Origin of the sequence: Chryseobacterium soldanellicola (genome assembly GCF_900100115.1) — a bacterium.
GTDB lineage: Bacteria > Bacteroidota > Bacteroidia > Flavobacteriales > Weeksellaceae > Chryseobacterium > Chryseobacterium soldanellicola.
The window spans coordinates 807,402-865,072 of record NZ_FNKL01000003.1 but is presented as its reverse complement, the minus strand read 5'-3'; the positions used below and the strand labels follow the sequence as shown (position 1 = coordinate 865,072).

The following is a 57,671-nucleotide window of genomic DNA, read 5'->3' as shown; positions in this document are numbered from 1 at the left end:
CAAGCATGAAGTTGGCGTCCTGAATATCTTTTTCCGTTAAAGCAGGAAGAGAAACGTTTGTATTCGGAAGGTTTACCCCTTTTTTAGAACTTAACGGTCCCCCTTGAATCGTCTTCGCTTTTACAATATCTTTTTCGTTAGTTTCTATTACTTCTAAAACTAATTTACCGTCATCAATAAGGATTCTTTCCCCAACTTTTACGTCCTGAGGAAATTGCTGGTACGTCATATAGACTTTCGTAGAATCTCCCTCAATTTTTTCATTCGTGAAGGTAAGGATGTCTCCAGGATTTAGATAAGAACCTTCTTTCACTACACCTACTCTCAGTTTTGGACCTTGTAAATCTCCCAAAATACCTACAGAAAACCCATATTCTTTATTAAGTTCTCTGATAATTTCCATATTTGAGCGAACCAAGTCGTAGTCTGCGTGTGAAAAATTTATTCTAAAAACATCAACACCTGCTCTCATTAACCCTAACATTACTTCCTTCGACGATGAAGCCGGTCCAAGTGTTGCGATAATTTTTGTCTTCTTTAAATACTTATTCATAATACTGGATAATTTGATAAAGCTCTTCATCAGAACTTAGTGTGTAATCTTGAATTGGAAAGACAAGATTTTCAGGGAGCAAAATTACGGAAAAATCATGAAACTGTTCCGAACTATGCAAAATATATTGTACTTCTACCTGATTATTTAATAAAAATTTAATGTTTTCTTCTTCTGAGAAGAGTTCAGTCTGTGGTTTTTTTTGTTTACTTTCAGAAGATTTGTTTGAAATGAAAGTAAAACAGGTTTTTGTAAACTTATGGTAAGCTTCAAATCTTGGAAAATAATAGTCAAAATAAGCCCCATTGAAGATCAGATCTTTCTTTCTTGAAAATTTAAGGTCGCTGTTATTTTGATTTACATGATAGAAAAACTCATGATCGGGTATATTTTTTGCTAATCTTACCAATCCTATGGCAATATCTTCAAATTCTATATCGTCTAGGTCATAAAGTTTTTGAATTTCCAAGTATATTTTCTTTTTTGTTTAAAATATAAAATGCCCTCTGCGCTGCCTTTTCTTCTGCTTTTTTCTTGGAAGTTTCCGTCGCATTCGCGATTTTTTCGTCAGAAAGCCAAACGTGGCAACGAAAAACGATTGCTTTATTTACCTGTACTTCTTCGCAAGTTTCGTACTTTATATTTACTTTTTTCTTCTGGCTCCATTCCAGCAGAAGACCTTTATAGCTTACAATTTTATTTTCAAGCTTGTTAATTTCGGAAGGCGTAAGCAATCTTTCCAAAATAATCCTTTTGCAGGTATCATAATGGAAATCAAGATAAACAGCACCGATCAAAGCTTCTAATAAATTTCCGGAAATATTTTCACCCAACGCTACAGAACCTTGTTTTTGTAAAAGGTCAGTAAGCTTTAGGTCTTCTCCTAATTTATTAAGATTTTTCCTGTTAACAATCTTAGATTTCATCTGCGTCAGATATCCTTCATTGGCCTGGGGATATGCCTGAAACAAATGACAAGAAATGACTGTACCCAAAACAGAGTCTCCCAAAAATTCAAGTCTTTCGTAATTACTGTCCTGATTTTTAGAAGAGGTTTTTAATGAAAAAGCCTCACGGTAAAGAGCAATATTTTGCACCTCAGCGCCTAACATTTTATTGAGTTTCGTGCTGAGGAAGAAATCTCTCTCCGTTAATTTTCTTTTTCTGTTTTTGAGAAGGAATTTAGAAAAGTATTTCTGTAACTCCATTCATTGAATTTAGATTTTCGTAAATAGAACGCAAGCGTTATGCCCACCAAACCCAAAAGTATTGCTCATGGCTACTTTCACATCTTTCTTCACAGCGTCATTGAATGTAAAATTCAGTCTGCTGTCAATATTTTCATCATCAGTAAAATGGTTAATGGTAGGAGGAACAATACCATGAATAATCGTTCCCAACGCAGCAATAGCTTCAATAACTCCGGCGGCACCCAAAAGGTGACCTGTCATTGATTTTGTAGAATTAATCTGAATGTCAAAAGCGTGCTCGCCTAGTAATTTTGAAATGGCATTAGATTCTGCAATGTCTCCTAATGGAGTAGACGTCCCATGCATATTGATGTGATCTACTTCATCAGCAGTTAACCCTGCATCTTCCAAGCAATTTTTCATTACTAAATAAGCTCCTAAGCCTTCAGGATGAGGGGCTGTCATGTGATGTGCATCTGCACTCAGACCGCCACCTTTTAATTCTGCATAAATTGTAGCACCACGTTTTACGGCGTGCTCATATTCTTCAAGAATGATGGATCCTGCTCCTTCGCCTAGTACAAAGCCATCTCTGTCTTTGTCGAAAGGTCTTGAAGCTGTTTTCGGATCGTCGTTTCTTGTAGAAAGTGCCATCATTGCATTGAATCCACCGACACCACTTGCTGTAACGGCTGCTTCAGAGCCTCCACATACAATCACGTCTGCTTTTCCCAACTGGATCAGCATTTTGGAATCAATTAAAGCATTTGCAGAAGACGCACATGCAGAAACAGTTGTGTAATTCGGACCATGGAAACCATACTCGATAGAGATGTGTCCCGGGGTGATGTCCGCAATCATTTTCGGAATAAAAAATGGGTTGAATCTGGGAATTTCGGTATTTGCCCATCCTAAAACTTCTGTTTCAAATGTTTCCAAACCTCCGATTCCTGATCCCCAAATTACTCCGACTCTGTTTTTATCTACATTGTCTTCGATAATTCTTGAGTGTGATACTGCCTCTCGGGCAGCTACCAACCCAAGTTGTGTATTCCGGTCCATTTTTTTTGCTTCTTTCTTATCGAAATGTTGCAGCGGATCGAAATTTTTCACCTCGCAAGCGAATTTAGTTTTAAAGTTTGTGGCATCAAAAAGAGTAATCGGAGCAGCACCGCTCTCACCTTTTAGAAGATTTTCCCAGTATTCTTTTGCATTATTTCCAATTGGTGTTATTGCGCCAAAACCGGTTACAACTACTCTTTTTAATTCCATAAACTTTTTTTAATTTCTTTTTTGTTGAAGAATATTATTTATTTACTACTTCTTCGATATAAGCGATAGCGTGTCCTACAGTAGTAATTTTTTCAGCCTGATCGTCAGGGATTTGAATGTTGAATTCTTTTTCAAATTCCATGATTAGTTCGACTGTATCCAAAGAATCTGCTCCTAAATCGTTCGTGAAGCTAGCTTCCGGAGTTACTTCTGTTTCTTCAACGTCAAGCTTATCAGCGATGATAGCTTTTACTCTTGATGCAATGTCTGACATAGTAAATTATTTTTTTTAATTGTTAGATGGTGCAAATATATAAAATTCTTTACGATAAAACATTTTTTTAGTCTTTTTTGTGGGTAGACTAACTGCATTTTGTAATACGAGGTTTTAGTCTTTTCATATTCAGGGTGTTATATTTTGGTATTTTAGGACCTGCCTTTGATAAAATATATAAATATAAATGATGCCCAAGTTTTATAGTTTAATTAAATAGCTTTATATTTTTGTTGATAGCGGAAATATTAATTTAAATTATTAATGAATTTAAGGTTTAATTATGTTAATTCATTCTCATTTTCCTAAATTCCAGCGGTTTCATTCCTGTCTGCTTTTTAAACAGTCTTGAAAAATAGGAAGTATTTTCAAACCCGAGTTCGTAGGCAATTTCAGAAACGCCTTTTTCACCGATGCGCAGGAGATTTTTGGCTTCAGATATTAAAAATGCATGAATTAATTCCAACGCTGTCTTTCCGGTTTCCTGTTTTAATAAATCGCTTAAATACCTTGGGGAAAGGGAAAGCTGATCGGCAAGCTGGGCTACATTGGGTAAGCCGTGCTCCTGCAATTTACCTTCATTAATGTACTTTTTCAAGGCATCATTAAATTTAGAGGCTGTTTTCCCTACAATTTGAGTGCGATCTATAAATTGTCTTTTATAAAATCTTTGAGCATAGGTTAAAATCGACGAAATATGGCTTAAAATAATTTCCCGGCTGTATTCGTCTGGATTATTTTTATATTCTGCTTCTATTTTATCATGAATATCAAGAATCAGCAGCTCTTCTTTTGGAGAAAGATGCAGGGCTTCTGTGACTTCATAATCAAAATAGCCGTGTTGATCGATGGTTTTATGTAATTCATGCCCGTTCAGATAATCTTCATGGATGAAAAACATAAATCCTCTTTCCTCAAACTGAAGATCTTTCATCTCAATGATTTGTCTGGGTTTGGCGAAAAACATGCTTCCGTTGTCGTGATCGTAAGGCATTCTTCCATACATAAAGACGCCGGACTTTATTTTTTTAAAGGCAATTACATAACAGTCGGTCGTAAATTCCTGATTACCCATCGTACACTCCGACAGGCACCCCAACATACTGAAAAGGGGATGCTCCGGTGCATCCCAATGATTATGTACGTGTAATTCCGTAAGGTTTTTAAAATGTTTCATCTTTTAATAAAGATTTTTTGTCATTCAAATTTAGGCTAAAAATAAATTAATATAATCTTCATAATTTTTATTAAACTAATGACCGTGAGCCTCAATGCTTACTTCTTTCCAGCTTTCAATGTCTTGAAGACGTTTTGTGTAGATTTCATGAATGGCATTGTAGGCGATTTTTCCAAATAATAATCTTTGTGGCGGATTTTGACTGTCAATAATATCTAAAATAGGTTTTACGGTCGCCGCGGGATTTCCCCAGATTTCCTGAGTGTTTGTTGCTTCCGAAAAGGCCTCACGCACAGGATTGTAATCTGTAATATCAGCAGTCGTCTGAAATGCTGACGCCCCTGCCCAGTCTGTTGCATACCCATTTGGTTCTATGAGTGTGGTTTTGATTCCCAAATGGGCGGTTTCTGTTCCAAGCGTTTCAATTAAGCCTTCCACGGCAAATTTTGAAGCATTGTATAAGCTTAATAACGGTAATGTCGTTAATCCTAAAAAGCTGGAAACCTGAATAATATGACCGCTTTTTTGTTTTCTCATAATCGGCAATACCGCCTGTGCTACCCAAAGAGAACCGAAAAAGTTAGTTTCCATTTGCTCTCTGGCTTGTTCCTCGGTTGTTTCTTCCATAGTTCCGAATAACCCATACCCGGCATTATTGATTAAAACATCTATTCTCCCGAAGTGTTTTTCAATCTTTTCTACGACATCAAATGCTTCTGCGCGGTTGTTTACATCCAATGCTAAAGGAAGAATATTGTCGCCATATTTTGCTTTTAAATCTTCTAAAGCATAGATATTTCTCGCTGTAGCCGCTACTTTATCTCCTCTTTGCAAAAGTGCTTCTGCCCACAATTTTCCAAATCCTTTGGATGCACCGGTAATAAAAACTATTTTACTCATTTTAAATTTTTTGTTTAATTAATGATGCAAAATTACCGGATTGCCAATCAGATTGTTAGTTCATTTCAGCTGAAAAACAGCACAGAAGTACTATTTATAAAATTACGCAATAGGTAAGAATTAATTATTACTAAAAATGACTTTTTCAACAAAGTGTATTTGAGCTTTTCAACAAAACGGATACCTATTGATTTGGCGGAACTTTGTCTCAATAAAATCAATAAAAAAATGAAAAACGTTTGGTTTATCACAGGAAGTTCAAAAGGACTTGGTAAAAGCTTAGTAGAAGCGGTATTATTAAAAGGTGACAATGTCGTAGCGACGGCAAGAGATCCTAAACAATTAAATGATCTGGCGGAACAATATCCGGATCAGTTGCTTGCATTAGAATTGGATGTTCAGAATAAAGAGCAGATTTATTCTACGGTTGAAGAAGCTGTCAATCATTTCGGGAAGATCGATGTTTTGGTCAATAATGCAGGTTTCGGAATTACTGGGGCGGCAGAAGCGTTTACAAACGAACAGGTTAGAAGTCAGCTGGAAGTCAATTTATATGCTCCGATTGAGGTGACAAGAGCGGTTTTACCTTATATGCGTAAAGAACGTTCGGGACATATTCTGCAGATCAGCTCAATTGGCGGAAGAGTAGGAAATGCCGGACTTTCTATTTATCAGGCTGCAAAATTCGGATTAGCAGGTTTTTCTGAATCTTTAAGTAAAGAAGTTGCCCCACTTGGAATTAAAGTAACCTGTATTGAACCAGGAGGTTTCCGTACAGAATGGGCAGGCTCTTCCATGAGTTTTGCTAAAGATATAGAAGGTTACGAAACAACTGTCGGAGGTATAAAAGAACATTTAACTTCAGGGAAATTTCTTCCGATGGGCGATCCAGCGAAAGCGGCAAAAGTGATGATTGATATTGTAAATCATCCGACTCCGCCGTTGCATTTGGTGTTAGGAAGTGAAGCTGCTGCGATTTTAAGAAAAACAGACGAGCAAAGAAAAGAAGAATTCGAAAAATGGATGGATGTAACCATCTCAACAGATCACGATGAAGCCGTCAATATTTTTGAAACCGAATACGGCAAACAATATCTCGCTCATAAAGGCATTGATTTAAAATAATTCTAATCATGAGGCTGTAGATAATGCAGTCTCATTTTATTATATTTGTATTGCATGAAATCAACAAGAGAAAATTTAGGAAACATCGTCTATTCCTGTTATGCCCAAATGAGCAGACAGGGAGAGCATTTTGTTTCTGATCATGTTTTGAGTTATCAGGTTGCAGGAAATTTGATTTTGAATGATGGTTTTAATGAATGTATTTCTGAAAGCGGATCGATACGGTTTTTAAAGAGAAATCAATTGTTGAAATTTACGAAACAGCCGCCACCGAATGAAGAATTTCAGTCGTTATCAATTTATCTTGATCAGCAGATTTTAAAAGATGTTAGCCTTGAATATGGCTTGGTTTCAGAGAAAAAAAGACAAGACAGATCGTTGTTGTTTCTGGAAGCCGATTTGCAGATAAAAATGTTCATGGATTCTCTTTTGATGTATCAATTGTCGGGGAAGCTTTCTGATCCTCGTTTGGCGGAATTAAAAATAAAAGAAGTCATCTTATTATTGCTTCAACAAGATCCGGAATTAAAAGATGTTCTCTTTGACTTTAACGAGCCCGGAAAAATTGATATTGAAGCTTTTATGAATAAAAATTATCATTTTAATGTTAATCTAGACCGTTTCGCATATCTCACAGGAAGAAGCTTGGCAACTTTTAAACGTGATTTTGAAAAAGTCTTTGGTCTGACTCCCGGAAAATGGCTCTTGCAAAAAAGGCTTCAGGAAGCTCATTATCTTTTAGAAAAAGGAAAAATGGCGTCTGACATTTATCTGGATCTGGGTTTTGAAGATCTTTCACATTTTTCATTTGCTTTTAAAAAACTGTATGGGTTGTCGCCAAGTAAAATAATTTCGACTTAATATTAATAATGATAAAAATTCTTTTCATAAGTTGTATTTTTTCTTCTGTTTTAATTTTTTCTCAAATAAAAGCTAAAATTGTAAAGGTGAAAGACGGAGATACCGTTGTCGCTTTATTGTCAGGCAACAAACAGGAAACCTTGAGGCTTGCCGACGTTGACTGCCCCGAAAACGGACAGGCTTTTGGGAAAAATGCAAAACAGTTTACAAGTTCGCAGGTTTTTGGGAAAACCGTTATTTTTTACAGAATAGGAAAAGACAGATACAGAAGGACCCTTGCAAAAATTTTCTACGACGATGAAAAATACTTATCTGCCGAAATCATAAAAGCCGGTTTTGGATGGTGGTATTTTCAAAATTCCAGAAATATAAAGCTGAAGGAATTTGAAACCTTCGCAAAGGAAGAAGAATTGGGTTTATGGTCTGATAAAAATGCGATTGCGCCATGGGATTTCAGAAAAGCTAAGAGAAATAAGCAGAGAAAAGAGATCTTGTAAATGAATTAAGACCTCTTTTTTAATTAAATCAATGTAATTTTCTATTAATTACCCGGTCCATATAGTCCTGATACCAGGCTTTTGATATTAATTTTCCTTTTTCAATTTCAGGATTTTTTACTCTATTAATGAGGTTATTATCGAAGTTTAAATCTTTTTTATCATAGACTCCCGTAAAGTTTTTTCCATCAAAACGATACAAATAATTTCCAATGATAAATTGCTCTGTTCCACCATCTGAATTGACAATTATTGAAGAATATTTTTCAGGGCTTACCAAACTTTTGCCCCAGCTTCTTATTTTTTTATTGTAGCCGATCAAATCTGCTAATGTTGGATAAATATCAATTTGCTGAGCTGTTTCTATATTGACACCTTTTAATTGATATTCCGGATTTGGAGAATAAAAAATAATCGGAACGGCAAAATGGTTCATAGCTTTCTGATATTCGGGATAACAAACTTCATTGGTATGATCTCCGGTGAAGACAAAAATGGTATTGTGAAACCAGGGTTGTTTTTTTGCTGTTTCAAAATATTTACGGATCGAAAAATCTGTATATTGTATAGGTTCATGCATTTCTATTTTTCCTTTTTTAAATTTCCCTTTATACTTTTCAGGGATTTTAAAAGGATGATGAGAAGAAGCGGTAAAAACCGTTGTCATAAAAGGTTGCTTTTTTCCTGTATTTTTTGCAAAATATTGCAGAAACGGTTCGTCCCAGATTGCCCATATTCCATCAAAATCTTTATCATTATTGTATTCGTTTTTTCCAAAATAATGTTTAAAACCGAGAATATTTCCAAAGCCTAAAAAACCCATCGACCCATTCGGCGCGCCGTGATAAAAGGAAGTGTCGTACCCCAAATCATTACAAACGGAAACAATTGATTGTATTTTTTGATTAGAATACGGTGAGCCGGTAAAAGCGTCGGTCAGACTCGGAATTCCAGCCAAAATACTGCTCATCCCATGAATTGACTGTCTTCCATTGGCAAAACTATTCGGAAAAATGAGACTTTCATTGGCAAGGCTGTCTATAAAAGGAGTATAAGAAACATAATCTTTTATATTTTTCTCTTTATTAAATGCACCGGAATATTCACGGCCAAAAGATTCAACGATAAAAATGACAATATTGGGGCGATTGATGATTTTTCTGTGATACAATTTATAAGGCTGAATATTTTTTTCAATAAATTGAGAATCAACAAAATGGACTGCTTTAAAATTATTGGTTCCTAATGTCCTGAAAAAAGAAAAAGTGCTGTTTAAAACCATATTTCCCTGAACAGGATTGATAACAAACCGATTGGCATCAACCATATTAATAGGTCTTGTGCTGTGTTTGAAATCTCCACGAATTCCACCGATAACCAAAACTGTAGTACAACAAATTGTAATTATTGAGCATATGAAATACGGTAATAATTTTAATGGTTTTCGTTCTTTAACGTTAATTTTTTTGTAAAGAAAAATCCAGAGACTCATTAAAACAACAAAAGAAATAATAACAAATGGATGTTGTATTATTGAAATTGTACTTGTTTTTAAAAGATTAGATTCATTTTTTACCACTTGAAAAACAGCGGACGTCAATCTCGTTTGTGAAAACCTGTAATAGATAAAATCTCCAAAGTTCATCAGGTATGCAATTCCATTGGTAATAAAATATAGCCAAAACAAAATTTTTTGATAATATTTTTTTGTATTTATGACTAAAGGAAGTAAGCTTAACAGAATAAACAATGAATTAACATATAAAATTGCTGTAGTATCAAAAGCGATCCCATGAAATGCAAGTCTAAAATAATCAGCTATAGAATCAACTTTTATTAAATCTTTATTGAATTGCCAAAATAGCACCCTCGAAATTTGGTAAAATACATAAGCTAAGAAAATCCGGTACATTAATATCAGAATTTCCTGGATTCTAAATTCTTTTTTCATCAAGACAAAATTATATCAAATGCATTTTGTCAAAATGGATGTTTTATAGGATGTTAAATAACATAAAGAAGTTTTTAATTGATTTTTTTCGTTAAACTTTAAATTAAATATCTTTAAACGATTTAAGCTTGAAAATATTAAAAGAAAAAGAGAATTTGTAATTTACAAATTCTCTTTAGTTTAAAAAGTGGAGTTGGAGGTTTTCGAACCTACTATATTTTAACATATCTCAAAATATGTAATATGTCTATTTATCAATATTTTAGATATATTTGTATAAACTAATATACTTAGTTTTTATATCTAAATATAGAAGAAGTAGCACCTAAACTGGCACCTGATGAACTACACTTTTAAACTTAAGCAACCCAATGGTACAAAGGAATCTTTGATTTATTTCCGTTCTTTTTTCAACAATGAAAATAAGAATTTCATCTATTCTACGGGTGAGAAAATAAAACCAAGCGAATGGGATTTTGAAGGTAGACAACCAAATGACCTGAACGGAAGGACTAAAAGGGCAGAAATTCATCGAAGCGTCAAAATGCAATTAGATCGATACAGTAGTTTCTTTACAGAGATTGTTAATCGATATAAAAACATTAATGAAGAACTTACAGTTGATATTCTTAAACAAAGGTTTGATGAAAAGTTCAAAAAAATTACCGTTAAAAGTGATTTCTTTAGAATTTATCAGGAGTTTTTAGATGAGAAGGAAAACGACTATACTGGGAATTCAATTTCAAACTCAACTTTAAAGCGGTATAAATGTAATAAGAATCTACTTGAGGATTTTGAAAGCAATTGTAAAGTAAAGATTACTCTGGGAAAATTTGATGATAAACTTTATAATAGGTTTTTAAAGTATTGTATTGATGAAAAAAAGCATTCTGCAAATACATTACATAGAAATGTCGGTTTGCTCAAAACTTTTCTTCTTTGGGCTCTCAATAAAAAATATACGTACAATAACAATTTTATTACTTTTAAAAAACCTGCGAAATTCACAACTGATGAAATAGCTTTAAATTATGAACAAGTTGAGCTCATATACAATTACGACTTCAGTGATAACAAAAGATTGGAAAGGGTACGTGACCTTTTGTTTTTGGATGCACTACAGGAATGAGGTTTGGCAATTACAGTACGATTTCAAGAATTGATGTTGATGGTAATTTCATACGTGTCATTGATTTAAAAAGTAAATCTAAAAACTTAGCAATTCCTTTAAACAGCATTTCTAGATCAATTCTGGAAAAGTATGATTATAATCTTCCAAGTATTACAAATCAAAAGATGAATGAATATATCAAAGAGGTTTTTAAAAAGTTGGAATTTACTGATGAAATAAAGAAGACTATGAAGTATGGTGATGAACTGGTAGACCAAAAAGCTGAGTTTTGGACAAGAATTTCCACACACACTGCAAGAAGAAGTTTCATCACTATAATGAAGAACAAACGAGTTCCGGATAAAGTAATTATGAGTTACACTGGTCATACTAGTCTGGAGGTCTTTAATGCTTATTATAGACCAAGCGAAGATGATAAGATCAACTATATGAATGAGGTTTTTAAATAATCACTAATTTAGATTATGGATCAAAAAAAGCTTTACGGACGTTGGAACCTTTGGGAAGAATTTGTTGGTTATCCTATGATGATTTATCATTTGATAAAACGAGAAAAGATTCAGGAGCGGTTGCAACGGAGAATTGAAAAAGCCAAGCAAAAATCCTCTAAAATTGTTCTCAATGAAAAATTGAGGAATGAGTTCTTGATTAGATATGAAAAGTTAGACAACTTCTTCAGTTTTCATTTCAAAGATATTGATGAATCAAGAAATCACAATTTTGAAGAAAAGATCCAATACTGTTTGGATCAATATAAAAAAGAATCAAACAGCCTGTTAACTTCAAGTAATCTGATGAAATTGCAGGGCAATTTTTTAAGTGGTGCCGAAACTACACTTTTTCTATATTTCGCCTTAAAACACAAAACAAATAGAGAAATTAGTTTATCAGATATTATGATTGGTGATAACAGTTTTAAAATTTTCCTCGCTTTTTTAAAAGACAAAAAATTCATCGATGAAAATCACAACCTGCTGGTAGATCAGAAATCTTCATTTATAAGAATTCACCGTTTTCTAAAAGACAATCATATAATCAATCCAGATCTTCAAGATACTACAATAATCGAGGCTATGGAAAATGAATATAACACCAATTTTGATAAAGGAACATTTTCACGGGCAATAACTGTGAAACCTAATGATTTTGAGGAGACTCTATATCAAGAATTATCTAAATTGCTTAATATAGAGTATTAAATTTGAGGAATTTGTTACTTGAATAAGTATTTTATAATCAATATATTACATGCGATTAAGTATTATGCACAATCCTACCCAAACACCTCGGAAAAAATTGTAAATTTGAAAAAACTATATACTACTGAAACTAAATGAATGTACTCAACCAATACATAGCCTTTCTAAAAGAATATAAAAAATTACTCGAAAGAGGTGTGAAAGACGTATTAAATTCGACTGTTTCGAGCAACTTTATTTGGAACAATGAAATTGATACCTTCATTAATGCAGGTATCTGTGAATCTACATTAACAGACATTTTTACGTCTAAATTCACGAAACAGTCTTTAATTTTTTCACTAGAAAAACCTCTAAAGCCCAACATAAATATTCCATACAAGTTTGCAGAAATTATTAAATTCGACGAAGCCAAAAACAAGTTTGAGAGCATAAATGACAATGAAGAAGAAATTCTTGACTTTCAAAGTTCAACAGAAGGTAAAGTTGAAATAGAAAAGTTAAAAAAGTTTAAGAAAAACAAAGAAGTTTATTCAAAGCTGTATAGAGCATATAACGATATAAAAAATGATTCAAATTTAGAAATTGTTTTAAGCGTTGGATTTGTACAATACTCAAAACTCAATAATAATGGAAATTTATCAAAAACCAATCAACATCTATTTCATTTTCCATTATCACTAGATATTGATTCAAATAATGTTGTGAAAATTTCATTTTCAGACTTGGAGAATCCATATGCAGACTTTTTCTTTCTCAATAATACACCCATTGAAAAAGAAGTATTATCGAATATCATTGATAGATTTGAAGAACGAATTACAGAATTAGGCTACGAATTTATTTTTGAAAATGATTTTAAAGATTTAATAGCAAAAGCACTTCAAAAGATTTCTAGTAATTCCGATTTTGAAAATACTATTTATAGACCTGAAAGGGACTATTTCAGAGAGGATTATTTTAAAATTTCATTTTCTCCCTCAATAAATATCAAACAACGAAAACCTCGATTTTTTGAAAAATTAACAGATTCAATTATTAAGTATAGTGAAGAAAATGAAGTAGAAGCAAAATTGTTTAATCTATTAGTTAGAAATCCTGAATCATCAGGAAACAATTCCTATACTAAATCAAACTATTTCAAAGACGAACTTTTTGAAACTCATAAAGCAAAAACCCAAAATCTAAACGGAGAGGAAGATTTTTCTGTATTCTTTCCACTTCCATTCAATAAAGAGCAAAAACAGATTTATGAAAACTATTTAAAAAACAGGCTAACTGTAGTAACTGGACCTCCCGGAACAGGAAAATCACATACAATTGTAAACATACTTTGTTCTTTATTGGCACAAGGTAAAAGAGTTCTTGTTACCGCTCAAACAGACAAGGCTTTAGAGTCATTATTAGATAAGATTCCGGAAACATTTGATGATTTAATTTTTACAAAAATTCAATTAGAAACAAATCAAAATCGGTTCTCTTTAGAAAAAAGCATTGGAAACATTTCTAAAATTTTAACCGATAGTTTCTACCTAAATGTTGAATCCAAGATTGAAGAATTAGACAGTTTAAAAGCTGAGTATATAAAACTTAAATCTGAAATCATTCAAGCTCTGGAAAAAGAATATACCCAAGTTAAAATCAATGATTCTTTTGACGGTTTGAGAGCATATCAAATAGTTGAGAAGTTTGAATCGAAAAACCCTGAAGAATGGAATTGGATTCAAGATGAACTTACCGACGAAGAGCTTTCTAACTTTGAATTAATTAGACAAGAAATATTGAAATTTAAACAATTGTCAGATACCGAAATACGGTATAGTAATTCTTTAGATATTGATATTTCTACAGTTTTGGACAAATTAGAGAATTTTGATTTTAAAAACTTCCTATTACTTCAAGAAAATTATACAAAGCAATTAAATCACTTAGGTCTAACAGAATTTTCAAAAGATAAAGTATTAAAAATAAAATTAGAAAAGATAAGAGAAATTGCAAGCGAGTTTTCAACTTCTGATATTGTTCTTAAAAACATAAAAGAGTTAGAACAGATTCAAAAACAAATTAATTCACACATTTCACAAGAAAATCGGACAGCTAATAAAACTTTTAGTGACCTTGTACAAAACGGAACAAAATATCTTTTAGATATAGAAACCTATTTGTCATTTGCTGAAAATGGCAAAGCTGGATTTTTAACAAGACTTGCAAACTCAAATTTCAAACAAGTTTTATATTTAGAACAGTTCACCATTAACGGTAAAAAGTGTAATAATAAAAATGAAATATTACAGCTAAAATCGCTAATTGAAGACCTTGTTATCGTCAATAATAACTTCAATTTATTGAAGCAAAATGGATACTTATTCTCATTTGATGACAATTCCAATTTGATCGAAAAATATAAAGTTTTAAATGATGTTCTAAAGAAAGTAGAAATTAACAAAAATGTTGTTTCACAAATACAGTTTAATTCTGATTTTATCAATCTTTCAGAATACAGCCAGATTAACTTATTCAATATTGATGAATTAGCACGAAAAGCAATTTTATTAAAAGATGATTTTGAAAAACTACAAAATTTGAACAATAAGTTAAATGAGCAAAAACAAGTTCTTCAGAATATTGACAACGTTATAGAACAATCTACAATTAAAGTAATTTTCTCAGAATTTTTGCCTGTTAATAAAATTGTTGATGTTCAAAAATTTGAACATATAAAAATTAAGTTTTTAGAAATCGGTAAGCAAATTGAAATTGAGCAAACTTTTATCAATTTAAAGAAGTATCTAAATAAATTAATTCCTAATACTTTTGATTCACTTAATAAGGTTTCCAATCATTATATTTCAAAAGAAAATTTTGAATATGCTTCTGCAAATGAGTTTATAAAACAGGCTGAATTTATAGACTTACAAAAATGCAAAGAAGAATTGTCTTTTATCAACAAAAAAATATTTCAAATCAAATGCGATATTTTGTTTGACTTAGCTAAATCAAATTTCAAGAATAAATTTGAAAAAGATGAAGTTGATTCTTTCATAAATCTTTTGGAAGAATATAAGTACAATCTTTCTCAAAGTGTTAGAAAAATTCGTAACCAAACTCAATATCAAATCTTAACCCGCAAAAATAGCATTGATATTAGTAAGCGATTATCTTGCTGGGTTATGAAATTCAATGATGTTTTGAACTCTGTAGGAAAGGAACCTGAAATTTTTGATTGTGTCATCGTTGATGAAGCAAGTCAATTAGATTTCAACAGTCTGATTTTAAGTTATTATGCCGAAAATATGATAATTGTTGGAGATGACAAACAAACCTCTCCAAGCAGTTTAACAGGTGCGGATGGAAATGATTTTGAATCTATAAAAAACAAACATCTGAAATTTTTAGGTGCAAATGCTCTTCATATCAAAAGTGATAATAGTTTGTTTATGCTTTCTAAAATGATAGCAGGAACCTCTAACTTAACACTAAGAGAACATTTTAGATGTGTGCCCGAAATAATTGAATTTTCAAAAAGAGAATTTTATGACAATTCACTAAGACCGCTAAAGCAGATTAATTCAAACAGACTACCTCCAAAAGAAACTTTTTTTGTACAAGATGCTTTTACCGAGGATAAAATCGTTCACAAAGAAATTCAAGAAATCAAGAAGTTTCTACAAAGAATTCTAAAAGATGATCAGTATGCTAATAAATCGATTGGTGTAGTTAGTTTGGGAACTGTAAACCATACAGAAAAACTTAAAGATATAAAAGAAGATTTAGCAAATGAATTTGGAAAAGAAAAAATAGATAAACATAAACTTATTATTGAGGATTCTCCGAAATTTCAAGGAGATGAAAGAGATGTAATGATAGTTTCACTTGGTGTAGCATTGGATTTTCAAAAACTGAAAGATAACCAAAATGCAAAACCAAGAGCTATTATAAGCAGTCAGGACGAGTTTAAGAAAATAAATGTTGCTTTAAGTAGAGCAAGAGAGCAGATGATATTATTTCATTCAGTTAAGTCAGAACATTTACAATCGAGTGATTTTAGAAACAAAATTCTGACTTTCTTTAATGATGAAGTCAAACTTATTGCTCCATTACAGATTGACGATTATATTATTGAAAGATTCAGGCATAATGTGCCTGAGCCATTTGATAGTTGGTTCGAATATGATATAACAAAATCACTAATTGAAAACGGATATAGTTATATCCAACCTCAATATAATGTAAAAGAATCTGAACTTTTTTATAATCATAAACTGGGGAAACAAGTTTACATAAATTTCAAAATAGATTTAGTTGTTCACAACAATGGAAAAATGATTGCGATTGAGTGTGATGGAGACCCATTTCATTCACTTCCCGAGGATGTCGCCTACGATATAGAAAGGCAAGAATTTTTGGAACGAGTTGGCTGGAAAGTATATCGTGTGCTTTACTCCGCATTTAAGAGAAGTCCGAAAGAAGAAATTGAAAAAATCATCAACTATATTGAAAGGAATACGAAAAAAGACAATTCAATAATTATCCAACAATCTGATGTCGATAACGTTTCAGAAAATGATTTTGATGATTATGAAGAGGTAGATGATAATTCGTCAGATATTTTGCCTGTACACAAATCATATAATGACTTATTAGAAGATGAAGTTTATACCTCAAATTCTTCAATTCAGTCAAATGATAGTGTTAACAAGCATAGACATAAATCATTCATAGATTTGATTGAAGAAGATTTGGAAGGATCCAATCAAGTAGATTTATTTTCTAGCGAAAGTAAAATTCTTTGTTATTTCAATCTTTTCAACGATAACTCATATAAGATTCAAGAGTATTCGGATGAGAGTAGTTTATATTCCTTACCTATTGAAGAAAAATATAAAAATGGATTTCTTTTACAATGCTACGACAATGGACATATAAATAAGGTTTATGTGAAATCAATTTTGGATAAAAGAATAAACTATCATTATTCCAATGGAAAAAATCCAAATGCTAAAGTTTTGTATTTAAAACTTATCGAAGAAGATTCTATTATTTCGCTAAAAATAAAACGAGGCTCGGAAACTGTCTTCAAAGCTCATAAGACTGAAAAAATATCGAACAGAGAACTTTTACATTTACAAGGATATAAAGTTGTTTATCAAAATGTTGATAGCATAGAATACAAAGTTTTACCTAAAAATATCTCCCAAAATATACAACGACTTATATTTACAAGTTTTACAGCAGAGGGAAAATCTGTGTGGAATAACTATTATGAAAATGAATGGAATATAATTAAGCGATTTATACCACAATTAAATGAGTAAGAAGAACCGTGTATAATATTGCATTGATAAAATGTAGGGGTTAGCCAAGATGGAAATTTTTGTAATATTCAATTATAACTGCTCTTCAACTCCATAGTTTTTTATAATTTAGTTTCTATTGAAAAGGCATTTGCTCAGCGTAAGCTTTCTATAAATAAACTTCATTCGAATGCGGGTGGAGTACTTAGCTGTTTATTACTATTCCAAAGGTATTAAGCCCAGATTTTTATTATAAACTAGGAAATAGTCCTTGTGTTTATAGTAATTTATAATTACTCCAAGTATCCTAATGTATTTATATCCATAATTTCATGTAAGTCATTAAACATTAGGCATTAAACTTTACGCAATTGAATAGAATTACATAATTAGTTATTCAAATCATACAATTTTGTCTGCAAATAAATATCACAGATTATGCAGACAACAAACCCATTCCAAACTATTCTCGACGAATTAGGGGAAGTAAAAGACTTACTCTATTCTCTCAAAAAAGAACCTGAAATTGAGTTGAAAAAGAAACTATACTCTATCAAAGAGTGTTCAGAAATTCTTAAGCTCGATTATCAAACTGTACGCTCACACATTTTAAAAGGTAACATCAAAGCGGAACAAATCGGAAGATTCTACAGGGTCAATCATTTTGATCTGATGGATGCTTTAAACGAAGTCAAATCGCTTAAGTATAGAAGATAGATAGAGATTTTATTTATCAAATATTCCAATTCACCCTTCCGTATTTCCTGTTCGGAATCAAACCTTTAAAATATGAGCGAAAAAATCCCATATCTAAGAGTAGGCACAACCTATTATAAGACAATCGAAAAACCATTGATCTCAGGAGACAAGATATCAATTTTAGTACGTTGGAACCGTGAAACTATTATTAGCGACCACGGAAAAATTTATGTTTCAAAAGTTTCAAAGTACGATGGTTTCTGCTGTATTCCTTCTCATCTTGACTATAAGCAGATCATAGACGGATTCTACAATATGTACAATGAGATTCCTTATCAACCAATCAATGAAAATACAAGTTCTGAAGCCTTAGAAAACAAAATTCAATTCTCACTAAAATTTATGGAACATATTTTCGGAGAGCAATTGGAGTTAGGTTTAGATTACATAAAAATATTGCTTGAATATCCAACGCAGATACTTCCAATTCTTTGCTTGGTAAGTAAAGAAAGAGCTACTGGAAAATCAACTTTCATCAAATGGCTTAAATCCATTTTTGGATTAAATATGACATACATCAAAGGAGATTCATTCAGCAGTCAATTTAATTCAGATTGGACTTCGATGTTGATAGTGGCTATCGACGAAGTTTTCTTTGACAAAAAAGAGATCACGGAACGCTTAAAATATCTTTCGACGACGGACAAAGACAAAAAGGAGGCAAAGGGAAAAGACCGTGAAGAAGTCGAATTCTTTGGCAAATTCATTCTCTGTTCCAATAATGAAGATAACTTTATTCAGATCGATGAGAATGAGATCAGATTTTGGATTATCAAAGTAAAATCAATCACAAGCGAAAACACTGAATTTTTAAAAAATCTCAACAAAGAGATCCCGTATTTTCTTCGATACTTAATTCAAAGACCCTTCCACAGTCGTAAGGAGACAAGGATGTGGTTCACAGAATCACAGATCAGAACAAAAGCTCTTCAGAAATTGGTTTGGAAAAATAATAACAAACTTGAATCGAGAATCATCGAGCTTTTATATGAGTTTTTTGAAAGTACAGAGGACAGCAAACTCCATTGTATTCCTCAGGATATTTTCAATATGCTTGATAAGATGTTTAGCAAGCAATATTGGACAGTTAATGATGTCCGGAAAATACTGAAAGAAAACTGGAAACTTGAACCTCAAAGTAATTCTTTGTCCTATATCAAATACGACCTAGATTATGGTTTAAGTTTTTTTCAACAGAACAAAACAGGACGGTATTTTACAATAGAAAGGAATTTTATTCTTCAAAAATTTGATGAAATGATGAATTAATTGATAATGAAAGTAAAATCAATTAGTTACATCTCATCAAAAGCCTCATCGAACTTTTCAGCCTTGATTTTTGATGAGGGGATGATGAGAATAATATTTCCACTTTGATGAGATGATGAGACTTTGATGAGAGTGTAAGATATTATCAATTAGTTTCTTATAAGGCTTTCTTCATCAATAATTAGTCAAAACTAAACTCGTCCGCCTGAACTGATAGTACACCTACTATTTACTGAAAAAAAAACATTTAAAATTACAAAAATGAACTGCAAACAATTCAACAGCATATCGTTGGAAGAAGTCCTCCTTTCTCTCGGACACCTTCCAACGAAACAAAATGAAAAAGAAGCTTGGTATCTCAACCCCTTTGCCAACGAATCCCAAGCCTCTTTCAAATTGGATAAAAGAATTAATGCCTGGTATCTTCATTCAGAAGGCGTAGGCGGGAACAATATTGATTTTATGAAGAAATATCTGAATACATCGGTCAATGAAGTTTTGATATGGGCAGAAAACCAAAATTTTTCTTCTTTTCATCAGCAACTACAGCTTAAAAAGTCAGAACCAAATTACAGAATAGATGAAATACTGGATCTCCAGAACCCAAACCTGAAAAATTATTTACAGGAACGTGGATTAAGTCCTAAAATCTATGATTATATAAAAGAAATACGATTTACCATCGGAAGTAAGAAACTTTATGCCATAGGTTTTAAAAATCTATCAGGAGGTTTTGAATTGCGTAATTCTTTTTACAAAGGTTCATTATTGAAAAAGGATGTTTCAATAATAAATCTCATCAGCAATGATCAGGATAAATCAAATATTCAAGATAGAGTTGTCAAAGGTGTAGCCGTTTTTGAAGGTTTTATGGATGCCTTGTCTTTTATCGAAATGCAGATAACATTTAAGTTGGATATTCTTGTGATGAATTCGATTGCTCTTTTAAACAAGTCCATACAACATCTGAAAAACTACTCTGACATCAATCTTTTTCTGGACAACGATAATGCAGGAATCAAATGCAAATCTGAGATCATAAAATTCTTTCCGGAAGCAAAAGATCATTCCGGTATCTATTCAAACCATAAAGATCTCAATGAATTTTTGATACACAGAATGAAAAATAACTTATCAAATAAAGTAGGTGAACAATCTGGAAAATTTCCAGAACAGAATAAACAACACGTAAAAGATCAGGAGCCGGAAACCAAAAATTCAAATGGTTTTAAAAGGAAACGCTGATAAGGCGTGCTGTATTTTTTACCAACTACTCGCAGAAGTTAGGAGCGCATTCGCAACTTTGAAGGTCGTTCCTCCCAACAAAGTTTCAAATACGCTCTGCGAGGCTTTAACCTGAGTAAAATAGGATAAGGTTGACTGGTACCAACCTGTGCAAAAAATACTCAGGTCTATTATCGAAGGTGCGTAAAATATGTACAGGTAAAATGGAATGCTGTACAATTTTTCTATAACAATTTTGATCAGAAATACATAGCGCGAATTTAAAAGATGAAAACTAATGAAGACTTCAATTAATTTCAAAGCAGCCAAATCGGATTCTGAAACTCATAATTTCAGGAAAAAAACTTTTGATTATATCCGTAAAGACCTAACGCCAAAGAATGAATATTGGATGGAGCAGAAAATAGCTGACCGAATCCAAAAGATCGAAGCGTATTGCAAAGAAAAGTCCGGAAGGAAATTGCAGAAGAATGCAATGCCAGTTAGGGAAGCAGTTGTTGTTATCAAAGAAAACACAACAATGTTGGAACTTCATAACTTAGCGAAGAGACTGGAAGAAGACTTGAAAATTCGTGTTTTTCAAATTACTATTCATAAAGACGAAGGACACACCGATAAAGACACGAAAGAATGGAAACCGAATTATCACGCTCATTTAGTAGCTGACTGGCAAGATTTGGAAACTGGTAAAACACTTAAGCATCAATCTTACCATTATTCAAAAATGCAGGATCTTGCAGCAGAATGCCTGAATATGGAAAGAGGGATTTCAGGTTCCAGAGGAAGATTAGAGGCTATTGAGTTTAAGATTCAACAGAAAGAAGAAGATCTCAAAGTTTTGGAAGAAAGGTATGACATAATAAAATCTGAAATGAGTTCGAAAAAATCCGAGGAGCTGGTTGTGAAGGAAAATGATTTCTTAGGTTTTCAAAAGATTAAGACTGACAAAACAATTGCGAATTATGAAAAAGCATTTCGAAGTTACAGAAGTATAATTCAAAAAAATAAAACAGAATTGGAATCTAAGTCCAAGCAGATTAGCGAACTCGGTACAAAAGTTAATGGCTTAAATAAAGAAGTTCAATCATTCAAAAATAAATATTCTACGCTATTAACGGAGCCAAATGTTTTTGCTTCAGAAAAGAAAAAATATTTAGATTCTGTTACAAATATTCTTGAAAAAGAAATCAAATTTAACCGGTATAAATTTCCTAGAGTTGATAGATCTGATAGACAAACTTTAATTTCTGAAATGGGTGAGATCGCGGAAAAAGTAAGTGAAGAAAATAATATTCCTTTTTCAGCTTTTAATGAAATTTTAAAAGATCCAGAAAATAGTGTTAGATTTTTATCCTTATTGCGATTTGGAAATGAAAATCTGAATTATAATAATGAAGACATTCCAATTCAGAAAAAAAGAAATGGAAGGAGGATGTAAATGCAGTATTAATAAGTAATGAGGTTTGACAGTTATAAATTTTTATTTTTCATCAACAAAAGTGTTATTTATCTGCGATAATTTTCGAAATAAAACATTCGCCAATCCAAATTAAATATTTATAAATAATTGATAATAAAGTCTTCAAAATTAATTTTATATTAGCAGTAGAAATGGCTTTACGCAAGTCATATAAATCAGATTTACACAATTTGTAAATCCAATAGTTAGCTGCAAGCAAAATAACACAACAACGATAAAATGACCTTAGAAGAATTTAAAGCAGAACTTAATGCAATTTCTACTGAAATTGAAAGGACAACTTTTGTTCAAAGGAATTTTTTCAACGGAACACCTTTTGTGTTTCGTGAAAGAGATGGAGACTATTACAATTTCTCTAAAAGAATAGCCGACCAATTTAACATTAGATATACAGACATAAATATAGTTGGGTCATCTAGATTCGGATTTAGTCCATATAGATTTACAGAGTTTTCATTTGAATCCGATATTGATGTTACGATATGTAATGAGACACTATTTGAACAGTACTTTGAGCTAATTTCTGATTATACATATAAGTTAAGATACCGCGAAATATTTTTACGGAAGGATCAGTACAATCAATACATTAAGTTCTTAAAATACTTTAGCACCGGTTGGATGAGACCTGATTTATTACCTTCAAACACTGTTGAATTCATTGAAATAAGAGAACGATGGGATAATTTTTTTAAAACAATTTCATACGGAAAATCAGAAGTTGGAAACTATAAGGTAAAAGCTGGTTTATTTAAAAATCAAGCATACGCAGAAAAATACTATCAGAGCAGTATAGCTCAATTGCAAAAAGAAATAAAACAATAAATATGGCAAGGCAAATACAAGCACAACCAGATAAAAAGACAATTTCCGACCTAATTGGAAAAATTCAAAGAAATGAATTAATTCTGCAACCGGAGTTTCAAAGAGGATTTGTTTGGACACCAGAACATATGGAGAATTTTATTAAGACAATCTTAGAAGGTTATCCGTTTCCTGAAATATATATATCGCAAAAAGGAATTGACTTAGAAACACTTTCTACACAAAATGTTGTTGTAGATGGTCAGCAAAGGTTAACTACAATTAAAAGATATATTGAAGGTACCCATAACTTTGAAAGACGAATTCCAAAGTTCGCTGATCTATCCGGCCAGGATAAGACGGATTTTTTAAATTATGATGTTACAGTTCGAGATTTGAAAGACGTAAATCCAGAAATAATGATTGAGATATTTCAAAGGATTAACTCAACCAAATTTACATTAAATGCAATCGAGATTAATAATGCTATCTATGATGGTCAATTCATTAAATGTGCGAAAGATGTATTAGAGCATTTCAAAAATGTTGAGTTTAAAGTGCCAATATTCAGTGAAAGCGAACTGACAAGAATGGCTGATCTTCACTTTTTACTTCTTATTATGGCTACAATTGAAGAAGGTGGATATTTCCCAGCTGACAATGAGGTTGAAAAGTATATAGCACAATTCAATGATGAATATCCAAGATTCATCGAAATGAGAGATAACTTAATAAGAACTATATTATCAATAAATCAAAGCGACCTAGCTCCTGACTCGATATGGTATAGAAAATCAAATTACTTTACGTTGGTTTGTGAATTACTTTGGAGTGGCAAACAAATAGAAGACTTGATTGAAGACTTAAATGAATTCGAGGTAAATGTTTTAGAGAATAAATCATCTGATAGAAGCACAAATGAATTTGCAATCTATTATGCTAATATGTATGCAGGTACGAATAGTAGAAACGCAAGAGTAACACGGAGTGAAATATTAAAAGCAAACACAAATATTGCCAGTAGCTAACAACGGTTTTAAAATAGTGGGACGAAACTACAAATTTCAACGATATTTTTTCGATTCAGCTTTTGTGCAAAATTGAAGATTTTTGCTTTTGCTCCACCATCGCAAAGCCCCGAAACGTTATGTGCAATTTTATTCCAATATGATTACAAGGACAATTAATCCAATACATTTTGAAGATTTAGAACCACATCGATTTGAGGATCTAATTCGGCAATTAATGTATGATTTTAAAGATTGGAAATCAATCGAAGCAACTGGTAAACTTGGTTCCGATGATGGTATCGATATATTAGCAATAGAAAATAATTTTGAGGAAGCAGATAATTATGATGATGATAATTATGATGATAAATTTATACTTAAGGAAAGAGTCTGGATAATTCAATGTAAGCGTGAGAAAGCTATTTCCCCAAAAAAAGTTGAAAGTATAATTGAAAATGATATAATAAAGCAAGCATTACCTCCGTATGGTTATATCTTAGCAGCTTCAACTAATTTTTCAAAAAAAGCACGTGATACTTTTAAGTACAAACTAAATGAGCTTGGAATAAAAGAGTTTTACATATTTGGGAAATCAGAAATAGAAGACTTACTTTTTCTACCAAAATATGACCATTTATTATTCGCGTATTTTGGTATTTCTTTACAGAAAAAAAGAAGTTCTATTAAGTCAAATTTATCTTCCCAATTAGCCACTAAAAGGAAACTGATAAAACATATTTCAGATTTATCAAGTATTAAACATAAAATTATTTTTATTCGCCCTGCTAATGTTATAAACTACCCAAAATTGAATGGAGAAAAACCATTATGGAGATATTACGAAGCATATGAATATATGCCATTTAATTGTATCACTGTAATTGCTAAAAAACATTATGCTTATATAAATTGGGAAACTGAGGAATGGGATTATATTGATATTTATGACAGTGCATTTTTACGCTATCCAGAAATATTTGATTTTAATTATGAGAAAGATGAAAATCAATTAAATCATAATAAAGCTTGGGAAATTTGGAATAAATTGGAAGATAAAAACAAAGGCTTTTATATAGAATTAAAATCAATTCATTTTGACAGAATATTACAAGTAGACGAAATTGGAGATCGATATAATAATAATACTCCTCATTTAATTGTTGATTACATAAATGATTCGCCGTTCGAAAATAGAACGGTTTGCATTCTTGAGCCATTCAATAACACTCAAAACAAAGTCATTGAAGCTGATTTTAGTAAAAAATTAAATTTATATAAAAACTGCACATAACATAGGTTTTGCAAAATGCGGGGTTTAGCGGTTGATTTCAAGAAGGTTCACGTTCTTATTTTTTTGAAAAAAAACCCACGCCGTTGTATATACTTCTAAAGTATTTAGTGAGTGTTCAAGACCTCACCCTGCGGGTGTACAAGCACCCTCGTTATTTTTTCAGCTATCCAATAATCAACTCAATTCCAGCTTTTTCAGCTTTGTATTTTATTTTGGTCTGCAACTCATAATAACTCCAGTTACGAAGCACGAATTCCTGTTGCTTTGCAATTCCAATTTTGTCCTCTTGATTTTTGAGAACAAGTGTGCCAGCTTGTTGTTTGATACAGAAATCGATAAGTTTCCGGCTGTATAGGTGAAGCCGATGACTTACATATCTGCTTTCCAGATTCTCTGTTTTATACAATGCCTTCTGTTTGCGTTTAGCTCCATTTCCTGAACGGGCATAGGCTATGCCGTCTTGAATCCTTTTTTGACTTGCCTGAATTGCCAATCGACGATATAAAACTCCTCCTTTGATCCTATATTAATTCGGACATTATTGACTTTTACAACTATTGGATGTTCCAAAGACAGGGAAGCTTCAGCAATGATTTCAGGTTTTAAAATATGCTCTTCCTTTTCAAATTCAAAAACTGCAAGCCAGAAGATTTTTCTGTCTTTCAATTGGATCTGTGAGTTGCAAAGCTTTATGTCTTCTTTTAGCAGGCGTTCCATAATCACTCGCTTATCAGTGTAGTCTTTTCCTAAATATGTTTTGACAGGTATCGCAAACATATTGAAACAAAACGCTTTCGTTTCTTCGTCATATCTCATTTTGCTGATGCATTTAACAGGCAGTGGTATTGGAATATCTCTTTTATAGTTTCTCAATGATTTTGTTCCCTGCCAGTAGTCTGCTTTGTTTTTAGAGAAAGTTGATTGAATTGTATTGTTAAGGCTTCCCAAAATATCTGTCGGGATTTCACCTTTGAATCGGTCATAAACCATTCGTGCTGTAGTGCCAGTTTTCGAACGGTTAAACATTCCCATCTGATCTTTTTTTTCATCGGCCAACTTGTATTGAATTTCTTCTGTGAAGTAAAAGAAATCCTTTATCATTTCCTGAACGTATAGATGGGAGACTATTAAGTTAGCAGCTCGGAAACATCGGTTCTGATATCTATAGAGTTTTTCCCACATTTCATTTTTTTGATCAGACGTAACATCAATCAGCAACTGAATTTTTCGGGTAAGTGTCATCATAGATCTTTCCATATCAAATATGTATTTCAGGTTTGTTTCGATTCTGCAAATATTGATAAGCATAAAGAAACTCCCGATGGACTTCCTTCTCAGAAAGTTTGAGTTCTAATGCAATCATTGCAAATGAAGATTTCTGTTCAAATCTTCTGTTGATAATTTCAATTTGTTGACTGCTGAGTTCAACTTGGTGAACCTCATTTTTCTGAGATTTAATCGGTGACTCTTCAAGAGAATTTCTTTTTAAGATTTTCCTTAAGTCATCTATTGCTCTACTTACCTCATTGCTTATATCTTTAACATTACTTCCCATTGCTTCTGCAATGGGTTTGTACTGAAAGCCATATTGAAGGCATAGCTCGATCAAGTGTTTTCTTTTGGGGTTTATCACCTTTAAGACCTTATTGACTTCATCAAAATCTTTTTGATCAGATTCCTGACGAAGAAGATGTTCTTTGTCTTGCAGAGGATCATATCCAATAAGATAATCCTGATAATTTTCAAAACTTTCAAGTGAAGCCGTTAAGCGGGCGAATTTATTTTTCGGAGCAGTGAAATATGATATGCAGTCTCTTTTCAAAACAAACCGTAAAAAGCCAAGAATATGATTTGGAGTTTCAATGGAATCACGGCGTAGCCAGAGTTTAAGAAATGTATCCTGAACCAAAGTTTCTACAACAAAATCATCATCGAGCATTTGCTTTCCGATCCAGAAAAGAAGTCTTTTGTACCGAAAATGAATATGTTCTAATGAGGATGGATTACCTTTTTTCAGCAGTTCATATAACTGATGATCGGTGAGCTTTCGGGGTAGAGAGTTTGTTCTTTTCATAAGCAGTATTTTTTCAGCTTAATGATTGCTAAAAGAAACTGCTTAGATGTCCGAATGAATTATCTGTACCACTTTCTGCACTATCTCACTACATCTTGCCTCCAAATAAATGGCGTGAAACTCAACATATCCGAACTGGGGCACTGGTATACCTTATATGCAGATAAGTGAGCTCACGCCTAGGTCGTGAGCTACTTTACTTATCCTCTCGCATATTAAAAATTACCAGTTTTCAGTTCGAGATTCTAAGCAATAGCTTCTATATTTCTTTGAAGTATCGCAAAGTTACATTTCAATAACTTATTTTACAAATATAAAAATATTTTTCAAAATATGTACTATAGTACATAATATTTTTTGATGTTTTTCATTCACTTTGATTTATGAATGAATCATTAGATGAAATAGAAAGATATGTTATAAAACGTGTTAAAGAAATACGAGAATCAAAGAATATTACCCAAGAGGAACTCTCTCTATCTATTGGGAAGAATATTGGATTTATTTCACAGATAGAAGCCCCATCTAAAAAAGCAAAATATAATTTAATCCATCTGAATCTAATTGCAATAGCATTAGGGTGCTCTATTAAGGATTTTCTTCCTGACGAACCGATCCTAGATAAGAAATACGATATTAAAGAAATTAAAAATAAAAAATCCTGACGAGTGTTAGGATTTTTTATTTTGTGAAAATGATAGAATGCGTTAAAATCAGTATTAGAAATAATAAAGGTTGGTTTTAAATTTACTGTTTTTAAAAAGTCCCTAAATTAAAATAAAAATTTTGTTTTCTAAATATATTATTGATAGATTTTTTTATCTAAATTTAACACCAAATGTTAAGTAAATAACATCCAATGAAAATCAATAGATTAAAAGTAATTCTTGCTGAAAAAAGCAAGACCAATAAATGGCTTGCCGAACAATTAGGTAAAAGTGACGTCACAATTTCACGATGGGTCACAAATGAAATTCAACCTTCTATGGAAACTTTTTTAGAAATAGCAAAGCTTTTGGATGTTGATGTAAAAGAATTATTGAATTCAAGTAAATAAAAATGAATTACTCGTTAGGCTTCACTACTGGAGCTCTCTTATATAAAGAATCCAAGGAATATATTTACTCGATTTCATCAATTACTAAATATTTGATGAAAACAGAAAATGTATCTAGTAGTCAATTATCAACAAATTCAGAAAGATCAAGAAAAAAAATTAAATCTGAACTTGACAAAAGATTTAGTTTTTTAAATACAGATTATTTAGAATTATTTATCAGAAGTGAAGAAAGTGACCAGAAAATCATTCTTCTTCTCGCTATTTGTAAATGTTATCCTATTATTGTTGAGTTTTTATTAGAAGTGATTTATATAAAATGGAAAAGATTTGATTACGATGTAATGACTTATGATTTCGAATATTTTTTATCAGAAAAGCTAAGTCAAGAAAACTTGGATAGTATCTCGGAAAAAACTAAGTATAAACTTTCACAGGTAACTATAAAAATGTTAAAAGAGATTGGTATGTTAGAAAAAGGTCAAATTCGTCAGATTTTTCCTTCGGAGGAAATGATAAATACCTTAAACAAAAACGGGGATGCTTGGTTTCTAAACTGTTTATTAATCACTCAGTAATTTTTGACAAAATGCCACAAACAACAATAGATAAAATATTTCAACTCTTATCAAGTGAAGACTTTAAAGATCCTGATACAGGATTATTATTTTTTCCAGTTTATATTTATACATATCCTGCCGAAAAGGAGTTTCAAATACGAGAGCAAATAGACTTACTTAATGAAAAACTAAAAAGACCTTCAAATAATTTAAATTGTCTTGTTATTAATATTTACAAAGAATTTATTATTTATCTGAAAGAAAGTACATTTGCAGGGACTTCATTGTTTGATTCTATCTTAGACTTAGAACAAGATAATTACGAAGATTCGCTAGAGTTTATACAGGAAAAAGCCAATGACGACCAATTTATGAATTTCATTGGACAAAAATTCGAAGCTTATTTTAAGGAACAACAAACCGACAGAGTTTATCTTTTCTTACACGGTTTTGGTTCTGTTTTTCCTTATTTACGTCTCTCTACCTTGCTTAAGAATACAGAAAAATATACCAAAAACTTTAAACTAATTGCATTTTACCCAGGAGATTTTAAAAACGCTAATTATTCACTTTTTAGTCTTTTTAATGATGATAATGTGTATCGTGCCAACCATTTAAATAAATTCATATAACTAAACTATGGAATTAAAAGAAATTTTTGCAAGAGATATTAATCGTCATATAAATCCCGCTGTTGTAGTAGGACAATTGGATAAAGATTATATTGACCAAGAAATAAAGGAATATGTTTTTACTACTGATATAATTGGCAACCTTTTTAAATTTATCAATGCCATTGCTAATAAAAAGGAAGGTAAAACCGGGATTTGGATTAGTGGATATTACGGTAGTGGTAAATCACATTTTATAAAGTACTTATTTTATTGTCTTAATCGTGCAACTCGGAAAGAAGCCTTTGAGAGCTATAAAGAAGTATTAAAAAATTCTAAACAACTTGATGAACTGAGCGAAGTGACATTGTCGAACGTTCAGTTGATTGAAAATAAATTAGACAAATTAGAAGTTCAGGAAATTATTTTCAATATTGATTATGTTTCCCAACACATCAAAAATAATAATACAATTACGCGTATTTTATTCAATGAGCTCAATGCTAAAAGAGGTTACAATAAAACCAATATTGCTGTAGCAATGCTTATTGAAAAGCGTTTGGATCAAAAAGGTCAACTACAATCTTTTAAAGATAGAGTAAGAGAAGTGGTAGGTGAGCGTTGGAATTCTAAAACTGTCACCAATCACATTCAATTAAAATTAGCTAAAATTATTGATGTCGTTGCAGAGTTTGATGCGGATATCGATAAAGAAGCGCTTAGAAGTGCCATTAGATCAGATCGCGATTTTACGATTGAAGAATTGGTTGCAGAACTCAAAGAATACATCCAATCTCAGCCCGAAGATTTTCGTTTGGTGTTTTTAATGGATGAAGTCTCTCAATATATAGGCAATAACACAGATTTGTTGCTTAATTTACAAACCATTGTAGAAGGTTTCGGAGAGCACCTCAATAATAAAGTTTGGGTGGTTTGTACTGCACAGCAAGATTTAGGTAATTTGGTTACTGAAACCGGCAAAAAGTCGGATGGGTTTGGCAAAATTATTGGGCGTTTCGAAACACTTATTTCATTGGATTCGCAAGATGCGGCATACATTACCCAAAAAAGAGTTTTAGAAAAAAGTACGGATGGAACCAAAGCCTTAACTCAATATTATAAAGAAAATAAAGGTGCTATCGAAAACCAATTTGTGTTGGGGCATTCGCTTTATCAAAGTTATGCCGACGCTGAAAACTTCTACTTAGCCTATCCATTTATTCCTTACCAATTTAGGTTGATTTCTGATGTGTTTTCTTCTTTTTCTAAAGTGGGATTTGTAGGAGAAGGCGTAAAAAATACCGAACGTGCCATTTTAGGAATTACCCATTTTACCGCTCAAAAACAAAGCGAACAAGAAGTCGGCTATTTTATTTCTTTCGATAATTTCTTCAATGAGAATCTTCAAAGTAATCTCACTCACTCAGCCAGAGCCATTCTTGATAGAGGGAGAAGCATTGATTTTGATACGGAAATCAAACAGTTTGCCTACCGAGTAATCAATGTGCTGTTTATGGTTTCTAATTTAGAAGAAGCCATCAGCATCAGTTTTCCGGCTACTGTAGAAAATATCTCGTTGCTTCTTTTGAATGAAGTAAAAACCGTGAAAGCTGAGCTTCAAAACAGCGTACAGAAAGTTTTAGATATTTTAGTGGATAAAAACATCGTTCAGGTATCAGAAGGTAAATACCGTTTCTTAGACGATGAAGGTATTAAAGTTGCCAACACCATTGCTCAAACAGAAGTGAATGCCAATACTCGTCTGAAGTATTTCTACGAACAAATGATCAGAAAATCGTTGAGACCAGAAAGTTCAGTAAAATTGGGCAACCGAAATATTAAAGTCAACATTTCGGTGGACGATAAAGAAGAAGCTACCGGAGGCGATTTTAAAATTAAATTTGTGGTCTATGATCCCACTGATCCAGAGCATCAGGCTTTGAATGTCGCTGCCAATGAACTCAATATCAATATCAACGAATGGTTCAATACCGATCAAGAGTTTAAAAAAGATTTTTTAACCTATTGCAAAACAACCAAATATCTGGAAGACAACCGCTCAACGGCTACTGGTGGAAAAGTGAAAACCTTGGAAGAATTTTCTCAAAACAATGCAAAACTGCTTAAAGATTTGCAATTACGTTTTGAAAAAGCGTGGTCTCATGTATCTTTTACTTCGGCACAAAGAGTTATTCCTGCCAATGGTGTTGGCGTTGCGAATCCCGCAGCAAGGTATCAGGAAATGGTCAGTAAACATTTAGAATCATTGTACAAATACAATCAATGGGGTGAAAGTTTTGCGCAATCCAATACAGAATTACAATCGGCCATTGAGAAAAGCATTAAAATGCCAACAATAGACAATGAATTGGATCTCGCAGAAGCAGAAGTAAACAACAAAATTTCACAATCTGGAAACGAGATGAATCTTTCAGACCTTGTAAAACTGTTTGAAAAAGCACCTTATGGCTGGAAAGATATTGCCACTTTACACATTGTCTTTAATATTGTTAAGAAGAAACACCGTGCCTTATTTTATCTGAATGATGAAATGGAGCTGAAACAGTATTTCGACAAAGCCATCAACAGCAGCTCCAGAAACAGCATCGAGGTAAAATCCTCTAAAGAATACAATCAGGAAGATATTGAAGCATTTAAGAAAGCGGTAAAAAATATTTTTGTAACGTACTCTTTCGTATCAGGCCAAACTGTTGCCGAAATGCTCAGCGATTTCCACGAGTTTCTGGGTAAAAATCTCATCGAAATTAATCGGTACAAAGAGCAATACGAAGGTTATCCTTTTACTATAACCCTGAAAAATTTCCTCAAAAGACTGACTGAAATCAAAGAGATCAAAAGCAACGATAAACTCATTCAGAAATTATTAGAAAACAGCAGCTCTTTACAAACCGAAAGAGATGCTTTTGCCGACCTTAAAGATTTTATCGACAATAATTTTAGCAGCTACAACGAAATCAGAAACTTTGTAAGTGCCGAAAAAAGCAACCTCGAAAAATTGGGCGAAACGTATGAAGAGCGTGTAAAAGAAATTAACGTGTATTTGAATAACGAAACACAACCGGCTTTAGATTTCCCAACCTATCGCAAGATGTACAAAGATTTGAAAAAAGCTCAGGAAGCTTTGCTGGATCAGTACAGACAACACGCAATAGCAGCTTATAATGAGATTTTTGACGAGCTGGAAACGGAAATTAAAAAAACGAATCTTTCACCCAATTCCATTCCGGAGCGGGAGTACATCATCAACCGTTTGCAAAAGTCCAAAGATTTGAATTTCCTGGATTTGGAGTTATACAAAAAAGACGATTTCAGATTGAACAACCTGAAAACTATTGCAGACACAGTCATCAAAATCCAAGTCTCTGAAGGTGGTGGCGATGAACAAAAATACGGCTCAAAACTGGAAACCATCAATCTTTCGTCAACCTTCGCCGGTAAAACCATTTCTTCTGCCGAAGAAGTAGATCAGCTGGTAGAAAAACTGAAAAATAAACTCATGGTAGAACTGGGTAAAAACGGTAAAATTTTCTTGAAATAATGAACACCAACAAAATAAAATCTTTCGCCAAACAAGCGAGAATTCAATTGTACAAGGGCGTTGCCAACCAATTATTGTTTTGGGGATTTGACGACAAAGGCGCTGTAACGGCAGAGCCCGAAGCTATTCCCGGAGGTTTTACCTTTCGTGGTGCCGTGTACAATGATGTGACCAGCGTGCCCAAGTGGAAAAAACTCAAAGAAAAAATTCAAAAATCCAAAGAATCGGTAAAAGATGTAACAGAAGAAGCCGCCTATACCTGGTTCAACCGTTTGGCGGCCATCAAGATTTTAGAAGAAAATAACTTCATCGATCGGGTATTGCGTTTTCAGGATGGGAGTTTGGTGCCAATGATTTTACAACAGGCAAAAGCCGGACAACACGCGGTAACCAACGCTGCGCAGAAAGCCAGCCTGCAGGAAGCACTTTTGCAAAATGACGACGAAAAAGCTTTTGCCATTCTCATTACCCAATATTGCAACACGCACCCTTTGCTGAAAGAAGTTTTTGGGCATTTGGATGACTATACCGAAATTTTAATACCTAATGATTTGCTTACAGCAGACGGTTTTGTAGCGATGCTGAATGATGAAGCCAATATCTCTGCGGAAGATTTTACACATGTAGAACTCATCGGCTGGCTGTACCAGTTTTATATTGCCGACCGTAAAGATGAAGTCTTCAAAGGTTTTAAAGCCAACAAAAAAGCAAGAGCCGAAGACATCCCTGCCGCTACCCAGATTTTTACACCCAAGTGGATTGTAAACTATATGGTAGAAAATACCGTGGGGAAAATCTATCTGGATTACGAGGAAAACTCTGAGCTCAAAAGCCAAATGAAGTATTTGGTAGAAAACGAAACCAATGGCAACAGCCCATTGATAGACGATATTAACCAACTCACGCTCATAGATCCCGCTTGCGGATCGGGGCATATTTTGGTCACAGGTTTTGAGTGGCTCTACAAAATGTACCGCGAGCAAGGGTATGGCGCCAAACAAGCCGTAGAAAGCATTTTAAAAAACAATTTGTATGGTCTGGATCTGGATGACCGCGCGATGCAGTTGTCCCGTTTTGCCATTTTATTAAAAGCTGCACAGCAGCTGGAAACCGCTGCCCGAGGAGAAGGAAAAACCTTGCTGGGCAATACTTTGGCGGTTTTGCCACATGTGTATGCTTTTCCTGAAGAACACGGTTTTGTGAGCGAAGATATTGCCACATTTACCAACAACAAATATGTAAAAGAAATTTACCAAACCATAGATCAGCTGCGCCAAGGCAAAAACATAGGTTCTGCCCTGAAACTTTCTTTGCCCGAAGAAGCTATTGCGGTGTTGAAACAACAATACCAAACCTGGCAGCAAAAAAGCCAAGCCGGAACTTTAGATCTGGAGCAACAAGCCATTTGGACGTACCTGAAAGATTATGTAGAAGTAGCCTTGGTATTGACCCAGCAGTACGCCGCCGTGGTAGCCAACCCGCCGTACATGGGGCAAAAATCGATGAATGGGACTTTGAAGGATTATCTTGTAAAAAACTATCCCAATTCTAAATCGGATTTGTTTGCTGTGTTTATGGAGCAAATGATGTGTTTTGTGAAAGACAATGCAAGAATGGGCTGTATCACAATGGAATCTTGGATGTTTTTGTCATCATACGAAAATTTAAGAAAATCTATAATCGAAAAATATTCAATTGTTGGTCTTGGTCATTTTGGTTGGCATATACTGGGAATAGCTTTTGGCACTGCAATGTTAGTTTTAGAAAAAAGTAAAAAAGTGAAAATTGGTGAATATTCTTATTTGACTATAGATGATGTTGATCGAATACCAAATATACCTTTTGAATTTCCTAAAAAAAATAATGGTCGGTTTGCAAGAATTCCCCAAACCAATTTTGAAAAAATACCGGGAAGCCCGATTGCGTATTGGGTAAGTGAAAGAGAACAAAATATTTATTCTGAAGGAAAATTATTAGGTTCTTCCGCTTTTCCTCGCAAAGGACTTGACACAGGAGAAAATGACCTTTTTCTCAAATTATGGACAGAAGTTTCATTGAAAAATTCATCAGTATTTTCATTAAACAAAAATCTTAAATGGTTTCCTTATAATAAAGGAGGAGGTTATAGAAAATGGTATGGAAATCGTGAATATCTAATTAATTGGAAGAATGATGGCGAAGAAATAAAAAGTCGACTAATTCTAGAGAAAAAGAAGCCGACAATTAGAAATCAATCATTTTATTTTAGAGAAGGATTTACTTGGAGTACAATTTCAAGCGGAGGATTTAGTACAAGATTTTCGCCAATCGGTAGTCTGTTTGATAATGGTGGATGTACATTATTTGCTAATGATAATATTGAATATTTCGCAGGATTAACAAACTCATTAATTGCGAAAAGATATTTGGAGTTTTTAGCACCAACTTTAAATTTCCAACCCGGAGATATTTCTAAGATTCTGCTAATTGAATCACCGAAAGATCTTTCAGATGTTAAAAATTATGTTAGTGATGCAATTTCCATCTCCAAAACTGACTGGGATTCCCGAGAAACTTCCTGGGATTTTGAGCAGAATCCTTTGTTGGCACAGCAGCAGGCATCGCTGTCTTTGGCGTATCAAACCTGGCAAGGAAAGGTTAGCCAAGAATTTTTCCAATTGCATAGCAATGAAGAAGAACTCAACCGTATTTTTATAGGCATCTACGGTTTGCAGGATGAGCTTACGCCAGAAGTAGCCCTAAAAGACATTACCATTTTGCAGGATGAGTTAAAAGCAGATGAGTTAACGCAATTAGAACCTGCTTATAGAGTGGGAGAAGCGGTAGTTTTGCCTGTTCAGAAAGAGATGGTCATCAGTCAGTTGCTGTCGTATTTGGTAGGTTGTATGTTGGGTCGTTACCGTTTAGACAAAAAAGGTTTACACATTGCATATCCAAACCCAACAGAAGAAGAATTGGCAAATTATGAAGTTTCAGAAGCCGCCTTGCCTTTTACCATGCAAATAGATGAAGATGCCATCTTACCATTGATGGGTGCCGCCTGCGCATTTCCGGATGATGCCGTAAAACGAACAGAAGACATCTTGCACCGTATCTACGGAGAAGAAAGCCATACTCAAAACCTAAACTTTATAGACGATGCGTTGGGTATGAAGCTCGATAAATGGATGACCGAGAAATTCTGGCCTTACCATATTTCCGGCACGCAATACAAGAAAAAACCTATCTATTGGTTGTTCTCTTCCAATCCTAAAAAACCGCAAACCGCGGCTTTCCGCGTATTGGTTTATATGCACCGTATGGATGGCTATACTGTACAAAAAATAATGCGAAACTACCTGCATCCACATCAGGAATACCTGCGCAATCAATACGAAGTGTTTAAAGAAAACGAAGCCAATTTGTCTAAACCAGAACTCAAAACGTTTGAAAGTCTGCAAAAGCAAATGATTGAGCTCAAAGAGTATAATGAAGTTTTAAAACAATTGGCCGATCTTCAAATCACTTTTGATCTGGATGATGGCGTAACAGTGAACTATGCAAAGTTTGCGGGAGCTGTGGCGGTGATTTAAAGAAAGAAAAAATGAGTTATCAAAATACGTCTATAAAACAGATAGTTACAGATATAGAACACAGTAAAGCTTATCTTCCTGCCATTCAAAGAAGATTTGTTTGGCCAAGATGGAAAATAGAAAAATTGTTTGATTCCATTATGCGGAATTATCCTATTGGTTCTTTTCTTTTCTGGACATTAAAGAAAGATAAAGCAAATGAATATGTTTTCTACGAATTTTTAAAAACCTACGATGAGCGTAATCCTTACAATAAGCGAAAAACCGGTTCATTTTTATATGAAGAAATCGTGGGTGTGCTTGATGGCCAACAGCGTTTGAGTTCCATTTATCTAGGATTGCAGGGAACACACGCTGTAAAATTGAAAAACTTTAAGCGTAAAAGCGATCATGCTTATCCAAAGACTAAGTTATATTTAAACTTGTTGAATTTACCTTACATAGAAAATGATAAGGGGGAACTGGATTTTGATCGTGCATTTAATTTTGAATTTAAATTTTTAACTGAATCTGAATCTAAGCAAAGTACCAGTGCAGAAGGAGAATTCATATACTGGTTTTTAGTTGGAGATATTTTAAAATGGAATGATGACCCGGATATTGATGATATTTTTGACAATCTGACGGAAGGCAAAATTTCAGATGTTCAAAAGGCAAAATTTAAGGAGCAAAAAAGGTTCGTAAAAAAAGGATTGCGTGATTTACATAAACGACTCAATGAGCCACTTGTAAATTACTTTAATATTAAAAACGATGATTTAGAGGATATTCTTGAAATTTTTATTCGAGTAAACAGCGGTGGAACGATACTGTCAAAAACTGATTTATTATTTTCAACCATTGTTGCCACTTGGGAAGATGGAAGGGATGTCATTGAAAACTTTTTAAAGCATATCAATCAAAAAGGGGAAGGCTTTAGTTTTAATAACGATTTTTTGATGAGAACTTGTTTGGTTTTATGCGATTTGCCTGTTTTGTTTAAGGTGAATTCTTTTAAATCTGACAATGTGCAATTGATCAAAAATAAATGGTCAGAAATAGAGAATGCGGTAAACCGAACTTTGGATTTGCTCATTGATTTTGGCTTCTCAAAAGAGAATTTGGCTTCTCAAAATTCAATCATTGTAATTGCCTATTTCATTTTTAAAGGCGGTAATTATTCAAATAAAACTAGCGTTGATAATATCCATAAGTACCTGCTTTATGCTCACTTAAAAAATATTTACGGAGGTCAGGGAGATCAAATCATTGGTGCTTTAAGAAATGTATTGAGAGGAAAATCTAATGAAGGAAATGTTTATAATTTGGAAAGTACCATCTTTCCATTAGAAAGGATGCTAGAGGCAAGATTAGCAGCAAACAAATCTTTGAAAATTAACAAAGATGATATTGCTGATTTTATGAATACAAAACTCAGCGCCAGTTCGTTTTATATCTTGTCCATATTATATCCTAATAATAAATTCTCGGAAATTTATTATCATCAAGATCACATGCATCCTAATTCTGGGTTTAGAGACGAAGCTTTTGATTTAATAAATCTTACTGAAGAAGATAGAAAATTGTGGTTAGAACTGAAAGATACATTACCAAATCTACAACTATTAGAAGGTAGAAAGAATGAATCAAAAAATAACAGTGCTTTGAAAGATTGGGTAAATGGCAAAAATAAGCATGGTCTTCAAAATGTCCCAGATCTATCTAAATTTTTTACGGAAAATTATTTAGACAATAATATAAGCCTTGATTTTAGTAGTTTCATTAGTTTTTATGAAGCGCGCAAGGATAAAATGATTTATACATTAGAAAAAATATTACTATAATTAATGACTGATAAATAACGCATAAATCAATAATTTTATAGTCTATGCGTTAAACGACAGGTATTGATAAGCTCTTAATAAAAGAATTGAAATGATTGTAGAAAAAATAAAGAAAAAATTTACGGAAATTGAATTCCCGATTTTATTCCTATTTGATGCAGAAAAAGAATACGAAGATGAATTGATGGGCTATAATCAATCTGATTTTAAAGTAGTATATGTAAACCGTAATTTTTTTGCGGTAAAGTACGATGTAGAGTTTAAAGAAAAAACAGATAAAATACTTTTATACCATCCTTATGAGGAGCCAAAAGAAAAAGAATATATCCATTATCCGCTCACAGATTTACTATTAACAGGAAATATTCTGGCAATGGACGAAATTTCTGATTTGTTGCAGCAATACAATATCCCACTACAGCAGAGAGACAATGTAAGTAAAGTCAAAAAATGGATCAAAGCGAAGAAAAACCAGTCTAAACTATTGCCGGCACTTACCAACAAGCCTTTTGAAATCAATAGATTATATACCGCCGTCATATCCATTATTTTGGATGAAAAGAAAGCTGGAAATATGGCGTTTAATCTTATGCGCATTTTTGAACTGTTGCAGGAAGGAAAAGATGCTTGGGAGAAAAAACAACAATTATTGATGGACGCAGGTTTAGATGAAGTGCTCAAACAAAATATCGTACAGCTGTTCAATACAACTCTAGAAGATATCCGATATGATACTTTGAAGGCACTTTTTCTACAACTGAAATACAATATGATGATGTATTTTATTGTGAATGTTGATAAAAGAGATCCATACCATACGCTGAAATTAAGTGACGATACTTCCAAAATAAAAATCAATAATTTCTTTAAAGACTGGCAAGATGATAAAAATAAATCAGTACATCTTGACCGCATATTAGACGAGCTCGGATCGGGCATACAAGAAGAAAAAATATATAAGTTGTACGGTTTCGAGCAGGAATATGGTTTTAGAACAAAAAAAATCGTTCAATCGCAGTTACATAATTCGCTTAATGAAGTTTTAACCGCACCTTCTGATGTGGTCGCAAAATATGCATCATTTCATAATAATATAGAACAATATGAAGGGTATGAACAAAAAGTAACCTTTATATTGTATACTGCGAGATTCTTTGAGATGATTCGCAGGTATAGCGATTTTGTTTTTAACAAACCTCAAGATTATCTAAACCGCTACGAAAAAGAATTGTATAAGTTAGATAGCTTTTACAGATTGGCATTTACCGCTTATCAACAGTTTTCTGAAGAGATGTTGCCAGCTTATGAAAATGTATTTGCCGAACTTAACAAAACCTACGATCAATATTTGATTGACTTAAATAATCCTTGGGTAAAAAGTCTGGACGAAATCAATTTCGATTTTGAAAAACTTACAACAAGCAAACAATTTAATTTTTACCAAGACTTTGTAGCACCTATTTCCAATAAAAAAGTAATCATTATTTCAGATGCATTCCGTTATGAGCTGGGCATTGAATTGATGAACGAGTTAAACGTAGAATCAGACAACAACATCACCTGTTCGGCAATGGTGGCGTCTATTCCGTCTTATACAAATTTGGGAATGAGTAATTTATTACCTAATCAAAAAATTGAAGCCATTATTTCGGAAGATTCCATTGATTACAGCATTGCAGGGATTAAAACGGTGAGTACCAATCGTGAACAGATTTTGAAACTGGCAGAGCAAAATTCAGGAGTCATAGATTACGCTACTTTTTCGAAGTTTAATACAGAAGAAGGACGAAATTATTTAAAAGATAAGCAAACCATTTATGTTTACCATAATTGGATGGATTCCATTGGTGACAAACAGGGTTCAGAATATTATACTTTTGAATCTGCAGAGCAGTGCATTGCGCAATTGAAATCGTTAATCAAAAAATTATATGGCAATTTCAATATTTACAATGTCTTGGTAACGGCAGATCACGGTTTTCTCTTCAATTATAAAAAGATTTCCGATGCCACATCACAGCAGTTACCTGCTTTAAAAAATACCTTAAAAGATCACACCCGTTTTTGTCTTACTACAGATGCTAAAGAGTTTCCGGATATCTATCAATTTCCTTTATCGGCAACTACCAATGTAAAATCGGATGTACAAGTGATCCTTCCAAAAGCCATTAACAGATTTAGAAAAAAAGGAAATATTGGTAAACAGTTTGTACATGGAGGTGCTGCATTACAAGAACTAATAGTTCCGGTATTCCAATTATATAGAAATCGTAGGAATATGGCCAAAAAAGTGAATTTTAAAAGGATTGACAACTTGAAATCGGCGTCTACAAGTATCATTAAATTAAACTTTTTGCAGGTAGAGCCGATAGGATCAGGCTTTAAATCACGAGTGATTAAGATTGCCGTCTATGACCTTGACCATCACATTATTTCAAACGAGGAAGAAATTGTTTTAAATTTAACCAGCGAACTTCCAGCCGAGAGAAGTTTTGAAGTACGATTAGAGTTAACAACCAAAGGCTCTAAAATGAAAAATGGATTTATTAAAGTATTTGATAAAGATGATTCATTAAACTCCTTGATGTCTGATCCAATCAAAATAAACTTATTAGAAGAAATAGACAGCTTCGATTAAAAAAAACACTATGAAAGCATTAGATCAAAAAATAATTTCAAATTTTGAAGGAAAGGTTGTTAGAAAAGATCTTACCAAATTTCTGAAGGACAATGCAGTTGTTCCATCTTATGTTTTAGAGTATCTTTTAGGCCAACACTGTTCTACCAATGACGAAGAAATCATCAGTATTGGTATAGAAAAAGTCAAAGGAATTTTGAGTAATCACTTTGTTCATAGAGACGAGGCAGAAGTCATCAAATCCAAAATCAGAGAAAAAGGAACACACAGAATTATCGACAAAATTTCGGTAAGACTGAATGATAAAGAAGACCGATACGAAGCCCGTTTTAGTAATCTGGGACTGAAAAATATTCCCATTAATGACTCTATCGTGAAGGCGAATCCAAAATTGCTTTCCGAAGGCGTTTGGTCACTCGTAAATATGGCTTATATGGCTTCTGAAGAAAGAGGTGTATTGCCTTGGATTGTGGAAAGTGTAAAAGCCATCCAAATTTCACATGTAGACATTCAGGAATATAAAGAAGAACGTGCTCATTTTACCACAGACGAATGGATGGATTTGCTGATGCAGTCTATCGGCTTAAATCCTGAGGAGTTTTCTACCAGATCCAAATTTATTCAATTATCCAGGCTGATTCCTTTTACAGAAAACAACTATAATTTGATCGAATTGGGTCCCAAAGGAACAGGGAAATCACATATTTTTTCAGAACTATCGCCACATGGGATTTTAATCTCCGGAGGCGAAGTTTCAAAAGCAAAATTGTTTGTAAACAATTCCAACGGAGCCATAGGATTGGTGGGGTATTGGGACGTAATCGCCTATGATGAATTTGCAGGAAAGACAAAAAGAGTAGATCGTGGTTTGGTTGATATTATGAAGAATTATATGGCCAACAAGTCTTTTTCGCGAGGTGCGGATGTTTATCAGGCAGAAGCCTCAATGGTTTTTGTGGGCAATACAGATCATTCGGTTCAGTATATGATGAAGCACACACATCTTTTTGATGCGCTTCCTAAAGATTATCACGATACCGCATTTCTAGACCGTATCCACGCTTATTTACCGGGGTGGGAGGTTTCTAAATTGAGAAATGAGCTGTTCACCAACGACTTTGGTTTTATTGTAGATTATATTGCAGAAGTACTGAAATCGTTGAGAAAAGAAGATCATAGCAAACTGTATCAACAATACTTCACGCTCTCAAATTCTATTACTACAAGAGACAAAACAGCGATTGAAAAAACATTTTCAGGTTTGGTAAAAATTATCTTCCCGGATTTAAAAATGTCTAAAGAAGATGTAAAACTCATCCTTGATTTTGCAATAGAATGTAGAAAAAGAGTTAAAATGCAATTGATTAAAATGGATGAGACCTTCAATGATGATCCTGTCTATTTTGAGTATACTGACGAAGCAAATGAAAAATTCGAAGTGCAGACTTTGGAAGAAATTGAATATGGTGAGCCTAAACAAGAATCTCAAATTGAGCAGGCAGCAACAGAAAATCGAACTATTGAAGTTGTTGAAGTAACTTCAGCCGAACCGATTATTGAAGAAACAAAGACATTATCTAGTTTTTCAAAGCAAATTCGGGAAAATCAAACCAATGTTTCGTACGAGAGACTATTTGGGCACTATTTAGAAGGAGCTAAAGATTTTCTTATCCAAGATCCTTACATACGACTGCCCCATCAGTTTAAAAATTTCATGGAATTATGCTCATTGATTTACAAAAAAAACCAAGAGGCAGAAACAATAAACATCAAATTAATAACCTGGAATGATAATGATTTTAAAGAAACCTCTATCATAAACTTTGAAGAAATAAAAGATTCACTTGGAGAAATGAATATTGAATTTGATTATGAATTCAAAGAATCCGCTCACGACAGATATATTGTTATGAATAATGGTTGGAAAATTATGTTAGGTAGAGGTTTGGATATGTGGCAAAAAAGTAACGGAAAATATGATATCGCCGAGTATCTTCAGGAAAAAAGAAAGTGTAAAGAATTTGATGTGGTAGTAATCGCTGAATAGGGAAAATATTTCTGTCAAACCTCTACTTCACGATCATATTACAAACAATAAATTCGTACCCTATTTGTATCATTTAATCATAACTACTTGATTTTTATATATGGTTATTTTTGAAGAAGATATAAGAATTTTGATATTCTATTTTTAAAATCAACTTCTTACAGGTATGACTATCTAATAGGTTTTTTATCGTCTCCAACCGATTTTTGGGATTTATTTCCCTTTAAGAACGCGATAAATAGAACGTAATTTGAGTTTTGAAATATCAATATCCCAGAGCGGGTCGTTTTGATTAACAACAACCATTGTATTATCATTTAAATCAAATTCTTCTACAAAACAATAATAAAGCAGTTTGGTAATGGTTGCGCGTTTGCTTTCTCGCGTATGTCGTAAAATACAATACAAAGAATATTTTGTATTGCCATTAATTTCCATAATTTGGGACAGGATCTGTTCTCTCAAAAAGATTTTCCTTCCTGAAGAGATCCATCCGCTGAGCCGTTTGATCCTTCCTTTATCAGAGATGGCAAAACGGTTTCCAAAGCCCGGTATCGGTTTCCAGTGTTCACCGGGAAGATCTTTAACCGATAAATTCATACACGGAGGCGGATTCTTTTTATCAATGGCAGGCTTCCCCAGCTTTTTCCAAAGAGAAAGATTGAGTAGTTTTCCTGAAGTGTCTACCTTGTCAGCGATTATAAAATCTTCTTTTTTGGGTTTGCAGCTTTGTAAAAACCACCGGAACCCTCCGGCGGTTAAGAACTCCTTATGGATAACATCCATGATACTTTCGGGAAATACACCGGCCGCTTCCCCGGCGGCATACATGCTTTTAAAATCAGCGACCCATTCACCTTCAATAGTGTACTGACTGACCGCTTGTTGATAAATGACGTCCCGGTTTCTCGCCCTGTTCATCCGGTATACGATAAGTCTCCGTTCGCTGGCTGAGATTTTCTGTAGGTTACTGCTATGCACATGCAGGCTGTTCCCATCCTTGGAAATAATGGCAAGAGAACGATCCCTTAAATCAAATTTTTCAACAAAAATGATAATAAACTAAACGCGCAATCGATTTTCTATATTTTTCGCCTTCTGATGATAAGGTACAATGGACATTGTAAAAGCTAGTTTGAAGGTATTTGTTAAATCTTTTCACAAAAATCAGCTTCATCACCTTTTCAGGCATCATTCGTTCTCTACCGAATAATGAGGTTGACTGGCGTTCCAGGCTTTTCAGGCGTCCATAGTTGGAAATTGCATAATTTTCAAAACCTTCAATCGGCTTCCACTCTTCATAGGGAAGGTTTTCTAAGGAAGTATTGTAAAGTACTTCTTTCACATATTGATCTTCCAGTTCTATGGGCATCTTCATGAGTCGAATAACTTTTTTTGGTTGGTATACTTATTTGTGATTGTTAGTACAACAAAAATAGAAATTATACTTAAAAAAAATCTACAATATGGTATTGCGTTATACATATTGTATCTGCCTTTTATATTTGTATTCCAACCAAGAACAATAAAAAAGCATCTAAATAATATAATACGACACGGTTTGTCGCGTTAGAGAAATATATTTGCAAATAGATACAGGTATAAGAGTATATATTAACGTGCCTGCGTAAAAGATATAAAAGCGTAATGGAGTAAAAACATAAAAAATTAGATAATAAAAAGCCAGTAAAGAAAAAAATAATAAGACAATAAAAAAATAACAGCAAAAAGGTGAATTAAATCATTGTAACATGAACGTATAACTCGCTGTAAAATAATAAATTTGCACGATTTTAAAAAAAATAAACTATTAACACTACATAAACACGGGAATGAAAAAACTCTCTATGAGTGCACTTACCATGTGCGCATTTTTGAGCCTATCAGCTCAGGAAGTGGTTTGGCAGCGTGATATTAAATCCAATACACAGGATTTTCTTTCACAGGTAACCACCACCATTGACGGGCAATATTTAATCACAGGAAGCTCGATTCAGAGCAGTAAGCTTCAGGCAGCAGGCAGTAAGCAAAATAATGGCTACGATTTCCATTTGGTGAAACTCAACGGGCAAGGCGAAGAAGTCTGGGAGAAATATTTCTCAGGACAAAACCATGATTTTCTCTCTGCTACGGTAAATACTCAGGAAGGAGGATTTTTGATCTCAGGAACGTCATTTTCGGGTAAATTTTTAGATAAAAAAGAAGATTCCAAAGGTGGATCAGACATTTGGCTGATCAGAATCAATGAATTTGGAGATGAAATGTGGCAGAAAACAATCGGCGGAACTTCAGATGAAGAAGCAAGATCTGTCATTCAGACCACAGATTTAGGATTTTTTGTGGCCGGAAATGTTCAGAATTCAGCGAAAGGTTATGGCTCAAAAGATGTTTTAATTATAAAACTCGATAAAAACGGAGGCATAGCCTCTCAAATTGTATTGGGAGGAAAAGGTCTGGATGAGGTTGAAAAAATGATTCCCACAAAAGATGGCGGTGCCTTACTCGGAATGTATTCAAGAAGCAGCGCAAACGGCTCCAAGAAAACGGAAAACTTTGGAGAAGGCGATTACTGGATCATTAAGCTTTCAAAAGACGGAAAAGTGGAATGGGAAAAGAATTTTGGTGGAAAAGGAGACGATCATTTAAGAACTTTAGCCTTAACATCAAACGGCTTTTTAGTTGGTGGGGAAAGTCGCTCTGAAAGATCAGGAAATAAAACCGTTGGAATCGAAGAAGGAACGGATTTATGGCTGATCTCACTCAACGAAAGAGGCGAAGAAATCTGGCAAAAATCTTACAACTTCAAAAACAGGGATATACTCATGGGAATGAGCGTTATATCCTCCCCTAACCCCTCCAAAGGAGGGGAAGCTGCAAATCTCACCAAAGGGATTTTACTCGGTGGTTATACTCAGGCAGAAGGAAGGATTGAGAGTGACGATGAAACTTTCTGGATGCTTTATTTGGATGAAAACGGTAATGAACAGTGGAGAAAACATGTGAAAGGAGAATCCAGAAAGAAGGAAGAGAGATTGTCTGATATTAAGCTTAACAGAGACGGCTCGATTATTTTAGCAGGAACGAGCGCCGAGGAACTTGGAAAAGAGAACTGGAAAATTGTAAAACTGGGAGACAAACAAATTGATCAGTTAATCGTAAAACAGGATATTAAAATCTATCCAAACCCTGTGTCAGATTACGCTTATGTAGAAATTGGTTTTGACTTTAAAGATGCTGAAATCATTCTTTATGATATTGGTGGAAGACAACTCCAAAGTTTGAAAACTAAGAATAAGGTAACAAAGATTAATACCCAGAATTTAATTCAAGGGGCTTATCTGATTACGATAAAAACTGATACAAATAAAACGGCTAATGCTAAATTGATTAAGAAATAACCAACAATGAAAAAAAATAAATTTAAAGTAATTCTTTTACTTTCTCTTTTAGCTTTTACAAAATATCAATCTCAGCAGAATTCATTGGAAAAGCAAATACAGAATGTTGCTAGTCCAGAAGTTGCGACTATTATGAGGTATGCTGATTTTCCTGAGCTCGACTATATTGGAAAAACCAACATTTCTGTTCCCGTTTATAATATTAATTTCGGAAAGCTCAAAATCCCAATTGACATTTCATATAATACAAAAGGAAATAAAGTTGCAGATATTGCTACATCGGTAGGCTTAGGTTGGAATTTAAATGCTGGAGGCAGTGTAACAGTTAAAGTTAATGATATGAATGATTTAACTGAAACTTATTCTTATTATACAAATTCTACATTTGAGCCTGAGCTATCACTTGCTTGGCACAGACAGTCTAAAGGATTTTTAAATACAGAAACTGCTCAGGCAAACACAGGACCAATGTGTCTTAATGATAGGATCTGGGAGAATGATGATATTATGACAGATTCAACACCTGACTTTTATTATCTTAATGCTCCAGGATTAAGTGATAAATTTTATTTAACAAGAACAGATGACACCCATTTGAAAGCTAATTTTTTTAATTCAAATGCTAAGCTTAATAATAATCCCATTTTAACTGTCAAAACAGGATGCAGTGGTTTTGCAAGTGATCCATTTGGTAGTCAAGGTAAAGCCACTTCCTTCTATCAAATAGATAAATTTGAAATCACTGGTGAGAATGGATATATTTATACCTTTAATAATGTTGAATCTTCTGTTATAACAGAATATCCACAGGATTTACTAAGTCATCAATCACTTCAAGTTAATAACTGGTATCTTACTAAAATTCAAGATCCTTTTTCAGGAAGAGAGATTAATTTTGAATATGAAGGATATGTGAATTCTTATGAGCATCCTGCATTAACTACATTAGGATATGTAAATTTTGGAAATTATCCCGTTGCTGGAAATTTTGAATTGGGTACAATGAACTCTAATTCTAATCCTGCCATGAAGTATAATAGAGTGGTTACATCTTTATTGGCTCCAAAAAGATTAAAAAAAATCATAACTGATCAAGAAACTATTGATTTTACATATGCATTTAATCGAATTGATTATCCAGGAAATGGGTTGACAAATATTCAGGTGAAAAATAAAAATGGAAACATTATTAAGCAAACTGATTTTAGCTATGATTATTTTAATTCTGCCAATTGTTCTTCTGGGGATTATGACTGTAAACGCTTGAAGCTAAACTCAATGACAGATTCAGGTTTAGGGACTTATAAATTTTATTATGATGGCAATAATTTTCCGCCAAGGAATTCTTCAAAAGTTGATTTTTTAGGTTATTTTAATAATAACTCTTCCAATCTTATTTTTTCTAAAGATAATTTTCATGAAAATGAGCCTAATTATTACCCAGGCTCTAAAATGTATTTTTATCCGACACTTCCAAAGGATCAATTATTTCCATTTCAACTATTAAATCAGGTTTCCTATGCCATTACTGGAGGGGTTGATAGAACGCCAACTACTATTTCCAAATTAGGTTTGTTGCAAAGAATAGCTTATCCAACAGGAGGAGCATTAGAATTGAATTATGAAAATGATGATTTCCTATACGAAGGAGAGAAATATATTTTAGGAAGTACAAGACTAAGCGGGATGAAGTTTTTTGATTCTCAAAATGCTGTTAGTAAGGAAGTAAAATATAAATATATAAATGAAGACAATAAATCATCGGGACAAATCAATTTTATATCCACACCTGCAAACTCTGTTAGAAGTGAAATAGCTTCTGGAATAGGTTTCAATACGGGAGCGGTTATAGGCTACTCAAGAATTATTGAACAAACAGTTGGAAAAGGGTATATTGAACGAAAATATACTAATTTTAGTGATTTTCCTGATAAATTTATGGAATCAGATCATACTTTCACCGATCAATCCTCACAAAATTTTTTAAAATTTACAAAATTTCCTCATTCATATATCCAATCATTTGATGGACGCAGAGGAAAATTATTGTCTGAAAATTATTTTAAAGAAGGATTAACTTCTCCAATCAAAAAAACAAGTTATCTATATGATTATCAGATTAAAGACTCTTTCAAAGTCCAGAAATTATTTTCAACCTATGGTAGCGATAACCTCTATACAGCTCATTATACTGCCTCAAATTATATCATAAGGTATTTTAATAATGTTAAATCTAATCTTACAGAAGATTCTTTTGCAAATGGGACTGTTAAGGAAGAAAATTTTTTCTCATATGATGATGCAAGATTAATATATAAAAAGAATGTTTCTGGTGGTAATATAGTGGAAGAATACCTCAGAAATGCCAAAGACAAAGCCGTACAGAAATTAATTGATGTTAACATACTTAATACACCTGTTGAAATTGAGAAGAAGAAAAACGGCAAAACATTATTTAAACAAGAACTTAAATATGAAAATTCTTCGAGTATCCTTCCTAGTTCTGAATTAGCTTATGATTTAAAATCTAACTTAATGGCTACTGAGGTTACTTATGATAAATATGACTCTAAAGGTAACTTATTACAATATACAGCAAAAAATGGCATTCCTGTGACTGTTATTTGGGGATATAGACAAAGTCAGCCAATAGCAAAAATTGAAGGTGCTAGTTATTCTCAAATCGCTCAAGCATTTGGTCTGAATAGTAATGACAATAATTCTTACTTAGATTTAGATATTGTTAAAAAATCTGATTTGCATTTTGATTCTACAACAGAATCTGAACTAATTTCAAAACTTAAAGATTTTAGAAATAAGCCAGAATTAAAAAATTACAGTATATCTACCTATACTCATGCCCCACTTGTTGGTATTAAAAGTATTACGTCAGTATCAGGAATTAGAGAGAATTACAAATATGACTCGGCAAACAGATTGGAAAAAGTTGAAGATATTGAAAATAAAACAAGTAAGGAATATAAATACAATTATGCTACTGCTGTTTATTACAATAATGAAAAAAGTCAATCTTTTTCAACTACTAACTGTGGTCCTGGAACTCTTCCTGGCTCAGGAGTATATACTGTTCTCGTAGGAAAGTATTCATCCACAATAAGTCAGGCAGATGCAGATCAGAAAGCTCAGAATGATATTAATTCCAATGGTCAGAGTTATGTAAATGCAAACGTTAATTGTACACCTTATGTTTGTACAATCACGCCTACTCATCTAGCCGATATTTATTATTCTTCATTTCAAGAAATTTCTTTTGGTCATATTAAAGCAATTTTAAGCCTTCCTTTGACGAATTCTGGTGGTGGAGCTGCTCCAAATTGGTCTAACGGAGTTTTCATCGGAACTTTGGATACATTATGTAGACCAACTTCCTATAAAAGTATTAGTGTATCCTCTACTAACGGATCATGGAGTGTTTCAATAGGTCCAAGTGGAGATGTGACTTTAAGATCAACAAGTGGTAGTACTCCAACAGGGTCAACAACACTAAATTTTGAATACGATAAAAACTAAATTACGATGAAAAAAATATTACTCCCAATAGGAGCTTTACTATTGTCAGGTTTAGCTCAGGGACAATTATCTAATACAGAAAACTATGTTTACAGTAAAACATATTTATCAGATCCTACTCTTTCAAATCCTAGAACCTCAGAAACTGTTCAGTATTTCGATGGCTTGGGAAGACCTAAACAGGTAGTTAATGTAAAGGCATCACCTCAGGGAAAAGACGTTGTTACCTATATTGAATATGATAACTTTGGCAGGCAAGTAAAAGATTATTTGCCTGTTCCACAGTCTCAGACGTTGAACGGAGCAGTTGTTCCAACGCCACTGGCTAATGCCACAAATACACCCTATGGAACAGAGAAGATCTATTCAGAAAAGATATTAGAAAGCTCTCCTTTAGATAGAGTTTTACAACAAAAGCAAGTTGGTAATGCTTGGGATACAAAACCTGTACAATTTGATTATAATGCTAATATAGATGGAGATGTTAAAAAGTATGTTGCTACATTTAATTATTCCACTTCTGAATCCAGTATAACACAATCTGGATCATATGGAACAGGTCAATTGTATAAAAATAGCATTACAGACGAGGATGGAAATCAAACCATTGAGTTTAAAAATGGACAAGGACAGGTTTTATTGGTAAGAAAGGTTAACGGAACAGAAAATGTTAATACATATTATGTCTATAATGATTATGATCAGCTTGCTTATGTTATTCCCCCAAAAGCATCGATTATTACAGATGTCAATACTGTACTTAATGATTTGTGTTATCAATACAAATATGATAGCAGAAACCGATTGGTAGAAAAAAAACTTCCTGGAAAAGGCTGGGAATATATGGTATATGATAAACAGGACAGACTAGTTGCCACTCAGGATGCAGTTTTAAAAGAAAAAGGACAATGGTTGTACACTAAATATGATCAGTTTGGAAGAGTTGCTATTACAGGAATCGGTACAGGTAATCAGAGAAGTGTTGAGCAAACTACTGTGGATAGTTTTGGATCAAATAATGTTACTAGGGTTAACACTCCTTTTTTTAACAGACAGGGAATTGATGTTTATTATAATAATCCAGATGGAAGCTATCCTAATTCTTCCAATTGGGTTACTTTATTATCATTAAATTATTATGATGCTTATCCTGGATATGACTTCAACCCTTCTTTCCCCACAAATATTTCAGGAGAAACCACTTTGACAGACGTTCCTAATACAGATGGTATTAGTACAAAAGGTCTGCCTGTGATGAGTCTAGTTAAAAACATTGAAGATGATAACTGGACAAAAGACTACACCTATTATGATAAAAAGGCAAGGGTTGTTGGAAAATATTCTATCAATCACTTAGGAGGACGTACTAAAGTTGATTCTAAACTGGATTTTGCAGGTATAGTTAAACAGACAGTTACAACACATAAAAGATTAGATACAGATACCGATCATGTCATTACTGAAAATTTTGAATACGATACTCAAAACAGGTTATTGGTGCATAAACACCAAGTAGATAGTAATCCTGTAGAGATCTTAACTCAAAATACATATAATGAGCTTTCTCAGATTATCAATAAAAAAGTAGGCGGAATCGTTGCTTCGGATCCTTTGCAGAGCATTGATTACGCCTACAATATCAGAGGTTGGATGACTAAAATTAATGACCCTGCCAATCTTAGCGGAAAGCTGTTTGGGTATGAAATGAGATATACTAATCCTATTGATTCGAATATAGCTCCAGCGAGATATAATGGAAATATTGCAGAAGTAGATTGGAAAAACTCTACAGAAAATGTTCTAAAGAGATACAATTATGAATATGATAACCTGAACAGATTAAAAAATGCTTTTTATAAGGAACCGACTACAGGGAACAGTAATTATTTTGATGAATATCTTACGTATGATCTGAATGGAAATATAAGCAACCTTAAGCGTACAGCTATTCCTATATCTGGAGCAACAGGTACAATGGTAGATAATTTGGATTATATCTATTCAGGAAATCGTTTGACACAGGTGATTGAAAATCAAATAAACAGTACAGGTTATGAAGGCGGAAATAATATGATAGATTATGATCTGAATGGGAGCATGACCAATATGAAAGATAAAGGCATTCAAAGTATTATTTATAATCATCTGAGTCTGCCTGATGGCTTTGCGATTACTCAAAACGATCCATGGGGAGGAACTCCTGTAAATTTTGGTTTAAGTTATTTATATCGTGCAGATGGAATTAAAATTCGTAAGACATACACTACAGGAGGAGGAAGAGGTCAATCTACTACAAATAACTACACAGACTATTTGGATGGTTTTCAATACAGCTATGCAGAAACGCTAGCACCATGTACATGGTGTAGAACGAGTGTGGCATATGAGGAGCAAGCTTTCTTAGATCCAGTTATTCTAGATCCACCTCCAATTTCTGTAGCTTGGTCATTGGATTTTGTCCCAACTTCAGAAGGATTTTACAGTTTTGCAGAAAATCGTTACATTTACAAATATACAGATCATTTAGGAAATGTAAGGGTAAGTTTTACAAAAGACGGTCATGGAGCTCTTGAAGTGACAAATACTAATAATTATTATGCTTTTGGCATGAATCATATTGGTGGGACTAAAGCTCTCTTAGGAGGATACCAAAATTATAAATATAATGGAAAAGAAATACAGGAATCAGGAATGTATGATTATGGGGCTAGATTCTATATGCCAGACTTGGGTAGATGGGGAGTGGTGGATCCACTCGCTGAACAGATGCGTCGCTACAGTCCTTATAACTATGCTTTTAATAATCCTATTAGTTTCATTGATCCGGATGGTAGAAAAGGAACAGATTGGGTATATAATACAGAATCAAATAGTGTTTATTGGAATAATAGTGCGACTAGTCAAGCAAGTGCAGGAGTAAATGAAAGGTATCTTGGAAAGAATGGTACATATACAGCAGAGAATGGTTCTACGACGGCTTTGTATTCTGATGGTACTTATACTAATAATTCTATAGCAGGAATACTTCCAAATTTAGATCCAACTATACAGGCTCCATACACAATGCCTGCTGATGATGGCTCATACATAAGAGAAACGCCTTCATTAAATACTCAGGAAGGTGCATTTGCTAATCCTGCAGCACAACTGGCTTCTACTATGCTAACAGCAATACAGGAAGCACCAGCAGCAGTTGCGCCAGAACTAATTGCAGCTAAGTATTTTAGAGGAATGACGTTTTATCGTTCTATGAGCCAAGAGGCAGCAGATGTATTTACGCAAACCGGTAAAATGCCTGCAGGAACAGAAACATTCATATCTCCTACTAGATCTTTTGCAGAAGGATATGAAGGGGTGACATTTAAAATAAATATTAAACATAGTACATATGCTGATTTATTGGATATAGGAGTAAAAGATGCCTCAAGTGCTCATCCTTTTTCCAGTATGCCAAGTGTTGGAAAAGGTTGGAAAAGCACGAATGCATTTTTTAAAGTTGAAGGAAACCAATTGAACGTGGGTCTTGGTAACGGAAAAGCGCTCGATATATTTAATTCAGGTATTAAAAGTGCTAAACCAATCCCTTAATTATTTAAAACGTATTAAATTATGAAAAATTCTATAAAAACAATAATTAGTAAATTGTATAAAAATACCATTACTAAAGATTCTTTTATTAAAAAATATGAACAAGAACAAGAGAAAGATGTTGATGAACTTTATATAAAAAAACTTATAGAAAAAGGGATAGAGAATAAAAGTGCAAGTGATATAGAAGAAGCAGTAGTTTTAATATACTCTGATAATTTTGATAATTATGAATATATTAAGGAGTTATGTGATATTCTTTTAGAATCATGGCACTTTAAACATGAAGATATTGTAAGAATATTACAGGATTTGAAAGATCCATCTACAATTGATTGCCTTCATAAAGTAGCGGAAATGCATTTTGATTATTTAGATTATGATGATACTTATCAATTGGCTCGGAAAAGCATAAAAGCATTATCTGCAATTGATAATGTTGATGCAATAAACAAGTTGTATATCCTTTCAAATAGCAAAATATCTATAATATCAGAGTATGCTAAGAAAGAATTGAAAAATAAAGGATTATAACACTAATAATATTCTTTTTCATCAGGCAATAATAATGTTGCCTGATTTATTTTATTTTCACTGATAAGTTGATGAATTTGTTTGCAGTATTCTGTAATATTATCAATACTGATAATCCAATCTGTAATATATTGTTCTACTGCAATACCCGATAATCCAATTTGAATAGACCGATAATTTAAAGGATTTAGAAAAATATCTTTCTCGGGATCCCATTGAATACGAACGGGCGATTTTTGTAATCTCTCTCTCCAGTCATCATGAGATACATGAATACTATCATCGAAGTGAGACAAACAAGAGTTTTTTATAGCCCATTCAAATCCTGATCTTTTTATTTTTATTGCTAATATATTTTCTTGATTTTCTTTAGTTGCCCATCCAGATCTATACATCATCCATAAAAAAGAAGGCTTAATCCAAGTCATTCTTTCTTTTTTAAAAGGAGGTGAGATAAAAGTTTGATTATTTACTGCAGATTCAGCAATATTTTTATTGAATGCTTGATAAACTATAATAGTGTCATCATCATATACAGCTCTTATTGTCTGTTCTTTCATAACGCGGCAATATTTTTAATTTTAGAAGCTTTAATAAACACATCAATGGTAGCAAAATTGTGAGCTTTGGTGTCATTATCCAGCTCCTGTATTGCTTTTAGTTTATTCAGAGTATCGTTGTCGATCTGTTCATACTGTCCGTCTTTTACGAGATAATTCAATGTAAAACCTAAGGCATCTGCAATTGTTGTAGCACGTTCGTACTTCCCGATAATATCACCGGAAGTTCCAATGGTCTTTCCGAGATCACTTTGTTTTATTTTTTTCTGCTTACGTGCAAAAGCCATAAATAGGTCTTTTTATGAGTTATAAACTAAGAATAAACAAATATAACCAACTTATTGGTTAGATAAAAACAAAATAATAGCAACCATGATTTATATGCTATTCGCACCATTTCACGACCACAAAATTGATAAAATCACACAATACGTTAGGGAAGTATTTTTCAAGCAATTTCCTGATGAATCAAAAAGAGTTTGGCTTGGGCTTATCAAGTATTCAAACTACAAGAAAGCTAATCCTATAAATTTCGGATACCAAAGTGAGGACGAATTAAATGAAGCAGAAGGTATAGAAGCAAAGTTTGTTCAAGAAATTTCATCTGATAAAGTCTTGAAATTAAACCTAACGGAAATAAGTTTAGAACAAAATGAAGGATATTTATTGGCAAGAGCGTTTGTTATAACGCCTTACGATACAGCAGACAAAGACTTTGAATCTTTCATAAATCACGTTTTACCTATTGTTCTTGACGATTTAACTAAAGAGAAGATTACACATATAACAGAGGCAGAGATTCACACCAATTTCATCACGAATCAATATTTGATATTGAACAATATCTTGCTAATCAAAAGAAAACAATCTAAGCAAATTGCTTTTGAGTATGAACCAACGGTTATTGGTTATTTGTGGGAAAGTGATTCTAAAGTAATTCCTACAATAAGTTCAACCATACCTACAACAATATAGGAAAACAGCTTTCTTTAAAGCAGATGTATCCAATCTTCAAATTTTAGATTTAAACAATACTCTTGCTTTTAAATCTTACGATTACAATGAAAATTACTACGATCAAAATTTTGAGTATTTTAGGACTGATTTATTGAAAGAATGTATGGCTAAAAATGATTTGTTATTGTTATATCAAATTAAACAACATACATACGATAGAAATGCTGGGAATAAATCTGGGGATTTTAGAGGAATGAAATTTTTCTTGTCAAGATTAAACAAATAAAAAAATATCAAGGGTGAATAAAGTAATTAAGACTAGCACCTAAAATAGCACCTTTAAATATAGAACCCTGTAAATCAACAATTTACAGGGTTTTAGTGGAGTTGGAGGGATTCGAACCCTCGTCCAAACAAGCAATACATAAGATTTCTACATGCTTATTCTGCTATTAATTTTCGACTGGAGGCAGAGAGCAGACGCCCAACTTCCAGCTTATCTTCTGAGGTTTTCGAGTTTTAGCCAAAGCGTCTAAAACCTTATTTCTGCATTCCTATATCTCAGGATCAAACGCCGCAGAACAGAGCATTTGTGAGATATCTTGCTTCCTTACTATCTTCGGGAAAACGCTTGATCTACTATACTTCGATATTAAGCTGCAAGAGCGAACTCTTCGTTGCCAGTTAAAAGTTTGTAGCAAGGGATTAAAGAGATCGCGCTACGGTTCTCTGCATGCTTACTTACCCATTGACCTTGCTGTCGAAACCAGTCAACCCCATTGAAGTAAGATGCAAAAATAAGGTTTTTTGTTTAAATATGGTTAATATTGAACAAGCATTTTTAAAAGATGAGTTAAATTACTTAATAAATAAAAAAAGTGTTTCTATTAATGTGCTGATACAAAGAATTGCGGTAAAATATTGTATTAATATAAAATAAAATTTTGTGGTTAAATAAAAAATTCCTAGTTTTGCAATCCAAAATGAGATGTAATATATGTTAATAATTCCAGTAAAAGATGGTGAATCCATCGACAGAGCATTAAAAAAATATAAAAGAAAATTTGATAAAACAGGTACAGTTCGTCAATTAAGAGCTAGACAACAGTTTATCAAGCCTTCTGTAACTTTAAGACAAGCTAGACTTAAAGCTGCTCACAAGCAAAGAGGTCTTAGCAAAGAAGAGCAGGCTTAAGAAATTTTTCTTAAACACATACTAGATTCACTTCTTAAATTCTTATATTTGAGGAGTGAATTTTTTGTTTTTATAATCTAATTCTATGTTAGATAAATTTTTAGACTACTTACAATTCGAAAAGAGGTACTCGCCTCACACCATTACAAGCTATAAAAAAGACCTGGAAGATTTTTCTCATTTCTACCTCAAAACAGAATCTTCTGAGGATATTTCCAAGGCAGACAAAAAGATAATTAGGAATTTTATCGTTGATTTAAGCGAAAATAATATTTCAAAGAGAAGTATCAATAGAAAATTATCTTCACTTCGTAGCTTTTATCTTTTTCTTTTAAAAGTTGGCGAGATCAAAGTTTCTCCCACAGAAAGTATTTCTTCATTAAAATTTTATGCTGAAAAACAAATTCCTATGTCTCAGGAAGAAATGCAAATGCTTAATGATCAGGTTTTTGAGAAAATGCATGATCTGCTGGAAAGATGCATCATGGAGGTTTTGTACCAAACAGGAATTCGTAAAGCCGAGCTTTGTGGCTTGATATTTGAGAATGTTAATTTAGGCGGAAATGAATTGAAAATAATAGGAAAAGGAAACAAAGAAAGATATATTCCCATATCCAAAGATTTATCAGATCTGCTGAGAAGTTATTTAGAAATAAGGAAACCGGAGACGGAACATAAATCATG

The 57,671-nt window shown here is 33.1% G+C and carries 43 protein-coding genes, 1 other RNA gene and 1 pseudogene (2 of these 45 cut by a window edge); 30 read left to right on the top strand and 15 right to left on the bottom strand.

Annotated elements, in window-relative coordinates; genetic code table 11:
* The 7 genes from pyk to BLT04_RS13360 all read right to left on the bottom strand — a co-directional run.
* Nucleotides 1-553, bottom strand: partial view of a pyruvate kinase gene (gene pyk, locus BLT04_RS13390; RefSeq protein WP_089756283.1) — the start only. It extends 893 nt beyond the left edge of the window; 553 of the gene's 1,446 nt are visible here — the first part of the coding sequence; the start codon lies at nucleotides 551-553; its stop codon lies beyond the left edge, outside the window.
* Complete coding sequence (locus BLT04_RS13385) at nucleotides 546-1,022, bottom strand: IPExxxVDY family protein (RefSeq protein WP_089756282.1); 477 nt, start codon at nucleotides 1,020-1,022, stop codon at nucleotides 546-548. Before BLT04_RS13385 ends, pyk begins: the two co-directional genes overlap by 8 nt.
* A complete protein-coding gene (gene rnc, locus BLT04_RS13380) occupies nucleotides 1,000-1,761 on the bottom strand; it encodes a ribonuclease III (RefSeq protein ID WP_089756281.1) in 762 nt (253 codons plus the stop codon). Before rnc ends, BLT04_RS13385 begins: the two co-directional genes overlap by 23 nt.
* Before the next feature lie 9 nt (nucleotides 1,762-1,770).
* Nucleotides 1,771-3,015, bottom strand: a complete 1,245-nt coding sequence (gene fabF, locus BLT04_RS13375) for a beta-ketoacyl-ACP synthase II (protein WP_089756280.1) — start codon at nucleotides 3,013-3,015, stop codon at nucleotides 1,771-1,773.
* A 34-nt stretch (nucleotides 3,016-3,049) separates the two neighbouring features.
* Nucleotides 3,050-3,289 (bottom strand): acyl carrier protein, encoded by a 240-nt coding sequence (locus BLT04_RS13370; RefSeq protein ID WP_002976354.1) that lies wholly within the window; start codon nucleotides 3,287-3,289, stop codon nucleotides 3,050-3,052.
* Nucleotides 3,290-3,575: 286 nt separating this feature from the next.
* Nucleotides 3,576-4,466: a helix-turn-helix domain-containing protein gene (locus BLT04_RS13365; RefSeq protein WP_089756279.1), complete on the bottom strand. Its 891-nt coding sequence runs from the start codon at nucleotides 4,464-4,466 to the stop codon at nucleotides 3,576-3,578.
* 75 nt (nucleotides 4,467-4,541) lie between these two features.
* A complete protein-coding gene (locus BLT04_RS13360) occupies nucleotides 4,542-5,366 on the bottom strand; it encodes an SDR family NAD(P)-dependent oxidoreductase (protein WP_089756278.1) in 825 nt (274 codons plus the stop codon).
* Nucleotides 5,367-5,594: 228 nt separating this feature from the next.
* On the opposite strand from BLT04_RS13360, the gene BLT04_RS13355 reads away from it, so the two are divergent.
* The 3 genes from BLT04_RS13355 to BLT04_RS13345 all read left to right on the top strand — a co-directional run bounded on the left by BLT04_RS13355 (nucleotide 5,595) and on the right by BLT04_RS13345 (nucleotide 7,849).
* Nucleotides 5,595-6,491 (top strand): oxidoreductase, encoded by an 897-nt coding sequence (locus BLT04_RS13355; protein WP_089756277.1) that lies wholly within the window; start codon nucleotides 5,595-5,597, stop codon nucleotides 6,489-6,491.
* Nucleotides 6,492-6,545: 54 nt separating this feature from the next.
* On the top strand, nucleotides 6,546-7,352 hold the full coding sequence (locus BLT04_RS13350) for a helix-turn-helix domain-containing protein (protein ID WP_089756276.1): 807 nt from the start codon (nucleotides 6,546-6,548) through the stop codon (nucleotides 7,350-7,352).
* Nucleotides 7,353-7,438: 86 nt separating this feature from the next.
* Entirely contained in the window at nucleotides 7,439-7,849 is a 411-nt protein-coding gene (locus BLT04_RS13345) for a thermonuclease family protein (RefSeq protein ID WP_228421949.1), read from the top strand.
* Between the two features lie 28 nt (nucleotides 7,850-7,877).
* Here BLT04_RS13345 and BLT04_RS13340 read toward each other — a convergent pair whose 3' ends face one another.
* Nucleotides 7,878-9,800 carry an LTA synthase family protein gene (locus BLT04_RS13340; protein WP_089756274.1) on the bottom strand — a complete coding sequence of 641 codons (1,923 nt, stop codon included), beginning with the start codon at nucleotides 9,798-9,800 and terminating at the stop codon, nucleotides 7,878-7,880.
* Between the two features lie 340 nt (nucleotides 9,801-10,140).
* Between BLT04_RS13340 and BLT04_RS19055 the strand changes: the two genes are divergently transcribed.
* The 11 genes from BLT04_RS19055 to BLT04_RS13290 all read left to right on the top strand — a co-directional run bounded on the left by BLT04_RS19055 (nucleotide 10,141) and on the right by BLT04_RS13290 (nucleotide 25,283).
* Nucleotides 10,141-10,929: a phage integrase SAM-like domain-containing protein gene (locus tag BLT04_RS19055; RefSeq protein ID WP_228421948.1), complete on the top strand. Its 789-nt coding sequence runs from the start codon at nucleotides 10,141-10,143 to the stop codon at nucleotides 10,927-10,929.
* Nucleotides 10,926-11,381 (top strand): tyrosine-type recombinase/integrase, encoded by a 456-nt coding sequence (locus BLT04_RS19050; RefSeq protein WP_228421947.1) that lies wholly within the window; start codon nucleotides 10,926-10,928, stop codon nucleotides 11,379-11,381. The genes BLT04_RS19055 and BLT04_RS19050 overlap by 4 nt, the downstream gene beginning before the upstream one ends.
* 15 nt (nucleotides 11,382-11,396) lie before the next feature.
* Nucleotides 11,397-12,131 carry a hypothetical protein gene (locus tag BLT04_RS13330; RefSeq protein ID WP_089756273.1) on the top strand — a complete coding sequence of 245 codons (735 nt, stop codon included), beginning with the start codon at nucleotides 11,397-11,399 and terminating at the stop codon, nucleotides 12,129-12,131.
* A 134-nt stretch (nucleotides 12,132-12,265) separates the two neighbouring features.
* Nucleotides 12,266-17,446, top strand: a complete 5,181-nt coding sequence (locus BLT04_RS13325; RefSeq protein ID WP_089756272.1) for an AAA family ATPase — start codon at nucleotides 12,266-12,268, stop codon at nucleotides 17,444-17,446.
* 417 nt (nucleotides 17,447-17,863) lie between these two features.
* Nucleotides 17,864-18,142, top strand: coding sequence for a helix-turn-helix domain-containing protein (locus BLT04_RS13320; RefSeq protein WP_002976362.1), 279 nt, complete (start codon nucleotides 17,864-17,866; stop codon nucleotides 18,140-18,142).
* Between the two features lie 72 nt (nucleotides 18,143-18,214).
* Nucleotides 18,215-19,453: a primase-helicase family protein gene (locus BLT04_RS13315; protein ID WP_089756271.1), complete on the top strand. Its 1,239-nt coding sequence runs from the start codon at nucleotides 18,215-18,217 to the stop codon at nucleotides 19,451-19,453.
* Between the two features lie 261 nt (nucleotides 19,454-19,714).
* Nucleotides 19,715-20,698 carry a toprim domain-containing protein gene (locus BLT04_RS13310; protein ID WP_089756270.1) on the top strand — a complete coding sequence of 328 codons (984 nt, stop codon included), beginning with the start codon at nucleotides 19,715-19,717 and terminating at the stop codon, nucleotides 20,696-20,698.
* A gap of 277 nt (nucleotides 20,699-20,975) precedes the next feature.
* On the top strand, nucleotides 20,976-22,136 hold the full coding sequence (locus tag BLT04_RS13305; RefSeq protein WP_089756269.1) for a hypothetical protein: 1,161 nt from the start codon (nucleotides 20,976-20,978) through the stop codon (nucleotides 22,134-22,136).
* A 261-nt stretch (nucleotides 22,137-22,397) separates the two neighbouring features.
* Nucleotides 22,398-23,003 carry a hypothetical protein gene (locus BLT04_RS13300; protein WP_089756268.1) on the top strand — a complete coding sequence of 202 codons (606 nt, stop codon included), beginning with the start codon at nucleotides 22,398-22,400 and terminating at the stop codon, nucleotides 23,001-23,003.
* Between the two features lie 2 nt (nucleotides 23,004-23,005).
* On the top strand, nucleotides 23,006-24,010 hold the full coding sequence (locus tag BLT04_RS13295; protein WP_089756267.1) for a DUF262 domain-containing protein: 1,005 nt from the start codon (nucleotides 23,006-23,008) through the stop codon (nucleotides 24,008-24,010).
* Nucleotides 24,011-24,149: 139 nt separating this feature from the next.
* Entirely contained in the window at nucleotides 24,150-25,283 is a 1,134-nt protein-coding gene (locus tag BLT04_RS13290) for a restriction endonuclease (protein ID WP_089756266.1), read from the top strand.
* 163 nt (nucleotides 25,284-25,446) lie between these two features.
* On the opposite strand, the pseudogene BLT04_RS13285 reads toward BLT04_RS13290, so the two are convergent.
* A pseudogene (locus BLT04_RS13285) lies at nucleotides 25,447-26,540 on the bottom strand (hypothetical protein).
* A 1-nt stretch (nucleotide 26,541) separates the two neighbouring features.
* Nucleotides 26,542-27,357, bottom strand: coding sequence for an RNA polymerase sigma factor (locus tag BLT04_RS13280; protein WP_089756265.1), 816 nt, complete (start codon nucleotides 27,355-27,357; stop codon nucleotides 26,542-26,544).
* 383 nt (nucleotides 27,358-27,740) lie between these two features.
* Between BLT04_RS13280 and BLT04_RS13275 the strand changes: the two genes are divergently transcribed.
* The 9 genes from BLT04_RS13275 (at nucleotide 27,741) to brxL (ending at nucleotide 43,224) form a co-directional block, all read left to right on the top strand.
* Nucleotides 27,741-28,022: a helix-turn-helix domain-containing protein gene (locus BLT04_RS13275; RefSeq protein WP_089756264.1), complete on the top strand. Its 282-nt coding sequence runs from the start codon at nucleotides 27,741-27,743 to the stop codon at nucleotides 28,020-28,022.
* Nucleotides 28,023-28,216: 194 nt separating this feature from the next.
* The gene (locus tag BLT04_RS13270; RefSeq protein ID WP_089756263.1) at nucleotides 28,217-28,414 is read left to right on the top strand and encodes a helix-turn-helix transcriptional regulator; all 198 of its coding nucleotides are present in this window, start codon (nucleotides 28,217-28,219) and stop codon (nucleotides 28,412-28,414) included.
* Between the two features lie 2 nt (nucleotides 28,415-28,416).
* A complete protein-coding gene (locus BLT04_RS13265; RefSeq protein ID WP_089756262.1) occupies nucleotides 28,417-28,992 on the top strand; it encodes a BrxA family protein in 576 nt (191 codons plus the stop codon).
* Between the two features lie 11 nt (nucleotides 28,993-29,003).
* Nucleotides 29,004-29,606: a BREX protein BrxB domain-containing protein gene (locus BLT04_RS13260; protein WP_089756261.1), complete on the top strand. Its 603-nt coding sequence runs from the start codon at nucleotides 29,004-29,006 to the stop codon at nucleotides 29,604-29,606.
* Between the two features lie 7 nt (nucleotides 29,607-29,613).
* Nucleotides 29,614-33,144, top strand: a complete 3,531-nt coding sequence (gene brxC / locus BLT04_RS13255) for a BREX system P-loop protein BrxC (protein WP_089756260.1) — start codon at nucleotides 29,614-29,616, stop codon at nucleotides 33,142-33,144.
* On the top strand, nucleotides 33,144-36,716 hold the full coding sequence (pglX, locus tag BLT04_RS13250) for a BREX-1 system adenine-specific DNA-methyltransferase PglX (protein ID WP_089756259.1): 3,573 nt from the start codon (nucleotides 33,144-33,146) through the stop codon (nucleotides 36,714-36,716). Before brxC ends, pglX begins: the two co-directional genes overlap by 1 nt.
* A gap of 11 nt (nucleotides 36,717-36,727) precedes the next feature.
* On the top strand, nucleotides 36,728-38,539 hold the full coding sequence (locus BLT04_RS13245; RefSeq protein ID WP_089756258.1) for a DUF262 domain-containing protein: 1,812 nt from the start codon (nucleotides 36,728-36,730) through the stop codon (nucleotides 38,537-38,539).
* A gap of 91 nt (nucleotides 38,540-38,630) precedes the next feature.
* Nucleotides 38,631-41,177, top strand: a complete 2,547-nt coding sequence (gene pglZ / locus BLT04_RS13240; RefSeq protein ID WP_089756257.1) for a BREX-1 system phosphatase PglZ type A — start codon at nucleotides 38,631-38,633, stop codon at nucleotides 41,175-41,177.
* A gap of 10 nt (nucleotides 41,178-41,187) precedes the next feature.
* Complete coding sequence (brxL, locus tag BLT04_RS13235; protein ID WP_089756256.1) at nucleotides 41,188-43,224, top strand: BREX system Lon protease-like protein BrxL; 2,037 nt, start codon at nucleotides 41,188-41,190, stop codon at nucleotides 43,222-43,224.
* Between the two features lie 213 nt (nucleotides 43,225-43,437).
* Here the strand turns inward: brxL and BLT04_RS13230 are convergent, their stop codons facing one another.
* Nucleotides 43,438-44,145, bottom strand: coding sequence for an NUMOD4 domain-containing protein (locus BLT04_RS13230; RefSeq protein ID WP_089756255.1), 708 nt, complete (start codon nucleotides 44,143-44,145; stop codon nucleotides 43,438-43,440).
* Between the two features lie 121 nt (nucleotides 44,146-44,266).
* Nucleotides 44,267-44,602, bottom strand: a complete 336-nt coding sequence (locus BLT04_RS13225) for an NUMOD4 domain-containing protein (protein ID WP_089756254.1) — start codon at nucleotides 44,600-44,602, stop codon at nucleotides 44,267-44,269.
* 454 nt (nucleotides 44,603-45,056) lie between these two features.
* Here BLT04_RS13225 and BLT04_RS13220 point away from each other — a divergent pair, with 454 nt between their 5' ends.
* From BLT04_RS13220 to BLT04_RS13205, 4 genes are read left to right on the top strand one after another with little or no spacing between them, the layout of a single operon-like run.
* Nucleotides 45,057-46,622 carry a T9SS type A sorting domain-containing protein gene (locus BLT04_RS13220; protein WP_089756253.1) on the top strand — a complete coding sequence of 522 codons (1,566 nt, stop codon included), beginning with the start codon at nucleotides 45,057-45,059 and terminating at the stop codon, nucleotides 46,620-46,622.
* 6 nt (nucleotides 46,623-46,628) lie between these two features.
* Nucleotides 46,629-50,153 carry a DUF5977 domain-containing protein gene (locus BLT04_RS13215; protein ID WP_089756252.1) on the top strand — a complete coding sequence of 1,175 codons (3,525 nt, stop codon included), beginning with the start codon at nucleotides 46,629-46,631 and terminating at the stop codon, nucleotides 50,151-50,153.
* A 6-nt stretch (nucleotides 50,154-50,159) separates the two neighbouring features.
* Nucleotides 50,160-53,741 carry a DUF6443 domain-containing protein gene (locus BLT04_RS13210; protein WP_089756251.1) on the top strand — a complete coding sequence of 1,194 codons (3,582 nt, stop codon included), beginning with the start codon at nucleotides 50,160-50,162 and terminating at the stop codon, nucleotides 53,739-53,741.
* A gap of 21 nt (nucleotides 53,742-53,762) precedes the next feature.
* Nucleotides 53,763-54,275 (top strand): hypothetical protein, encoded by a 513-nt coding sequence (locus tag BLT04_RS13205; protein ID WP_089756250.1) that lies wholly within the window; start codon nucleotides 53,763-53,765, stop codon nucleotides 54,273-54,275.
* Between the two features lie 2 nt (nucleotides 54,276-54,277).
* Here BLT04_RS13205 and BLT04_RS13200 read toward each other — a convergent pair whose 3' ends face one another.
* Together BLT04_RS13200 and BLT04_RS18995 are read right to left on the bottom strand one after the other, a co-directional pair.
* Nucleotides 54,278-54,835 carry a DUF4291 domain-containing protein gene (locus BLT04_RS13200; RefSeq protein ID WP_089756249.1) on the bottom strand — a complete coding sequence of 186 codons (558 nt, stop codon included), beginning with the start codon at nucleotides 54,833-54,835 and terminating at the stop codon, nucleotides 54,278-54,280.
* Nucleotides 54,832-55,122, bottom strand: coding sequence for a helix-turn-helix domain-containing protein (locus tag BLT04_RS18995; RefSeq protein WP_185114304.1), 291 nt, complete (start codon nucleotides 55,120-55,122; stop codon nucleotides 54,832-54,834). The genes BLT04_RS13200 and BLT04_RS18995 overlap by 4 nt, the downstream gene beginning before the upstream one ends.
* An 85-nt stretch (nucleotides 55,123-55,207) precedes the next feature.
* Between BLT04_RS18995 and BLT04_RS13190 the strand changes: the two genes are divergently transcribed.
* Entirely contained in the window at nucleotides 55,208-55,810 is a 603-nt protein-coding gene (locus tag BLT04_RS13190) for a hypothetical protein (RefSeq protein ID WP_089756248.1), read from the top strand.
* Nucleotides 55,811-56,171: 361 nt separating this feature from the next.
* Here BLT04_RS13190 and ssrA read toward each other — a convergent pair.
* Nucleotides 56,172-56,570, bottom strand: a transfer-messenger RNA (tmRNA) gene (gene ssrA / locus BLT04_RS13185).
* 219 nt (nucleotides 56,571-56,789) lie between these two features.
* On the opposite strand from ssrA, the gene rpsU reads away from it, so the two are divergent.
* Both rpsU and BLT04_RS13175 read left to right on the top strand, forming a co-directional pair.
* Nucleotides 56,790-56,987: a 30S ribosomal protein S21 gene (gene rpsU / locus BLT04_RS13180; RefSeq protein ID WP_048508460.1), complete on the top strand. Its 198-nt coding sequence runs from the start codon at nucleotides 56,790-56,792 to the stop codon at nucleotides 56,985-56,987.
* A gap of 85 nt (nucleotides 56,988-57,072) precedes the next feature.
* A protein-coding gene (locus BLT04_RS13175; protein ID WP_089756247.1) for a tyrosine-type recombinase/integrase crosses the window boundary here: on the top strand, nucleotides 57,073-57,671 show its 5' portion. It continues 289 nt past the right edge of the window; the window shows 599 of its 888 coding nt (coding positions 1-599); it begins with the start codon at nucleotides 57,073-57,075; its stop codon lies beyond the right edge, outside the window.

Excerpts from the sequence above, each read along its gene's own strand:
- BLT04_RS13245 (WP_089756258.1), top strand. The coding sequence starts at position 36,728 with ATGAGTTATCAAAATACGTCTATAAAACAGATAGTTACAGATATAGAA.
- BLT04_RS13300 (WP_089756268.1), top strand. The coding sequence starts at position 22,398 with ATGACCTTAGAAGAATTTAAAGCAGAACTTAATGCAATTTCTACTGAA.
- rpsU (WP_048508460.1), top strand. The coding sequence starts at position 56,790 with ATGTTAATAATTCCAGTAAAAGATGGTGAATCCATCGACAGAGCATTA.
- BLT04_RS19055 (WP_228421948.1), top strand. The coding sequence starts at position 10,141 with ATGAACTACACTTTTAAACTTAAGCAACCCAATGGTACAAAGGAATCT.
- BLT04_RS19050 (WP_228421947.1), top strand. The coding sequence starts at position 10,926 with ATGAGGTTTGGCAATTACAGTACGATTTCAAGAATTGATGTTGATGGT.
- rnc (WP_089756281.1), bottom strand. The coding sequence starts at position 1,761 with ATGGAGTTACAGAAATACTTTTCTAAATTCCTTCTCAAAAACAGAAAA.
- fabF (WP_089756280.1), bottom strand. The coding sequence starts at position 3,015 with ATGGAATTAAAAAGAGTAGTTGTAACCGGTTTTGGCGCAATAACACCA.
- BLT04_RS13315 (WP_089756271.1), top strand. The coding sequence starts at position 18,215 with ATGAGCGAAAAAATCCCATATCTAAGAGTAGGCACAACCTATTATAAG.
- BLT04_RS13215 (WP_089756252.1), top strand. The coding sequence starts at position 46,629 with ATGAAAAAAAATAAATTTAAAGTAATTCTTTTACTTTCTCTTTTAGCT.
- BLT04_RS13265 (WP_089756262.1), top strand. The coding sequence starts at position 28,417 with ATGAATTACTCGTTAGGCTTCACTACTGGAGCTCTCTTATATAAAGAA.
- BLT04_RS13205 (WP_089756250.1), top strand. The coding sequence starts at position 53,763 with ATGAAAAATTCTATAAAAACAATAATTAGTAAATTGTATAAAAATACC.
- BLT04_RS13275 (WP_089756264.1), top strand. The coding sequence starts at position 27,741 with ATGAATGAATCATTAGATGAAATAGAAAGATATGTTATAAAACGTGTT.
- BLT04_RS13320 (WP_002976362.1), top strand. The coding sequence starts at position 17,864 with ATGCAGACAACAAACCCATTCCAAACTATTCTCGACGAATTAGGGGAA.
- BLT04_RS13325 (WP_089756272.1), top strand. The coding sequence starts at position 12,266 with ATGAATGTACTCAACCAATACATAGCCTTTCTAAAAGAATATAAAAAA.
- brxL (WP_089756256.1), top strand. The coding sequence starts at position 41,188 with ATGAAAGCATTAGATCAAAAAATAATTTCAAATTTTGAAGGAAAGGTT.
- pglX (WP_089756259.1), top strand. The coding sequence starts at position 33,144 with ATGAACACCAACAAAATAAAATCTTTCGCCAAACAAGCGAGAATTCAA.
- BLT04_RS13220 (WP_089756253.1), top strand. The coding sequence starts at position 45,057 with ATGAAAAAACTCTCTATGAGTGCACTTACCATGTGCGCATTTTTGAGC.
- BLT04_RS13330 (WP_089756273.1), top strand. The coding sequence starts at position 11,397 with ATGGATCAAAAAAAGCTTTACGGACGTTGGAACCTTTGGGAAGAATTT.
- BLT04_RS13340 (WP_089756274.1), bottom strand. The coding sequence starts at position 9,800 with ATGAAAAAAGAATTTAGAATCCAGGAAATTCTGATATTAATGTACCGG.
- BLT04_RS13350 (WP_089756276.1), top strand. The coding sequence starts at position 6,546 with ATGAAATCAACAAGAGAAAATTTAGGAAACATCGTCTATTCCTGTTAT.
- BLT04_RS13290 (WP_089756266.1), top strand. The coding sequence starts at position 24,150 with ATGATTACAAGGACAATTAATCCAATACATTTTGAAGATTTAGAACCA.
- brxC (WP_089756260.1), top strand. The coding sequence starts at position 29,614 with ATGGAATTAAAAGAAATTTTTGCAAGAGATATTAATCGTCATATAAAT.
- pglZ (WP_089756257.1), top strand. The coding sequence starts at position 38,631 with ATGATTGTAGAAAAAATAAAGAAAAAATTTACGGAAATTGAATTCCCG.
- BLT04_RS13210 (WP_089756251.1), top strand. The coding sequence starts at position 50,160 with ATGAAAAAAATATTACTCCCAATAGGAGCTTTACTATTGTCAGGTTTA.
- BLT04_RS13270 (WP_089756263.1), top strand. The coding sequence starts at position 28,217 with ATGAAAATCAATAGATTAAAAGTAATTCTTGCTGAAAAAAGCAAGACC.
- BLT04_RS13360 (WP_089756278.1), bottom strand. The coding sequence starts at position 5,366 with ATGAGTAAAATAGTTTTTATTACCGGTGCATCCAAAGGATTTGGAAAA.
- BLT04_RS13225 (WP_089756254.1), bottom strand. The coding sequence starts at position 44,602 with ATGAAGATGCCCATAGAACTGGAAGATCAATATGTGAAAGAAGTACTT.
- BLT04_RS13200 (WP_089756249.1), bottom strand. The coding sequence starts at position 54,835 with ATGAAAGAACAGACAATAAGAGCTGTATATGATGATGACACTATTATA.
- BLT04_RS13230 (WP_089756255.1), bottom strand. The coding sequence starts at position 44,145 with ATGAACAGGGCGAGAAACCGGGACGTCATTTATCAACAAGCGGTCAGT.
- BLT04_RS13260 (WP_089756261.1), top strand. The coding sequence starts at position 29,004 with ATGCCACAAACAACAATAGATAAAATATTTCAACTCTTATCAAGTGAA.
- BLT04_RS13355 (WP_089756277.1), top strand. The coding sequence starts at position 5,595 with ATGAAAAACGTTTGGTTTATCACAGGAAGTTCAAAAGGACTTGGTAAA.
- BLT04_RS13310 (WP_089756270.1), top strand. The coding sequence starts at position 19,715 with ATGAACTGCAAACAATTCAACAGCATATCGTTGGAAGAAGTCCTCCTT.
- BLT04_RS18995 (WP_185114304.1), bottom strand. The coding sequence starts at position 55,122 with ATGGCTTTTGCACGTAAGCAGAAAAAAATAAAACAAAGTGATCTCGGA.
- BLT04_RS13295 (WP_089756267.1), top strand. The coding sequence starts at position 23,006 with ATGGCAAGGCAAATACAAGCACAACCAGATAAAAAGACAATTTCCGAC.
- BLT04_RS13365 (WP_089756279.1), bottom strand. The coding sequence starts at position 4,466 with ATGAAACATTTTAAAAACCTTACGGAATTACACGTACATAATCATTGG.
- BLT04_RS13305 (WP_089756269.1), top strand. The coding sequence starts at position 20,976 with ATGAAGACTTCAATTAATTTCAAAGCAGCCAAATCGGATTCTGAAACT.
- BLT04_RS13190 (WP_089756248.1), top strand. The coding sequence starts at position 55,208 with ATGATTTATATGCTATTCGCACCATTTCACGACCACAAAATTGATAAA.
- BLT04_RS13370 (WP_002976354.1), bottom strand. The coding sequence starts at position 3,289 with ATGTCAGACATTGCATCAAGAGTAAAAGCTATCATCGCTGATAAGCTT.
- BLT04_RS13280 (WP_089756265.1), bottom strand. The coding sequence starts at position 27,357 with ATGAAAAGAACAAACTCTCTACCCCGAAAGCTCACCGATCATCAGTTA.